This window comes from Clostridium sp. CTA-19, from assembly GCF_054767855.1.
Genome location: NZ_BAAABH010000020.1, coordinates 1 through 57,671 on the forward strand (window position 1 = coordinate 1; position 57,671 = coordinate 57,671).

Sequence of the window (57,671 nt, forward strand, 5' to 3'; positions counted from 1 at the left end):
AGGGTTCCAAGTTGACTTTTAAAATTATCCATTCCAAAACTTGGATACCCCAAATAGTGAGACATGCTCTGAATCGCTTAGAATTCAACACTACATTTTGTATGAAAATATTTTAAAGTTATTGAATAAATTTAAATTCGAGCTTGTTTTCCTATAGTTAACTTATAAAAGTAAATTAACTCCCAATATATTTTAAATCATGTACTATTGATTATATAAATTTTATAATATTTAAGTTGAAATGTCAGTTTAGAAGTCTTTTGCAAAAAAAAGATAAGTTTTTTTAGAGAATAAAATTATTTTAGCTATATTTTAATTTAATTAGTTGTAAATTTAATATTAAGTGTATAGTTAATGCATTTTAAAAATAATAATTAATATAGATATTATTGACAGAGTAATAAACTTAAACTCTAGTATATTAATAAATTTTTAATGAATAATTTTATTAATTAAATTTTTCAAAGGTATTTTAAAAGATGGTGTAGAATAAAAACTAAAAAATCTATTTTAAAATACAAATTGTGGTATAAAAATATGAGGTGTTATTATATGATTTTTTATAATAAGGCTTATAATTGTTACTTAAATAAGCAATACGATAATATAAAGAAAGATTATAAAGTGAAATCAGAAGAGTGTATACAAAGTTATGATGAGATTTTATGGGAATGGAATACAAACACTGAAGAATTCAATATAAACTTTATAGGGTATGATATTTTAGGAATTAAAAAATATTATAAAAAAAAGGATGATATTGAGTTTTGGAAACAATTTATACATCCTGATGATGTAGATTATTCTTTTGATAAAATTTTAAATGATATTGTTTCTGATGATAAACAGAAATTTTCTAATGAATATAGAATAATAAGAGCTGATGGAACAGTAGGGAAATTAATTACTAGTGGTATAAGTTATAGAAATATACATGATGAAAAGGTAATAGTAGAATATATAGATAAATTTAAACAGTATGAAAACCTATGGTTTGACAAAAGCAAAGCAAGTTCCTATCCATACATAGGTGGGGGAATTGATGGAGTAATAAATATAGACACTAAAAATAAAAAAATTAAAATGAGTCCATCAATTAATGCAGTATTAGATGAATTAAATTTGCACAAAAAAATAAATTCTTTGAATCAATGTGCTGAATATTTTACTAAAGATGATACGTTAAAATATATTAAATCTTTTGATGAGTTTTTAAAAAGTAGTGAGATATATTATTATAATCAGTTTAAGCTAATAAATAGAAATAATAATGAAAAATGGATAGAAATTAGAGGACAAGCTAACTTAGATAATTTAGGTAATAAAGATAAAGTTTATATTTCAGTAAAGGATATAACAAGAGAAAAGGAAGAAAAGAGAAAATATTCCCAAATAAGGTATATTGACGATATTACAGAACTTCCAAATAAATTTTTTTTAAGAGAAATTTTAATGAAAAAAGACATGGAAAACTCAACAAAAATAAAAGAAAAAATGACACTAATGCTTATAGATATTGATGATTTTAAGGAAATTAATGATAAGTTAGGATATGATTTCGGTAATAAATTATTAAAGGCTGTAGGAAAAAAGATTAAAAATGGAGTAAATAAAAAAGATACAGTATTTAGATACAACGCAGATGAATTTTTTATTTTATATGAAGATTTCACTGGGTATATGAGTGTGAAAGAAAATGCAGAAAAAGTAATTGAATTGTTTAAATACCCGTTAAAAATAGATGAAAAAGATTTTTTTGTCAGTGTAAATGTTGGCATAGCAATTTATCCAGATCATGGGGCAATAATCAGTGATTTAATTTATAAAGCAGATATTGCTATGTTTAAATCTAAAAGCATAGGGAAAAATACTTTTAGCATTTTTGAAGTAGATAAATGTGATGAAGTAAATAGAATTTTTAATATGGAACAAGACTTAGTAAAAGCTATAAATAAAAATGAGATGTATGTGGTTTTTCAACCTAAAATAAACATTGAAAATGAAAAAACTATAGGATTGGAAGCATTGTTAAGATGGAATCATGGAAAAAAAGGAGCTATACCACCTAGTAAATTTATACCAGTTGCTGAAAGTACTAAATTGATAATTCCCATTGGAAGATTTGTTTTTGAGGAAGCTTGTAAAAAGTGTAGAGAACTTCTTGAGAATGGATATGATAATTTTAAAATATCTGTGAATTTATCTAAAATACAGTTGGAAGATAAATTACTAACAGAATTTTTAAAAGACACATTAAAAAAATATGATTTAGCGCCTAAATATATAGAATTAGAAATAACAGAAAGTTTGATAATGAACGCATTAGAAAAAAATTTAGCGACGTTAGATAACATTCATGATTATGGAATAAGTATGTCACTAGATGATTTTGGAGTTGGTCTATCACCTATAAAATATTTGAAAATATTAAACTTAGATTGTTTAAAAATAGATAAAAGTTTTATTGATGACATAGGGGTAAATGAAAAAAGTGAAAGAATTATAGAAGGGTTAATAAAACTTGCACATAGTTTAAATCTTTTAGTTATTGCTGAGGGGGTAGAAAAAGAAGAACAAATAAATTATTTAAAAAAGCACTGCTGTGATATAGTTCAAGGATATTATTATGCAAAACCAATGAGTTTTGATGACACTATTACATTTTTGAGAAAAGAGAATATTTCTAAAAGATAATAGAGCTAATATTATTTTAGCTCTATTATTTTAGCTTGTTTCAATTAAAAATTTCCAATATCTTTTAGGCATTTGTCTATGTTGAAGGTTTGGATTTTTCCTGCTTTGTATAGAAGCAGAAGTATAGTAAATTTTCCATAAATTTTCGTAAAATTCATCGTTAATTTTAGTTGCTAATTGATAGTTTGCTTTACTAAAAAAATCTATAAAGTATTTTTCACCATTATATATGAGTGCTAATTCTCTTTTAACATCATGTATTATAAAACTTTGGTTTTTAAATCTATGAGTAAAATGTGATGCTATAAGAATTAAAATATTATTATCAGGTTCTATAGAAGCATAAAATTTATTATCACCTAAATCTTTAAAACGTACAAACCCAGTAAAACGATGGGCCTCTAATTTTACAGTTCTAGAAATCTTAGAAACTTTTAAGATAGTATCATTATTTAAATACATATCTACATCTTTTTTTAATTTAAAAGCTAATCTTATATAATTGTGAAGTATCCAATACTTCTCTTCATTGGCACTAAGAAATACATACATAATATTCTTTATTGTTTCATTAGTAAAGATATTTTCCATTGCAGTATAAACTTTTGAAGAGTTATCTAAGTCAGTAATTATATCTATAAAATTATCTATAAGATTTGGAATGCAATTTGTGGTTACTATGATGTTATTAGGTTTAATATCATTATAATAACTATGATAAATACAAGTTAAAAATCCTTCAAAAGATCCATCAAAAGTATAGATATTCATAAACATTTCACCTACCAATTCTTAATTATTTTAAATTTGACCAGTTATTATTTTAATTTTATCTTCAGAATTAGGTATACTAGGTAAATTTGAGAACAAAGAAAGTTGCTCATAATTATCATTTTTTATCATTTGCTTTTCTTTTAAAATTAATCTATCTTCAATTTTTTTTTTATCTATATCAACATCACCATAATATTTACCTTTACAAGTTATAAAATATTGAGCTCTTTTTAAAACAATTCCTAATTTTTTCAAGTCATAAAAATTTAGAAATCCAACTTTTCTTGTTAAAATTATTCGTTTAGCAGATTTTATACCTATACCGGGAACCCTTAAAAGTAATTCGTAAGGTGCAGTATTTATCTCTACAGGAAACAAATAAAGATTATTAAGTGCATAGAAAGTTTTTGGATCTAACTTATCATGAAAATTAGGATTATCTTTATTAAGAATTTCATCTGCTTTAAACCCATAAAAACGCAAAAGCCAGTCTGCTTGATAAAGCCTGTTTTCTCTTATAAGTGGTGGTTCTTTTATATCAGGAAGGTTTGGTGTTTGATTAACAGGCACATAGGCAGAATAGTAAACTCTTTTTAAATCATAGCCTTTATATAAATTTTCACAAAGTTTTAGAATATCATAATCATTATCATTTGTAGCACCAACAATAAGTTGTGTACTTTGCCCACCGGGAACGAATTTGGGAGCATTCTTAAACAATTTGCTATTCTCTTTTGAATGAATTATTTGTTTTTTTATAAGAGACATAGGTTTTAATATGCTATCTTTATTCTTTTGAGGTGCTAAAAGCTTTAGTCCTTGAGAAGATGGGAGCTCGATATTAACGCTCATTCTATCAGCATATAAACCTGTTTCTTCAATTAATTTTTCATCAGCACCAGGAATAGCTTTAACATGAATGTATCCATTAAATTTATGAGTAATTCGTAATGTTTTAGTGACCTTTAATAATAATTCCATAGTATAATTTACATTTTGGATAATAGCAGAGCTTAAAAACAAACCTTCTATATAATTTCTTTTATAAAAATTGATAGTTAAGTCAACTACTTCATCAGGGGTAAAAAAAGCTCTAGGAATGTCATTACTAATTCTATTTATACAATAAGCACAGTCATAAATACAATAATTAGTTAAAAGAATTTTTAAAAGTGAAACACATCTTCCGTCAGTAGTAAATGTATGACAGATTCCATTTGTATTGCAATTTCCAAGTCCGTTATTAATATTCTTTCTTTTACTCCCACTTGAAGAACAAGAAACATCATATTTAGCAGCATCACTAAGTATTTTTAATTTATCTAAAATTTCCAAGTAAAATCACCACCATATAAATACTATTAATTACAATTATAACTATATTATTAAATTCTGTGTTTTAAAATCAAATTATTATACCAATAACAAAAATAAATTTCAAATATTTTTAAAGTAAAATTAGGGTTATTTAGGAAAGGGATAAAAATACAAATATATTTTAGTCAAATCAGTATTAAAAATAAAACATTATGCAAACTAATTAGTAAAGATACAAAGAAAGGATGATTTTTATGGCAAATAATTTTTTAGAAGTTATTAAAAATAGGAAAAGTGTAAGAAGTTTTACTAGTGAATTGGTTTGTGATGAGAAAATAAAAGAAATTTTGGAATGTGGAATGGCAGCACCATCAGCAATGAATACTAATTGTGTAGAATTTATAGTAGTAAAAAATAAAGAAATAATGAATAAACTTCCACAAATGCTAGAAGACTGTGCAGTAGCAATTGTTGTTTGTGCAAATGTAGAAAAGCAAAAGAAGGAAGCATATTGGCTTCAAGATTGTGCAGCATCTATGGAAAACATGTTGTTAGCAGTTGAAGCTTTAGAACTAGGTGGAGTGTGGATAGCAATTTATCCAGAAGAAGAAAGAATGAAAACTGCTTGTGACTTATTAAATGTTCCTAATCACATAAAGCCAGTAGCTATAGTTGCTTTAGGCTATGAAAATGAAAAAGAAAATTTAAAATATAATTATGAAGAAAAGAAAATTCACTCAGAAAAATGGATTTAAATTTTTCACTATAAATTTAAATGACACATTTTCATTAATTTTGCTATAATTATTATATATTTATAGCAATTTTTATTAAGTAGAAAAGGAGAATAAATGAGAGTTGAATATATTTCATATATAGATAACCTTCCAGTAGATGTGTCTTTAGTTAATGTTGGAGAATACCCGATTCATTGGCATAAATCTTTAGAAATTTTATTTGTCTTAAAAGGAAAAATAAATGTAACTATTGAATCCGAAACATATGAAGTTGAAGAAAAAGAAATTGAAATAATAAATTCAGAAGAAGCACACATGATATTTAGCGAAGATGAGGACAATAAAGTTTTAATGTTTCACATTGATTTAAAATTCTTTGAAAAGTTTTATGATGATATGGAAAACATATTCTTTTATGTTAATTCATCAGATGAAGGAGTACAAAATGAAGAAAAGTACGATATAATTAGAAGATATTTGTCTATGGTACTTTGTGAATTAGTTCAAAGACAAGATGATTATGATGAGTTTATAGAAGAGAATTTAATAGAACTTATATATCATCTTATAAACAATTTTCATTATCTTATGTATGAAAAAGAAGAGATAAAGGATAATGACGAACAACTTCAAAGATATCATAGGATAGCAAAATATATATATAATAATTATAATAACAAGATAAGTCTTCAAGATATAGCTCAAAAGGAATTTTTAAGTACTCACTATCTTTCACATGAAATTAAAAATACTATGGGACTTAGCTTTAAAGATTTTGTGAATTTAGTTAGAGTTGAAGAATCTTTAAAATTGCTGTTAGATACAGATATGACTATTTCGGATATATCTGAAGAAGTAGGATTTTCACATAGTAGATATTATAATAAACATTTTAAAAAGCATTATAATTTAACACCAAAGCAGTATAGGAAAAAGTATAAAATTGATGAGAAAGACTTAGAAAAAATAAAAAAAATAGAATTTTTAGAGATAAACAATGAAACTTTAGAAAGTATATCAGATTACTTAGAGGATTATGAAAGATATAACTATGAAGAGAAAATTATAAGATTAAATATTGATATGTCACAAAATCAAGGAGATTTTGAACATTTTTATAAGGAAGTTATATATTTAGGTCATGGACATGATTTATTAAAAGAAAGCTTTAGAAAATATATAACGGATATACAAAAAAATATAACTTTTCAATATGGAAAACTTACGAAATTATTTTCTAAACATCTTGGAATATTTGAAAATAGTGAATTTATAAACTTTATGTATCTTAAACAAGTTATGGATTTTATATTAGATTTAGAATTAAGGCCATTTATAGTAATTGAAAAAGAAAATTTTGAAGATGAAAATTTGATTTATATGTTGAAAGCTTTTATAAAATTTTTTACAGAGGAGTATGGAAATTATGAATTTAAAAAATGGAGATTTCAAATTCATAACTCTATTGAAGAGAAGTTAAAAGAAGAAATAATAGATTTATTTACTAATCAATATAGTTTGCAATTAGAAGAAAATCTATATTTTGAAAATAAAAATATAAATCCAATATACGATACTTCTTATATGTTGCCTTATATAATAAATAAAATTGTAATGAAAAAAGAACCTGTTTTTATGAAAGTAGTTGATGTTATTCAAAAAGAAACTAGTTTTCATAGTCAATTATTTATGGGGGATAGAGGAATAATGAATGGTTTTGGTATAAAGAAACCATCATATTATGCATATTATTTACTAAGTCTATTAGGTGATACATTAATATGTTATGGAGAAGGCTATATAGTTACTTCTAGAGGTGATGAGTATCAAATATTACTATATACGTATAGTGAAGAATTAGAAAAATTAGCGGATATAAAGGAGTTCAATAAAAAAAGAGGTAGCAAAAATGTAAAAGAGAAAAAATTCTTTTTAAATATAACTAATTTATATTATGATTATAGAATGACTTTTTATGAAATCGGAGAAAAAAAGGGCTCTGCATTTAATTATTGGTTAAATTTAGGCAAACCTAATTTAATTGAAGAAGATGAAATAGAACTTTTAAGAAAATCAGCATTTCCTGAAATAAAATTTAATTATGCTAAGAAAACTAATGTATTTCATATAGCTCCTATGATAGATGGGTATGGATCAACATTAATTTTACTAAGAAAAGTACAAAAGCACCCTTTTTAATGTGCTTTTGTACTTTTTTGTTAAATAAAATTTAATCAAAAGTCCTTAAGAATGTACTTTTTATAGAGCATATCAATGAGTGCAGGTATTGTTTTGTACATATATAATAGTAATATAGGAAAAAATACTTATGATTTTTTATTAAAAAGTACAAAATGATGAATTTAAAATAGAGAATTATATAAAAAAATATGAGGTGGATAAAATGGGATTTGACAACAGGATGTTTGCTGAAGGAAAAGTTGGAAAAATACTTTTTAAGTTCGCAGTACCAGCAATTATATCTTTGTTTGTATCAGAGCTTTATAACATGGTTGATACGTTTTACGTAGGAAGGTATGTTGGTGCTAATGCAATAGGAGCCCTTACCATAGCATTCCCAGTTCAAAGGTTACTAATATCAATTGGACTTCTGATAGCTATAGGAGCATCTACAGCAGTAGCAAGGTCTTTGGGAGAAAACGATTATGATAAATTAAAACAAACTATAAATAATGCATTTATATTAACAATAATGTTACTTATTATTGTACCTATCGCGGTATTCATATTTAAAGAGCATATAATAACTAAATTAGGAGCCAGTGAGGCTATATATCCATATGCTGAAAGTTATATAAGTATTGTATTAATTGGTGGGTTATTCCAATCTTTAACGGTAGTGGCTTGTTACATTATGACAGCCCTAGGAAATACTAAAATAACGTTGGTTGCAACATCTATAGGGGCTATCTGTAATACAATAATAGACTATATATTTGTAGTCAGTTTATCGATGGGAGTTAAAGGTGCGGCAATTTCTACAGTTATATCACAAATAATAGCGTTTTTATTTATGGTATATAAATTTTCAAGAGTAAAGAAAGCATTAAATCTTAAATTAAAACTTGAATTTAATTTTAACATAACAAAAGCAATAGTTGCTATTGGATTTTCAACATTCATAGTAGAGATTTCAGATGCTGTAGTAGCTGTACTATTAAATAATTTAGTATCTGTATATGGTGGTGATTCTGCAATAATAATTGTTGGAGTTGTAAGTAGATTATCAATGTTCTTATTTATAACGGTTATAGGAATAAGTTCTGCGATGCAACCAATTGCAGCATATAATTATGGAGCTAAAAATTACAAAAGATTAAAAGAAATAGTTAAAAAGGCTATATATGCTGTTTCTGTTACATCAACTATATTGTGGGCGTTAATGATGATATTTACAAGACCTATAATAGGAAGTTTTCTTCAAGATCAAAGTTTATTAAATGAAGCAGTAAAAGCTTTTAGAATGTGTATAGCAGTTTTCCCAGTAGTAGGATTATATTATGTAGCTATATACTTCTATCAATCTATAGAAGAAGCAAGATCAAGTTTAATACTTTCTGTATATAGACAATTAATATTATTTATCCCAATAGTTATAGTATTAGTTAATTTAATTGGAGTAGGTGGTGCTTGGATAGCATTCCCTATAAGTGATTTGATTTCAGCAGTAACTGGTTTTTATTATATAAAGAAAGCTGGTATGCTTTTGGAATCAGAAAGAGAAGCTTATATAAGAGAAAAAGAAACTTTGAATTTTTCATAATTTAGCAATTAACATGTGCAACTTATATTCTTTGAATTTAACTTTTAAATTCTTCCTTTGCAAAATTTTAGTAGCTAGCACCTGCTAAATATAACTTAAAAGGAATATAAGTATGTACATTTAAAAAAATGAAAAATCTCTATAAACAATTTAAAAACTGTTTATAGAGATTTTTTAATTCTTAAATATTTGTATTATTAATTAAATTGTTTATAATTAATAATCCATTAGGATTACTTAGGTTTTCTTTAAAAATAGGCAAATTTAAAGGTGATATAGTGAATATAAAGAAAGATAGTATTATTATTAGGAGTAATATAATTCCTAAACCATTTATATTAGAATAAATTTCTTTGCTAGAAGTAATCTTATAATTAATTATTCCCCATAATACACAAGCTACTATATATATTAGAATATCTATAAAAAGAATAGATTTTCCCGTGAAGCTAGTGTATATATAAAATAAGAGTGGGATTACAATCATAGTTGAAAGTGAGGCTACTGCTTTAGCAAAAAAATAATTATTAGCATAATCTTTTACAAATTTATATTCAAAAATAATATAAAATATAGAGGCAAAGACTGCCATTTTTAGATGTTCCCAAACACTTTCATTTATAGGTGAAAAAAGGCCTACAATTGGGCTGTTGTTAGAAAACTTATAAGTAAAGTGAAGCAAAGAACCTACTATAATTATGAATATGACTCCTATAATAGTAGATTTTAAAATTTTATTATTTTTGTTTTTATAGAACATATTAAAATCTCCTTAAAAAATATTTTTAAATAATTAAATAGTTTTTTACATATTAAAGGTATGCATTATGCATGATTTTTATGATTTTAATTAAATTTTATATATGTTAAAATATATAATTAAAATACTGTTTATTCTGAAATTTGAGGTGGAAATAATGAATATTATTGTGGCTGTAGATGAAAATTATGGAATAGGATGTAAAGGAAATCTTCTCGTAAATATAAGAGAAGATTTAAAATTTTTTAAAGACACGACTATAGGGAAAGTTGTTGTTATGGGTAGAAAAACTAGAGAATCACTACCTAATATGGAACCATTAAAAGATAGGGTGAATATAGTGATTACAAAGCAAAAGGGCTATAAAGCAGATGGTTTTTTCATAGTAAATTCTTTAGAAGAATTATTTTTAACTTTAAAAAACTATAATAGTGATGACATATTTTGTATTGGTGGAGAAAGTATATATAGTTTATTAGCGCCATATTGTAATTATGCATATGTTACTAAAATACATGAAAAATATAATAGTGATAAGAATTTTTTTGATATAGATAATAATAAAAATTGGAAACTTATAAAAAAAGAAAAGGCGATGATGTCTAAAGAAAATAACATAAAATTTAATTTTAATATTTATGAAAATACAAAAATATAATAGTGGTTTTAATTTATATAAAAATAACATTTTAAATTTAGGAGGTGGCTCGAATTGGAAAATTGGGAGAAAAAAAGAGAATTTATAGAGGCAAATAATTTTGCTCAATGTGGTAAAGAAACAGACAGAAGAATAAGTGAAGAAAATCATAAAGGCAACTATTTTTCTTTAAGAGATGAATTTGCAAAGGATAGAGATAGAATAATATTTTCAAGAGCTTTTAGAAGACTTGAACATAAGGCACAAATATATAGTCATCAAAAGGGTGATCATTTTAGAACTAGATTGACTCATACTTTAGAAGTTGCTCAAATAGCAAGAAAAATAGCAAGAAATTTAAATCTCAATGAAGCATTGGCAGAAGCTATTGCACTTGGGCATGATATAGGACATACTCCTTTTGGACATCAAGGGGAGAGAACATTAGATGATTTAATGATTGGGAAGGATACTTTGTCAAATAGAATACATCCATCTATAAATTATGGTGGTTTTAAGCACAATTTTCATTCACTAAAAATATTGGATGAATTAGAAGTTAAATTTAAGGAAACCAGAGGTATGAATTTAACATGGCAAGTTATGGAAGGTATTTTGAAACATACGAAAACTAAAAGGGATGGAAATAATTGGCCTCTTAATAGATTTATTCAAGATGAGATGTTTTTAAAAGAATGTATGGAGCTTCCTTTTTCTTTTACTTTAGAGGGACAGATTGTAAATGTTAGTGATGAAATTGCACAAAGACAACATGATATAGATGATGGAGTAAAAGATAATGATTTAAATATAAGCTATGAATCTATTGCTATAAAAATATATAAGAAGGTAAATGAGATACTAGAACATTATGAAAAAAACAAGGCTTTCAACTATATATCTAATGATAGCATAGAAATCTTAATAACCTTAAAAAATAATATAAAAGAAAATTTAGCATTAGATAAAATTAATAAAAGTATTTTCAATGCCAAAGAAAGTAACAATATTGAAACTTCTATGACTATATTAGAAAATATATATAACAATGATTTTGATAAGAGTTTTGGTGAAAATGGAGATATAAAAGATTATAGTGAGAGCTTTAAAATTAATCAATTAACAAGAGATGTTATAGATTTTTTTATAACAGATGTAACAACAAATTCTATGAATAATATATTGAAAAAAGGATTTAATGTAAAAGTTGAAATCAATAATAGAATTTATTTTAAAGAAAAATTAGTTGATTTTTCTTATTATGGAAAACAGTTAGATGAAGCTATTGAAGAGTATATAAAAGCTAAAATTTTAAATTCTTATAATGTGAATAGATTTGATGGGAATTCTAGATATATAATTAAACAATTATTTAAAGCATACTATGCAAATCCAAGACAGATGCCCAAACACAATTTAGAAAGACTTCAAAGTAATGTGAAAAAAATATGCAGTGATATATACAACATTAAAATTTTATTTAATGGAAAGAAAATAGAAATAAAAGATATTAGTTTTAATAATGATAAAAAAGGTATAATAGAATCTTATACTAATCTTTTAAAATTTAAATTAGAGAAAATGGAGTTATTAGATTTTAATGATAATGTCATAGATGATAAGGAAAGTTTGCTAGAAGAAATTGCAGAATTTCAAATAGAAGAAACAAATTTAGAAAATTTTACTGAGAAGGAAAGATATATTTACACATTAAAGGAGCTTAGGTATTATTATCTATCAACTATATGTGATTATATAGCTGGAATGACAGATAATTATGCTATAGACGAATTTAAAAAATTATATAATGGGCTTAATATATAAGGCATCTTAAAAAAATAAAAACTTAGTTTAGGCTAAGTTTTTATTTTTAAAATTTAATAAAAAGTATTAAGTATAAAAGTTAAAAGTATAAAATTATATAAAAGGTCATACTTAGTAATTTCAAAGTTAAATTAAATGAATGTTAGCAAAAGAAATTTTGATTATAGCTTTTAATATAGGGATATTAAAAATAAAAACTATAAATTTGAATTTTTATAGTTAAGCTATAAAATTTTATAAAACCTTACAATAAGAATGGTGATTAATTATTAACTTTAAAATTGAAAAGTAATTAAGTATGACCATAAAGGGCAATTAAAATTAAATTTGGATTTTTGTATTTTGAATAAAACAAAAATAAGATAATTTAAAATTCAGAAAATTTAAATTTCAATTATTATTATATCAGTATATAAATTGAGAGTAAATATAGAAAATTTTAACATTATTAGTTAAAAGTTAATAAATTGTAAAGTATAAATAAAATTAATTAATATTGTTAAAAATTAGCAGTATTAATTAAGAAAATTATAAAATTTTAACAATATTAATGGAAAAAAATCATAAAAATATACCATGAATTACTAGTATAAAATAAAATTATGCTAAAACCTGAATAAAAAAATATATTTTATCCATAAAATAATATCAAATAATGCATATGAAAGAAAATAATAGCTCAAAATAGATACATAACTGATTTATTATTTAATTGAATATGCTAACTAAAAGGAGGAGTTAATAGTGAAAGACTTTATGAATGTAATCACTACAGTTGTTCATATCTTTATAGTTGGAACATTCGTCTCTGGAAAAGATTTAGCTCTTTCAATTGAAAAAGAAAACAATGTTTTAAAATAATAAAATATTTATTTAATAATGGAGTTGAAATAAAAAAATGTTTATATAAAAAATATATTTAAATTTATCTAAAATGTAATTTATAAAATAACATCAGAGGTTATTTTATATATAGTAATAATTATATTATTAAAAAAAATTATTAAATTATTACTATATAACAATACTATAAAGATATGGAAATGGTGATTTTAATTATTAAAATCACCATTTTTCACAATTGAAATTGTTTTTAGGACAGTTGAATATAATTAGTATTATTTATAATATATATTTATTGGATGATATAGGAAAACCAACTGCAATTTAATAGGGCTCAATAATTTAAAAATATTTTCATTCAAAATGTATATTATATAACTTAAATATAATTTTAAAATCCAATGCATTTATATTTAATTTATAAGATATTAAAAATTTGGGGGAATCAAATGAACAGATATTTAAGGCTAGAAATATCAACGGAAGATAAAATAGGAATAACTTTTAAAGTTTTAGAGAAAATATACTTAGCTAACATTAATTTAATATCTTTAGAAGTTTTTCCTAGAAAGTTATATTTGAAAATAGAAAAAATAGAATATAATGAAATTTTAAAGCTCATGGAAAATATAAAGATAATTGAAGAAGTATCAGAAATAAAAACTATAGAACTTTTAAACTATGAGCAAAATGAAAAAAGGTTAAGAGCAATAATAGATGCAGTAGATGATGGGATTTTAGTTATAGATAAAAATTATAATATAGAGTTATTTAATAGTTATTGTGAGAATATATTTAATTACAAAAAAGATGAGGTGATTGGAAAATCTTTTGAAAAAGTAATTAAAAATAATAAATCTATAATTAATTTAATAAAGCATGGAAATGAATATACAAATATAAATACAACTAGTGAAAATAATAGAGGAAAAGCTTGTTATATAACAACAGGTAGAGCTATTTGGGATGATGATGAAAAGGTAGTAGGTGCAGTTTGTTCTATAAAAGATATGAAAAAAGCCATAGAGATGGCAAAGGTTGTTTGTCATACTCGAGATGGAGCATTTAAAGACATAGTTGGAACAAGTAAAGTTATAGAACAAACTAAATCAGTAGTGGAACTTATTGCAAAAGGAAGTTCTACAGTACTTATAAGAGGTGAAAGTGGAACTGGAAAAGAATTATTTGCCAAAGCTATACATAACTTGAGTGGGAGAAAAGAAAATCCATTTGTAGTTATAAATTGTGCAGCATTACCTGACTCACTAATGGAAAGTGAACTTTTTGGATATGAAAAAGGAAGTTTTACAGGAGCATTAAATAATGGAAAAGATGGTTTGATAAAAAATGCAGATGATGGAACATTATTTTTAGATGAAGTAGGAGAACTATCTCCTGTTTTGCAAGCAAAGCTTCTTAGGGTTCTTCAAGATGGAAAAGTAAGAAAAATAGGTGGAACTAAAGAAGAAAAAGTAAATGTTAGAATAATATGTGCTACCAATAGAAATCTAGAGGCAATGATAAAGGAAAAAAAATTTAGAGAAGATTTATATTATAGATTAAATGTAATTCCATTAGTTATTCCACCGTTAAGAGAAAGAAAAGAAGATATACCTTATTTAACTAAATATTTTATTGAATTTTTAAATCATAGAATAAACAAAAATATTAAATCTGCAGATAATGAATTTATAAACGAGCTATTAAAGTATGATTGGCCAGGAAATATAAGAGAACTTAAAAATGTAATAGAGCGTGCTATAAATTTATGTTCTAATGATATTTTAACATCAGAATGTTTATTATTTGATAATAAAATATTCTTTCAAAAGATAAATACTACAGAAGTTGATAATGAAAAAACGCTTAGAGAAATGGTAGAAGAAGTAGAAGAATATACAATAGTAAACGCCTTGAAAAAAGAAAAATCTATAAGGGCAGCGGCAAGAAAACTAAATGTTACTCATGGAACAATTATAAATAAGATAAAAAAATATAATATAGAATGGTAAATTTATTAACCTGTGGTCATAAAAATAACCATATAATGGCTATTTTTATGACCAATAGATTTTTTGTTGTATTGCCAAGTTATCAAAATATTAATTTGACAAATTTATTGTGTAAAAATTAAGAGTGATAAATAGGCGGTTAAGGGGTAAGGTTAGCTAAAAAAATAATATGTGTATTTAAATATTTGGCATGAAATTTGCTCTAACTAATAATAAAGTAATAAAAATAAAATACATAAGAACCCAAGTATTTATATTTTTAAGTTTGTTAGGAGGGTAAATATGAGCAATGAAAATTTAAAAAGTATGGGATTTGCTACGAAGGCTATACATGGAGGGAATATGAAAAATGCCTTTGGCGCACTATCAACTCCAATATTTCAAACATCTACTTTTGTATTTGATGATGCAGAGCAAGGTGGAAGAAGATTTGCATTAGAAGAAGGTGGATATATATATAGTAGACTAGGAAATCCAACAAATACTGTATTAGAAGACAAATTGGCGTTATTAGAAGGTGGAGAAGCTGCAATGTCTATGAGCTCTGGTATAGGAGCTATAACTTCTGCTATTTGGTCAATTGTAGAAGCTGGCGATCATATAGTAGCGGCAAAAACTTTATATGGATGTACTTTTGCATTTTTAAATCATGGTATAACAAAATTTGGTGTTGAAGTTACTTTTGTAGATGCCACTAACCCTGAAAATATAAAAAATGCTATGAAAGATAATACAAAATTGGTTTATATAGAAACTCCAGCAAATCCAAATTTAGCTTTAGTAGATATAAAGGCAACAGCTGAGATAGCACATTCTAAAGAAAATTGTATGTTAATGGTAGATAATACATTCTGTACTCCTTATATACAAAGACCTTTAGAATTAGGCGCAGATGTGGTTATCCATTCAGGAACTAAATTCTTAAATGGACATGGAGATGTAGTTTGTGGTTTTGTAATAGGAAATGCAGAATTTATACAAAAAGTAAGATTGTTTGGAGTCAAAGATATGACAGGATCATCAATGAGTCCATTTGATGCTTATTTAGTGATAAGAGGAATGAAAACACTTCCAATAAGAATGGAAAAACACTGCTGTAATGCTATGAAAGTAGCAGAGTTTTTAGAAACACATAAAGCAGTAGAAAAGGTTTATTATCCAGGATTAAAATCATTTCCACAATATGAATTAGGAAAAGAGCAAATGTCATTATCAGGAGCTATAATAGCATTTGAAATTAAAGGTGATTTGGAAGATGGTAAAAAGGTTATAAATAACACTAAACTTTGTGCACTTGCAGTAAGTTTAGGAGATGCTGAGACACTAATACAACATCCAGCATCAATGACACATTCACCATATACTCCAGAAGAAAGAGAAGAAGCTGGAATAAAAGATAATTTAATAAGGCTTGCAGTAGGTCTTGAAAATGCGGAAGATATAATAAATGATTTAGATAAAGCTTTAAATAGTATATTATAGTAATTCAATATAAAAGGTTGTGCTAAATTTTAGCACAACCTTTTTAAATAAAAAATTTTATATAAATTCATGGTTAAACTTTTTATTTCTTAATATTAATATAGTGAATAGAGAAATTAATATTAATCCTTTTAATACACTCGTTATACTAATTGTCCACCAAACACCATTTAGTCCCCAAATTTTAGGGTTAGATAAGAAATATGCAAAAGGTACTCTTAAACCAGTTAAAATTATGCTAATTAATGATGGCAACAAGGTTTTACCAAGACCATTAAAAGCACCTGTAGTGGTTATTTCTATACACATAAATAATTGAGAAACTCCAAGTACTTGTAGATAAACAATACCCATAGACACAGCGTCAGGCTCATCTATAAAAAATTTAAATATAGGTTCTGCACCTAAAATAAGTAATGCTGTTGCAAAGATACCAATTATAGAAACTAATTTTATAGCAGCTTTATAGCCTTCAATAATACGGTTATAATGTTTTGCACCATAGTTTTGTCCTATAAATGCACTTATAGCTGTAGAGAAACCACCTGCTGTCATCCAAGAGATAGATTCAATTTGGGAACCAACTTTTTGTACTGCAATAGCAGTGTCACCATGAAAAGCTATTATTCTTCCAATCATCATTGAAAATGAGCAAAACAAGCCGTTTTGTAATGCTACAGGAAAGCTAAGTTTTATTATTTTATTACTATATGCTAAATCTAATTTAGAAATAATATTTACTTTAAATAGATAAGAATTTTGACGTTTTATATGAATTAAAAATAGTATAGTAACAGATAGCTGTGATAAAACTGTGGCAAGAGCAGCACCAAGTACACCAAGAGAAGGTATTGGACCTAATCCGAATATTAGTAAAGGATCTAAAACTATATTAAATATAAGACCTACAGTGTTGATTTTAAAAGGAATTTTACTATCACCACATCCATTAAAAATACCTGTTAAAACTGGGTTTATAAAATTGAAAATCATTCCAAGTGCAATGACAAACAAATAAGTTTCAGCCATATTTATTACATCGGGGCTATTCAATTTAAAAAATCCAATAAGTGAACTTTTAAATATAATTAGAAAAAACATATAGAATACTGCAAAGATTATAGTAAGTTGAATTGCACTTTTAGTATAGTTTTGAGCATCTTTTATGTTATCTTTACCATAAGATTGCGATATAGATATTTCAGCTCCACTTTTAGAAAGCATCATAAGTGATTGTCCAAGCCAATTAAAAAAGCCAGCAGTACCAACAGCTGCAACTGCCAGACTACCCATTCTACCTATCCAAATCATGTCTATCATATTATAAGCCATTTGAATAAAAGATGTACCCATAATTGGAATAGCAAGTGCAATTAAGGAATCTGTAATTTTACCATTAATTAAATCAATTTTTTTATTCAATAAAATCCCCCTTCTTTTCTCTAAAAAATTGTGAACAATTACCTAAATATATTAGTAAATATAAAAAGATACGATAATATATATAGGGTTCCAAGTTTTAAAATTATTCATTTCAAAACTTGGATACCCCAAATAGTGAGACATGCTCTGAATCACTTGCAACTCAACACTAAATTTTATATGAAAATATTTTAAAGTTGTTGAATAAATTTAAATTTGAGCTTGTTTCCCTATATTAATATAAAAATTTGTTTAATGTAAATTAGTAATATATTTTTTATAGTTATAATTTTATAACCTTAGAATAATATAGCATACTAATATTCTTGTTTCTATATTATTTTAAAATACTTTTTAATTTATATGGTTCCAAGTTGACTCTTAAAGCTATCCATTCCAAAACTTGGATACCTAAAATAGTGAGACATGCTCCAAATCACTTAGAATTCAACACTGCATCTTGTATAAAAATATTTTAAGGTTATTGAATAAATTTAAATTGGAGCTTGTTTCCCTATATCTATCAAAAAGTTTAGCATTTAAAATAAAGCATATAATTTTAAAATTATAATTTATATAGATTAAGTTTTTTACTTAAGATTTAATTGCGAAAGTCTATATAATAATTATTTAAATATAATATTATTAAATTAAGTGGTATTAGTTTTGGAGGGGATTAAATGCTAGGAAAAAGTAAAAAGTTATTACAACAGATAGAGGAAAATAACAAAAGAATAGAAAATCTTAAAAAAGAAAATAATATTTTAGAATCTTTATGTAAAGTTACATCAAATATGTTTTGGATAAAAGATTTAGATAATAATTTAATATACTGGACTAAAGGTATGGAAGAATTAACAGGTTTGGATAAGAACAGAGCTAAAGAAGATTTAAATGGAGTTTTAAAAGATAAAAATGGCGTTGATTTAAGTAATTTAATTAATACTTCCAATTTATATGATAGCAATGGTAATGAAGTAGGAATTTTAAACGAGATAAGAGAATCAATAAATTTAGATGGAATAATAGATATAATTGAAAGTAATTCTAGTAAAATAGATGGTTTTTCATCTCATATAGAGATGTCTATGAAAAATATATCAGAAGTTTCAAGTAAAATAAAAACTCAATCTAATGAAATACTAGAGGAATCTAAAAATGGGTTAAAAACAGCTCAAAAGGTATATGATCAAACAGAAACTTGCACAAAATTTGGGCATGAGGTTAAAGAAAATATTGAATCAATAAATATTTCTATGAAAAAATCCGTAGATAAAATTAATGATTTGAAAAGTAAATCAGAGCTTATAGTGGATATATTAACTACTATACAGGGAATAGCATCTCAAACAAATTTACTAGCACTAAACGCGTCAATAGAGGCAGCAAGAGCAGGTGAATCTGGTAGGGGGTTTGCTGTTGTTGCAGAAGAAATAAGAAAATTAGCAGAAGTATCACAGGAATCAACTAAGGAAATAAAGGAGACTATAGATGCAATAATAGATATTGTTCAAAGTACTGTAGGGTTTATAGAAAAAACAGATAAGGATCTTTTAGCTGGAGCAAATGGAGTGAGCAAACTTTTAGAACTAGTTAAGGGTATAGAAAATGCATCTGAGATTATGCTAAATTCTATGGAAAAAATAGAGAAAGTGTCAATAGAAAGTTCTAGAATAAATATTGATCAAAATAATTCATTGACAGAAATTGCAGCTGTAAGCGAAGAATTTAATAATATGTCTAGAGAAATAGGGGAAAATATAAAAAATGAAATGTTGAATATTTCTAAGTGAAAATTAGCAAAGATTTATTGAAAATATAATGTAAAATTTGCAAATTCATTTATAAAACATTAAAATTAAATAAGATTAAAATGTGAGGTGATATATGATGAAATATACTAAAAATTTAGAGTCAGCATTAGAAAACCTTCAAGCGAAGGGTGCTTTTTTAACAGTTAAAGATGGTGAAAATGTAAACACTATGACAATAGGTTGGGGACAAATGGGATACATGTGGAAAAAACCTGTATTTATGGTTATGGTGAGAAAAAGCAGATATACTTATAATTTAATAGAAAAGGCAACAGAATTTACTGTAAGCATTCCAGTAGATGATTCAATGAAAAATGAATTAATTTTATGCGGAACAAAATCAGGAAGAGATTTTGATAAAGTAAAAGAATGTGGTTTGAAATTAGAAAAAGGTAGAACTGTAGAGACTCCATTAATATCAGGATGTAAATTACAATATGAATGTAAAATCCTTTATAAACATGAAATGGATAAATCTTTCTTAGATAAAGAAATAGATGAAAAAGTTTATACTGATAATGATTATCATGTATTATATTATGGAGAAATAGTAGATTGTTATGAACTTTAATATAGGGTTTTAGAAAGTTTATAACTAAATATAAAGGAATTGGTTAGAGGAAATTTAGAACCAGTTCCTTTATATATTATCAATATTTACAAAGTACATTATTTATAATATAATAATTAAAGTTGTTAAATATTTTAAAATTTAAAGGTATTTATCATAAGGGAGTAGCTGACAACTTTGGTTGTGTCAAGGTCAACATACTGGTTTTTAACCTGGCTTTGGATTAAATAGTGAGACTTATGTATAATGCAAAATTTAATTTTGTATTATACATGGGTCTCTTTTTATTAATAAATTAAATAAATTTTTAGTTTAAAAAGAGTAGTAAATGCAAAAAGTAAAAATGAATTTAAAAGAAAATGTTAAATAAGAATAATTTGGTATTTAGTTATCAAAAATATTATATAAATAAAATATGGAGGATTTTTTATGAGTATTATATCTATTTTTTTAACAGCATTAGCTCTTGCAATGGACGCATTTGCTGTTTCTTTAAGTATTGGAATGAAATCTAAAAATGAAAGGATTAAAAATGGATTAAAGGCAGGATTATATTTTGGAATATTTCAAGGTGCTATGCCTCTTATAGGATGGTTGTTAGGAATTAAGTTTACTAATTATATAGTAAAATTTGATCATTGGATAGCATTCATTTTGCTAGCTATAATTGGTGGTAAGATGATTTATGAAGCTATAAAAGGAGAAGAAAGTGATATAACTAGTGATTTAAGTGTAAAAGTTATGACAATATTAGCAATAGCTACTAGCATAGATGCATTAGCAGTAGGTGTAAGTTTTGCATTTTTAAATGTTAGCATAGTGCTAGCTGCAAGTTCTATAGCTATAATTACATTTATAGCATGTTTTATAGGAGTTTTTATTGGACAAAAACTAGGGGATGTTTTAGGCGGGAAAGCTGAATTTCTAGGCGGAATTATATTAATTCTTATAGGTACTAAAATTCTTTTAGAGCATTTAGGGATATTATAAAAGATTTTAAAATAAATTTTAGCAAAGCTATGTGTTATTAAGTAACAAAATGAACTTATTTTGGATATATTAAAAGTGAATAGTAATTTAAATTAGGAGTAAATATGAGTTATACAACTAAAAGGCAACCACAGGGTAAAGCTAAATGTTATGAAAATATACTTAGAGAGGTATTGATAGCAGAGCTTGTAGCAATTGACGATTATACTAATACTCTTGCTTATAGTGACATAAAAGAACTTAATCATATTATTGAGCATATCTTAGAAGAAGAAAAAGAACATTATGGAATGATACTTTATCTGTTAAGAAAAGTTGATAGAGAAGAGTATGAAATGTATAAACTTGTATTAAAAAAAGATGAGTTTAATGAAAAACCTTTTAAAATTCAAAATGGTGATAACAAAAAAGATAAAAGAACAATACTTAATACCATAAGGGAAGATATCAAAGGAGAGTTTGAAGCGGTTGTATTGTATGAAGATTTACTTGATGAAATACCAGATAGAGAAGGGAAAAATATTTTGCATAAAATAATATTAGATGAAAAAGAGCATGCAGAAGAGCTTACTCAAGTATTGTTAAAGATTGATAAAGATAAATATGGACCAATAAGCGATTAATATCTATAAAAGGTGTATTAAGGTGATTAAATCATTTTAATACACCTTTTCTTCAAATTAACATGAAAGTTTTTATTTGAAATGAAAAATATTAAATATATAATAAATAATATAGGATTGTTTAATTGTTTATTATCCATCATCAATTTAAAATTAGTTTTAAACCGATATTGTAGATGGAAAAATGCTAAGAATTTCTCATTTGATAAAAGTATAGAGAAACAAGCTCCAATTTAAATTTATTCAATAGTTTTAAAATATTTTCATACAAAATGTAATGTTGAATTTGAATGATTCGGAGCATGTCTCACTAGTTTAGGCATCCAAGTTTTGAAATGAGTAAATTTAAAAGTAACTTGGAATCCTGTATAAGCTAAAATTAAAACTTTAAACTATATAGAAAGTAAAAGTTGGAAACTAAAGTAAGGAGTAAATATGAGTAATATATTTAAAAAAAGTTATAAAATAAAATTTTATGAGACAGATTTTACACAAAAGATAAAAACACATTCAATAATAAATTACATGCAAGAAACATCAAGTTTACATTCTGAAATTTTAGGAGATGGATACGAGGCTTTGGGAAAAAAAGGTATGTATTGGGTAGTATCTCGAATAAAATTAGATATGATAAAGTATCCTAAATGGAATGAAGAGATAACTATAGAAACTTGGCCTAGTGGATTAGATAGAATGTTTTTTTTAAGAGCTTTTAGGATTTATGGTGAAAACAATGAACATATGGGCGATATTGATGCAGCATATTTATTAATAGATAAAAAATCACCACTACCATATAAACCTAAAGAAGAAGATATTCCATATGAAGTTATAAAAGACAGATTTAAACAATACAAAAGAATAAACAAAATTAGATTTAATAAAGATGAAGGAGAACTTATTGGAAAAAGAAAAGTAAGATATAATGATATAGATTTAAATAAACATGTAAATAATGCAAAATATGTGGAGTGGGTAGAGGATTGTTTTAAAACTGAAGACTTTAAGGAAAAAAGAATAAGCAGTATTCAAGTGAATTTTATAAAAGAAGCTAAAGAAGGTCAGAAAATATTGTTTTATAAATATGATGTAAAAGAAGAAAAAAATAGTTATTATATACAAGGAAAAGATAAGGAAACAGATGTAGAATTATTCCAAGCAAAAATTAGTTTTAAAAATATGTAAAAACTATTGAATTTTTTGTTGGAACGTTGTATTCTTATTAAGGTCTTTTAAATAAAAGATATTTGAAATTAAAAATCATAGTCTGAAAATGGGAGGGAGTAGATTTGAAAGGTTTTACTAATGTTACTTTTTTTTATAATAACGTAAAATTTAGCGAGCCATATTTAGATAACACTTATAGAAAAAATTTGGAAAATGGCAAGTATGTAATGGAAAATAAATTGATAAGTTATCAGGAAACAGTAAAAACCCTGGCCACAACAGATAGTGATGAGGATTTAGTTGTATATAATTTTTCAAAGGATCATTTTGAAAACATTAAAGAAGCTAAAAAGCCATATAATTATTCGAAAAAAAAATTAAAAATAAATAAGAATATAGATAAAATAATAAGAAGTTTTTCTTGTATAAATGAAGAATATAATAATAATTTATATAAATTGTTATTATTAAGTGTTATATCTTTACTAAATTGTATAATCTCATCAAAAGAAAATACTGTTATTATGACCAATACATTAAATTTAGTTATAATTTGGATGAGTTTTATTATAATGGAGTGTTGGGGTAATAATAAAAGTGAAAAATCTATAAAAGATAATATTTAATAAAAGTGCCTTTTAAGATAATAAAATATTTTAAAAGGCATTTTATATTGAAAGGAAAGTTCAATATAAAAAATATAAATAGATTACAGTCTTTAATAGCAAAAAATAATAAATTATTGATAAAAATAGATTTTTTAGGTATATTCAAAGGTGATAATATAAAATATATGGAGGGATTACAATGAAATATACATATAAAACTAAAGGATGTTGTGCAACTCAAATAAATTTTGAAGTTGAAGAAAATATTATAAAAGAAGTTGAATTTATACAAGGTTGTCGTGGAAACACACAAGGTATAGCAAGATTATTAGTAGGTATGAACGTAGAAGAGGCGATAAAAAGGTTGAAGGGTATACCTTGCAGAGGAGAAACATCTTGTCCAGATCAACTGGCATTAGCATTAGAAAAATTAGTATTAAATAAATAAGAAAAGAGAATGTCTTAAAATAGTATTTAAGACATTCTCTTTTATCAATTTAATAAAACTTATACAGAAACATACTGCTATTAAAGTTTATAATCCATACATTCAATTTTAAAGAACGATTTAGGATATTTGCATAGTGGACATATTTCAGGAGCATTATTACCTTCATGAATGTATCCACAATTCATACATTGCCAATTTTGAACTTTATCAGGACTATTAAACATTGTTCCAGATACTATTCTGTCATATAAATCTTTGAATCGCTCTTGATGGAATTCTTCTACTTCTTGTAATTCTTTATAAAAGTTTGCTATTTCAATAAATCCTTCACGTCTAGCAGTTTCTTCAAACTCTTTATAAATGTAAGAAAATTCTTCAGTTTCGCCCTCTATTGCATCTTTTAAATTTTGAGCAGTATTTTTTATTTGTTTTAAAGCATTTTTATAAACAAATCTACTATGTGCTCTTTCATTTCCAGCAGTTTCTTCAAATACTTCTGCTACGTAATTATAACCTTCTTCTCTAGCTTTTTCTGCATAAAGCATATATTTATTACTAGCTCTAGATTCACCAGAAAAAGTTTTTAAAAGATTTTTTTCCGTTTCACTACCGGATAAGGAAGTCATTTCATTTTGTCTATATTTCATTTTAAATCCTCCTAATTATCTATCCAATAATAAAATATGCAATCATATGTAAAAATGATACATATATGTAAAAAGTATAGAGCAAAAATACTCTATACTTTAAAATATATATTAAAAGTTTTAGAGAAAGTATTATTCTTTATTCAGTAGTATCATAGTGCCATAATAATACCAAAGACAATTATCGCAATATGGCAAATCACTTTCAATGATAAATTGTCCATCTGCAGGAAGCTTATTATATAATCGTTTACTTCCATCTTTAAATCTACATTCTACAGTTCGTAATCTTTTAAATAATTCATTAGCATCATCATATGAAATAGGTTTTATAATTCTCCAAGTATCTTTTAAACTAATATTTTTTTGCTTGGATGATTTGATTTTTCCTTGAATAATAAATTTTTCATCACCTTTAAGTTCTAAGGTGTGACCGTATTCATTTATTGCAATATAGGTTGGATTGTGATACAAAGTTTTAAGTGCTTCCATTGTGTTTAAATTATTCTCCATTAAAACGCCCCCTTTTTTAACAAGAATATTTTTAAATTAGTAATATTATATTATGTAAAATAAAAAAGAGTGTTAATAAGTAGTAAAATAATGTTAAACAATGAAGAAATAAATATGAAAAATATGATTTAATTTAAAAAATATAAAAATAACCTTTAGAATTGAATTTTAAATTAAAATAAAACTTAAATAGTTAAAAATTTGTTGCAAACTAAAATATGTAATGGTTTAGATAAATGAATAAAAGCAGTTATAGATTAAGAATCTTTAAAATTTAAAAATTTAAAAGATTAAAAAAGTTTTATGTTAAAATTTGTAATACATTTTTATTTAATGTATAATATTGTAGTAAATAAGATTAGGGTTCGGAGGATTTATGAAGGGTAAATGTAGTGCAAAATACATACTAATGATAATATTAATATCATTATTTACTACAATTTCTTACAGTGTTTATGCAAATGTAAACAAAAATGTAGATAAAGATACTCAAAAAAAAATACTTATAATTAATTCATATCATTTTGATGAGACTTGGGAAGCACAAATTTTTTCGGGTATTAAAGAAGGTTTAAGTAAAGAGTTTAAAAATGTAGAATATAATTTTGAATATTTAGATAGTAAAAGGAGTACATTGGATTTAAATGAAATAAAGAAAAACTTCACTTCAAAATTTAAAAATCAAAATTATGATTTAATTGTAGTATGCAATGATGAAGCTCTTATGGTATTAAATCAAATTTATAATGACATCTTTTTAGATACACCTGTTGTCTACACTAGTATTAATAAACAAGACTTAAAATTAGGAGAAAATCTTGAAGAGCATTCAGTAGGAGTTCGTGAGCAGTTTTTAATATCAAATGCTATTTCTTTTGTGATTAAGACACATAATAATGTTAAGACAATGAATTTTATGTTAGATAATACAGTGAGTTCAAAAATATTTGCAGAAGAAATAAAAAAATTACAATCTAAATATGATAATTGTAAATTTAATATAATTCAATGTGATTACATTAATGAAGCATTGGAAAAAACTGAAGGAAATGAGAAAAATAGTGTAAATTTTATGTACGGCGTCTATAAGGATGAAAATGGACAAATAATTGATAGGGATACAATATCTACTATTGTTTATTATCATACTAAAAGAGAACTTTATACTTGGAGTGAGTCGTGGTTAAATTCAGTAGTTGTAGGTGGGCCTATAATTGAAGGAATTAAAATTGGCGAATTGACTGGAGATTTATGTTATAGAATACTTAATGGTGAAGATGTTAATACAATGTATGATATAAGTAATTCTAGTTTTAAATATGTATTTTATTATGAGGCTTTGAATAATTTTTCTATAAATATGAAGAATTTGCCAAGTAATTCTATAGTATTAAATCATCCATCGGTATTAAAAAAAATACCAATGGAGCTTAAGGCTACAATAATATTAATTATTGCTATCTTGACATTATTAATAATAATATTATTACTTAGAATTGAATATAAGAATAAATTATATAAGCAAGCATTGGAATACGAAAATTTACGGACTGAGTTTTTTGCAAATATTTCTCATGAATTAAGAACCCCATTAAATATAATATTAAGTACACTTCAATTAAATGATATGCATTTAAAAAATGGAGAGATAGTATACAAAAATGACGCTATTTATAAGAGGATGGATGCATTAAAACAAAATAGTAGAAGATTATTAAAACTTATAAATAACTTAATAGATATAACTAAGATAGATGCAGGGTATTTCGCTCTCCAATATGAAAATATTAACATAGTTGAAGTGGTTGAGGATATAACAATGTCAGCAGCTAATTATATTGAACGAAAAAATATAAATTTGATATTTGACACTGAGATAGAGGATAAGGTAGGTTGCTTTGATCAAGATAAGATAGAAAGAGTTATGTTAAATCTTTTATCAAATGCTATAAAATTTACTCCTCAAGGTGGAGATATTTTTGTAAACATATATGATGAGGATAAATGGATAAAAATAACGGTTAAAGATACGGGAATAGGAATACCAAAGGATAAACAGCAAATAATATTTGAAAGGTTTAGGCAAGTAGAGAATTTATTAACTAGGAATCAAGAAGGAAGTGGTATAGGACTTTCTTTAACAAAATCACTAATTGAAATGCATGGTGGAGAATTAGAAGTAAAAAGTGAAATTGGACAAGGTAGTGAATTTATAATAAGACTTCCTATCAAAGAATGTAATAGGAAATGTGTAGTTGATAAAAATACTATAAATAATCCACAAGAAAAAATAAACTTAGAATTTTCAGATATATATGATGATTAAAATATGTTTTGACAATAAAGTATATTAGGTATATAATCTTAAATATCTCATATATTCAACAAATCACTTATTAATAATTGGTTTGGAATTAAAACTCTTATAAACATTTTTGTTTATAAGAGTTTTAATTTTTATGATTAAAATTTTATAAAAATAAGTTAGTATTTTTTGAACTTTTTTATAGAATAATACGTAGTAATAGTAGATGAAAATATGAGGAGGAATATTAATATGAAAAAAATAATTACCTTTATGATAGCTGTTATAATGTGTTTATCATTAATTGGATGCAGTAAATCAAAAGAAGAAGTTAAAAATATACCAGTAGCTGATATAATGGCAGCTGTTGAAAAAGAAGTAGAGTTTAGACCTATGGAAAACTTTCAAAGTGGAGATATTTTAAATGCTCAATATTATATAAAAGATGAAGATGTGGAAGAATATATAATAAAAAAGGCAATGATGAATGTTTCAGCAGCAGAAATTACAATAATTAAAGCAAAAGATGAATCAAAGGTTGAAACTATAAAAAATGGTGTAAAAAAAAGACAAGAGGATTTAGATAAACAGTGGTCTCAATATCTACCAGATCAACATGAACTAGTAAAAAATGCAAAAATAAAGGTTGTAGGAAACTATGTCATTTTTATAGTAGATGAAGAAAGTGAAAAAATAGAAAAAATAATAGATTCACAATTAAAATAAAATTTGATGAAAAAAGAGGTTGTTAAAAAAGCAACCTCTTTTAAATTTTATATTTAATTAATAAGTTTTATTAATTAAAATTTTTATGTAATAATATATATGAATATAGCAATAAATATAAAAATGAAAAGAGGTTACAAACATGAAAGTTGTAAGCGCAGAACTAAAAGCAATAAGGTATAATGGGGTAGACGTAAAAGTTCACAATGGACTTATGGGTATATTAGTTTCAATGGATAAACAAAATATTACATTTGATGATTTAACTAATCATGATGTATATACTAAAGTTATATTACTTACAAGAAAATGTTGTTCTTGTTCTCCTACATTAATAATGGAAAGTGGAGTAAAGGAAGATGATGATAAAGAGATACTAGAATTGATAGATAGAATTTTAGAGCTTATAGGGGATGATATAAAAGAAGCCTTTGAAAAAGAAAAAAGATAGTAATATATAGTGAATGTCTTAAATTATGAAATTTAAGACATTCACTTTTTTATAAAGATTTTGCTGAAAATTACGAATAATAGATAGTAAGACTAGTTTATAGAAACGAGACATAGATTAAGATATAAGGATGAAAAGAATGAAAAAAGAAGAAATATACATTGTTGATTTTAAACTAGAGAATGAAGAGATCATAAAGCAATATTTTTACAAGTGGATAGAAAGTAGAAGGCACATCCCTAAAAATTTTACAAAAGAAATAAGATTGATGAGTGTAAGACCATACTATATGCCCTGTTATGTATGTGATTTAAAAATTGAATTAGATTACACTATAAGAGTACAAAAAAGATATAAAATTCGAAGGGGAATGAGCACTATAATTGATGATAATGAAATGTTTTATGTGAAAGATTATTCTCTTTTTGCATCTCAAGTAATACCTAGATATGATATGGATCAAATCTCACCCTATGATTTTTCTAAAATGTCTATAAGTGGGTATGAAACCAAACAAGTAGCAAAAGAAAAATTTATTCAAGTATATGATGACTGTATAAATCATTATAAAGGTGCAGTGATGAAAAAATTAGAAGATGTTATTAATAAAAAACTTTTGAAAGAGAATACAAAAGAAATGAAGAAAAAATTTTACAAAGTAAAATCACATGAAATAATTAATGAAGAATATTATAAAGTATTAGTACCAGTTTGGGTATGCAAGTATTCTTATAATATGACAACATACTATTGTATATTTAATGGTCAAAGTGGAAAAGAGTTTGGGCATACACCTTCTAGAAAAATAGATAAAATATTTATATCAGTAGTTATTTTTTTAATCATAATGATACTAGCAGTTTTTTTATTTATATATATAATTAAATAAATTATAATAGAGTTAAGGAAAATTATATTAAGGCATTTTTAAATAGTATAAAAATCTATTTAAAGATGTCTTTTTTATTTATAATTTATTTCTGAAAGTTTAGGTGTATGTTGAAAAATAATATCTTTACCTTCATATAAAAGTTTAACTCCATTTATCCACTCATTATCATAATCTGGTTGAAGTAGTGGGTCCTTCTAGTTATAGGATTTTAATCTGGAATTTGAACTTATCTTATTTTGGAACTTCATATTAAGTTTTATTTTAACCTGTTTAATTTTATAAATATATAATAAATATTTATAAAATTCAAACAAACGTACAATAAAAGGTTAAAATAAGAACAATATACGCATAATGTCGAACGAAAATGAAAATAATTCAAAAAAAGTACTTTAAAAAAATAAAAACTATGATATAATAACAATATCGAATGATTATTAAAAAAAATAAATATAATGTTCGTATAAAAGAATGGCTTAGGGGGAAAAGTTATGCAAAATCAAATTTTTACTATTTATGTTGAGAAAAAACCGAATTTTAATTTGGAATCACAGGGAATGTTAAGAGATTTTACTGTAAATCTTAAGCTGAATAATTTAAAAAATGTAAAAGTCATAAATAGATATGATATAAAGGGAATAAATAGTCACGAATGTGAATTAGTTAAAGACTTTATTTTAAGCGAAGTAAATGTAGACAATTTATATGAAAAAATTAATATAGAAAATAAAAATTCATTTAGGGTTGAATATCTTCCAGGCCAATATGATCAAAGGGCAGACTCAGCTATGCAGTGTATTCAGATATTAACTCAAAAAGAAGATTTAAAAGTTAAAACTAGTAAAATAATTATTTTAGAAGGGTTACTTAGTGAAAATGACGTAGAAAAAGTGAAAAAATACTACATAAATACTGTGGATTCTAGAGAAGTACCAGTAGATGAAATGGCGAAATTTAATGAAGAAAATCTTGAGATTAAACCAGTCGAAATTATAGAGGGATTTATAAATTTAGAAGAAGAGCAATTAGAAAGTTTTATAAAAGAAAAATCTTTAGCAATGACTTTACAGGATTTAAAGCTTGTTCAAAATTACTTTAAAAATGAAGAAAGAAGAAATCCTACTATAACGGAAATAAAAGTTATAGAAACTTATTGGTCAGATCACTGTAGACATACTACATTTCAAACAGTATTAACAGACATTGAAATCGAAAATGGTAAATTTTCAAAACCTATAAAAGAGGCTTTAGAAATATATAATAATTATAGAAATGAGTTATATAAAGACAAAGATAAAGCTGTTACACTTATGGACATAGCTGTGATTGGAATGAAAAAGTTAAAAGCTATAGGCAAATTAGATGATTTAGATGTTTCAGAAGAAATAAATGCTTGTAGCATAATTATAGATGCAGATATTGAAGGGAAAAATGAGAAATATTTAGTGATGTTTAAAAATGAAACACACAATCATCCAACAGAAATTGAACCTTTTGGAGGAGCATCTACTTGTCTAGGTGGAGCTATAAGAGACCCGCTTTCAGGAAGAAGTTATGTATATCAGGCTATGAGAATTACTGGATGTAAAAATCCTAAGGATGATTTAAAAAACACATTAAAAGGAAAATTACCACAAAGAAAAATTACAAAAGAAGCAGCGAAGGGATATAGCAGCTATGGAAATCAAATAGGGTTAGCAACAGGATATGTACAAGAATTATATCATGATGGTTATGAAGCTAAAAGGATGGAAGTTGGTGCAGTTATAGCAGCAGCACCATATGAGAATGTAATAAGAGCAAACCCACAGCCTACAGATAAAATCATTCTATTAGGTGGAAGAACAGGAAGAGATGGTGTTGGTGGTGCTGCAGGCTCATCTAAAGAACATAATGAAAAATCTCTTGAAAGTTGTAATGCTGAAGTTCAAAAGGGAAATGCTCCTACGGAGAGAAAAATTCAAAGATTATTTAGAAATAAAAAAGTTACAACAATGATTAAAAGATGTAATGATTTTGGAGCTGGAGGAGTTTCTGTTGCAATAGGTGAACTTGCTCCGGGATTAAAAATAAATTTAGATTTAGTTCCTAAAAAATATGAAGGATTAAATGGAACTGAAATTGCAATATCAGAATCACAAGAAAGAATGGCAGTAGTAGTTAGTGAAAAAGATATGAAAAAATTTATAAAATATGCAGAAAATGAGAATTTAGAAGCTGTAGCAGTTGCTGAGGTTACGGAAGAAAAACGTATAGTAATGAATTTTAATGGTCAAGAAATTTTAAATATTTCAAGAGATTTCTTAGATACTAACGGAGCAAAAAGTTTTAATAAAGTTAAAGCAATAGCACCAAAGGAATCGGAAAATTATTTTGAAAAAAATATTTTCACAAAAAATACTTTTGAAGAAACAATAAAAGGTTTGGTTGGAAATTTAAATATATGTTCACAAAAGGGGTTAATAGAAAATTTTGATTCCTCAATTGGAGGAAATACAGTGATTATGCCTTTCGGAGGCAAATATCAACAAACGCCAAATGAAGCGATGGTATGTAAAATTCCAATTTTAAATGGAGAAACTTCAACAGGTACAATAATGTCACATGGATTTAATCCATATATATCATCTTGGAGTCCATTCCATGGAGCGTTTTATGCAGTTATAGAAAGTTTAGCAAAAATTGTTGCTATAGGTGGAGATTATAAAAAAGTTAGATTATCACTTCAAGAATATTTTGAAAAGCTAGGATGTGATAAAGAAAAATGGGGTAAGCCATTTTCAGCATTATTAGGAGCATTATACGCACAGCATAGTTTTCAGATACCAGCTATAGGTGGAAAAGATAGTATGTCAGGAACTTTTAAAGATTTAAATGTGCCTCCAACATTAATATCTTTTGCAGTATCAACAGTGGATGTTAATAAAGTTGTAACTCAAGAATTTAAAAAGTTTAATAGCAAGGTAATTTCTATAAATGCTAAAAAAAATGAACAGGAAATTGTAGATACAGATAAATTAAAACTTAATTTTGAAAAAATACATTCACTTATAGACAAAGAACTGGTTTTAGCATCCTATACATCAAAGTTTGGGGGGATATTAGAGGCAGTAATTAAAATGGCTTTAGGAAATAAAATAGGATTTAAATTTAGTGAAGGACTAAATTTAAATGAAATTACTAAATTAAATTATGGAACTATTATATTAGAAATTAGTGATAATGTTAATTTGGAAAAGGAACTAGAAAATATTGATTATACTATTTTAGGGGAAACAACGAAGGAATATAACATACAGTGGAACAATGAAATAGTTAATTTAGATGAAATAGAAAGCATTTATAATATGCCATTAGAAGAAATCTTCCCAACTGATTATACAAATAAAAGTATATACAATAAAAAAATAGAAAATTATAAAGTTAAAAACAAGTTAGAAATTAAGTCACCTTTAATAAAGGTTGCAAAGCCAAAGGTTGTAATTCCTGTATTCCCAGGAACTAATTGTGAGTATGATTGTGAAAGAGCATTCATAAAAGCGGGAGCAGAAGTTGAACAGGTTGTATTTAAAAATCTAACTTCAAAAGATATAGAGGAATCTATAGAAATTTTAGCTAAAAAAATAAAAACATCACAAATAGTTATGTTACCAGGTGGATTTAGTGCAGGGGATGAGCCGGATGGTTCAGGTAAGTTTATAGCTACAGTATTTAGAAATAGCAAAATTAAAAATGAGGTCATGGAGTTATTGAAAAATCGTGATGGATTGATGTTAGGAATATGCAATGGATTTCAAGCACTTATTAAACTTGGTCTTGTAACTTATGGTGAAATAACAGATTTAAATGAAAACAGTGAAACACTAACTAATAATTCAATAGGAAGACATATATCTTGTATGGTAAATACTAAAATAGTTTCAAATTCTTCACCATGGCTTTGTAAAACCAAGGTAGGAGATGTTTATACAATTCCAGTATCACATGGTGAAGGAAGATTTTATGGTAGTGAGGAAGGTATAAAATCTTTATTTGAAAATGATCAAGTTGCTACACAATATGTTGATTTAAATGGAAATCCAACTTATGATATAAAATTCAATCCAAATGGTTCATTATATGCAATTGAAGGCATAACAAGTCCAGATGGAAGAGTATTTGGAAAAATGGGTCATAGTGAAAGAGTAGGAGCAAATGTTATAAAAAATGTTATAGGAAATCATGAACAGAAAATTTTTGAGAGTGGAGTTCACTATTTTAAATAATAGATTTTTAGGAGGGATATTTGTGAAAGTTGCAATTATATTTGGAAGTAAATCAGATACTGAAATTATGAGAAATGCTGCAAAATGTTTAAGAGAATTTGAAATCAATTTTGAGGCACATATTCTTTCTGCACATAGAGTGCCTGAAAAATTAGAAGAAGTTTTAAAACAGTTAGAAGAAGATGGTTGCGAATGCGTAATTGCAGGAGCTGGCCTTGCTGCACATTTACCAGGAGTTATAGCGTCTAAAACTGTTATTCCAGTTATAGGAGTTCCGATAAAAGCAGAACTAAATGGATTAGATGCACTATATTCTATAGTACAAATGCCAAAGGGAATTCCAGTAGCTACAGTTGGTATAAATAATAGCTATAATGCAGCTATGTTAGCAGTGCAAATAATATCTAACAAGTATCCTAAAGTTAAAGAGAAGTTAATTGATTATAGAAAAAATATGAAGAAAAACTTTATAAAAGAAAATGAGGGCGGGGTTGAATTATAATGGAAACTAAAAAATTAATGTATGAAGGAAAAGCAAAAAAAATATTTACATCAGGTAAAGAAGATGAAGTAATTGTGTATTACAAGGATGATGCTACTGCATTTAATGGTGAGAAAAAAGAAACTATTAATTCAAAGGGAATTTTAAATAATAGCATAACATCAAAGTTGTTTGAGATGTTAAATGATAGAGGAATAAATACTCATTTTATAAAAAAATTAAATGAAAGAGAACAGCTTTGTAAAAAAGTTGAAATAGTTCCAGTAGAAGTAATAGTAAGAAATGTTGCAGCTGGTAGTATGGCAAAAAGATATGGTTTAGAAGAAGGTAGTGAGTTAAAAACTACTGTTTTAGAAATAAGCTATAAAAATGATGATTTAGGCGATCCGCTTATGAATGATTATCATGCTGTAGCTATGGGTATTACAACTTTTGATGAATTAAATGAAATATATGACAATGCAAGAAAGATAAATGAAATTTTAAAAGAGTTTTATAAAAAACAAAATATAAAACTTGTAGATTTCAAATTAGAGTTTGGAAGATTTAATGGGGAAATTCTTTTAGCTGATGAAATATCCCCAGATACATGTAGACTTTGGGACATGACAACAGGTATGAAATTAGATAAAGATAGATTTAGAAGAGACCTTGGTGATTTAGTAGAGGGATATACAGAAGTATTAAATAGAATGTCACAGGTGGAAAAATAGTATATATTTTGGTAGCAGTGAAAGCATCTTTAATAAAAGGGCAAAGGGTGGTTAAACATGGAAGATTTAAAAAAAGGATATATTTATAATAATTTTTCTCCGGATAAATTTAAAGATGAATGTGGTGTATATGGAATTTTCAATACAGGAGAAGAAACATTAGAAGTAGGAAAAAGATCATATTATGGACTTTATGCACTCCAACATAGAGGTCAAGAAAGTGCAGGAATAGTAAGTTTTGATGGTGAAAAAATGCATTCTCATAAGGATATGGGATTAGTTTCAGAAGTATTTGATAAGGAGATTCTTTCAAAACTTACTGGTTATAGTGCAATAGGTCATGTAAGATATTCTACTGCAGGTGGAAGCTGTATTAAAAATGCACAACCAATACTTGGAGAGTTTAAATTAGGGAATATAGCTATTGCACATAATGGTAATCTAACTAATGCAGATATAATAAGAGAACTTTTAGAAGATTCAGGATGCATATTTCAAACTTTAATAGATTCAGAGGTTATATTATATCTTATAGCGAGAAGTGCAAAAAAAGGGATTTTAAATGCAGTTGTTGATACAATGCAAGCAATAAAAGGTTCATTTGCAATAACTATTCTTACAGAGAATGAACTTATAGGGGTTAGGGATCCTTATGGAATAAGGCCATTATGTATTGGGAAAATAAAAGATTCTTATGTTTTGGCGTCAGAGAGCTGTGCCTTAGATGCAACTGGCGCTGAGTTTATTAGAGATGTAGAAGCTGGAGAAATTGTAGTAATAAATAAAGAGGGGCTAAAAAGTATAAAATTTGGAGAAAAAAGCAAAAAAGCAGTGTGTTCATTTGAATATATATATTTTGCAAGACCAGATTCTAAAATAGATGGAATAAGTGTCCATAAATCAAGATTTAAAGCTGGTCAGGAATTATATAGGGAAAACCCAGTAGAAGCAGATATAGTTGTAGCTGTTCCAGATTCAGGAATATCTGCAGCTATGGGATATTCAGAGGCTTCAGGAATTCCTTATGAATTAGGACTTATAAAAAATAAATATGTAGGAAGAACATTCATATCCCCAACTCAAGAAGAAAGAGAAAATGCTGTAAATGTAAAACTTAATGTTTTAAAAGAAAATGTTAGTGGAAAAAGGGTTGTTTTAATAGATGACTCTATAGTAAGAGGAACTACAAGTAAAAGGTTAGTTGAACTTTTAAGAGAGGCAGGAGCTAAAGAGATACATTTTAGAGTTTCATCACCAGTAGTTAAATTTCCATGTTATTTAGGTATAGATACTCCGTATAGACGAGGTCTTATAGGTGCAAACATGGGGGTTGAGGAAATTTGTAATATAATAGGCGCAGATACTTTAGGATATTTATCAAAGGAAAAACTTTTAGAATGTCTAGATAAAAATATGGATTTTTGTATGGGATGTTTTCAAGGTGAATATCCAATATCAGCACCAATAAAATTTGAAGAATAAAATTTGAAATTCTATATAGTGGATAGTTGAATATGAAAGTAGAAATAACTATCCACTAAAAAATTACATATATTTGGTGAAAGAGAGGAATGGGGAGAATGATAACTTATAAAGATGCAGGGGTTAATATAGAAGAGGGTTACAAGGCTGTTCAACTTATGAAAGAGTATACTAAAAAAACTATGACAAGTGGAGTTTTAAATGGGTTAGGTAGTTTTGCTGGTATGTTTGAAATAGGATGTGGTTATGAAAATCCAGTATTAGTTTCAGGTACAGATGGAGTAGGAACTAAACTTGAAATTGCAATAAGTTTAAATAAGTTTGACACTATTGGAATAGACTGTGTGGCTATGTGTGTTAATGATATTTTATGTCATGGTGCAAAACCAATATTTTTCTTAGATTATATAGCTTGTGGAAAATTAAATTCTAATACTGCTGCTGATATAGTCAAGGGAGTTTCAAATGGTTGTATACAATCAAGTGCAGCACTTATAGGAGGAGAAACTGCTGAAATGCCAGGTATGTATAAAGATGGAGACTATGATTTAGCAGGATTTGCAGTTGGAATTGTAGATAAAAAAGATATTATAGATGGAAGTAAAATAAAAGATGGGGATGTACTAATAGGAATTGCATCTTCAGGAGTTCATAGTAATGGTTATTCTCTTGTAAGAAAGTTAGTAGAAAACTATGATGAAAAATTAGGTGATAAAACTTTAGGTGAAATTCTTTTAACTCCAACAAAGATATATGTAAAATCAATTATGGAGCTTATGAAGAAATTTGAAATACATGGAATGGCACATATAACTGGTGGTGGATTTTATGAAAATATTCCAAGGATGTTTAAAGGTGATTTAACTGCTGAAATAGAGAAGGATTCTTTTGAAATTCCAGAGATATTCAAATATTTAATGGAAAAAGGTGTAGATGAAAATCATATGTTTAACACATATAATATGGGAATAGGAATGGTATTAGCTGTAGATGATAATGATGCAACAAAAATCATAGAAACTTTAGAGAAGTTAGGGGAAAAAGCATATAAAATAGGAAAAGTTGTATCAGGAGGGGAAGGCATTTGTTTAAAATAGCAGTTTTAATATCTGGAAGTGGAACTAACCTACAAAGTATAATTAACAATATTAAAGATGGATACTTAAAGGACTGTACTATTGAATATGTAATTAGTGATAAAAAAGATGTATTTGGATTAAAACGAGCGGAAGAAAATAATATAAAGACTATGGTATTTGACAAGAATGAACTAAAAGAAGACTTAAGCTATAGTATATTAAAATATCTTAAAGGAAAAGTAGATTTAATAGTGCTAGCAGGTTTTACTTCTATATTGAAAGAAAATATAATAGATGAATTTAGAAATAGAATAATAAATGTACATCCATCATTAATACCAAGTTTTTGTGGAAAAGGTATGTATGGATTAAAAGTTCATGAAGCAGCAATTGAATATGGTGTAAAGGTAAGTGGCTGTACAGTTCATTTTGTAGATCATGGCACAGATACAGGAGCCATAATAATTCAAAAAGTAATTGATGTTAAAAACACGTACAGTGCAAAGGACTTACAACAAGAAGTTTTAAAAATTGAACATAAGGCTCTTCCAGAAGCTATAAAACTTATAAGTGAAGGAAGAATTAAAATAGATAAGCGAAAAGTTACAGTAAGCTAAAACTATAAAAATTAAAGGGTGATATTGATGATAAAAAGAGCATTAATAAGTGTATTTGATAAAACAAATATACTAGAGTTTGTAAAATTTCTTCAAAAAAATGATGTTGAAATAATATCAAGTGGTGGAACTTATAAATATTTAAAAGAAAATCATATAGATGTAAAAGAGGTCTGTGAAATAACAAAAGCTGATGAGATGTTAGATGGAAGAGTTAAAACCATTCATCCTAATATACATGGTGGTATACTGGCAATTAGAGATAATAAAAGTCATATGGACACATTAAAAGAAAGAAAAATAGAAGCTATAGATTTAGTTTGTGTAAACTTATATCCTTTCTTTGAAAAAGCTAAAGAAGATTTAGCTTTTGAAGAAAAAATAGAATTTATTGATATAGGTGGTCCAAGTATGCTAAGAAGTGCTGCAAAGAATTTTAAAGATGTTCTCGTTGTTAGTGATATTAAAGACTATGAAACTGTTATAAAACAAATTAGCGACAATGGTGATGTAGATTATAAAACAAGAAAAAACTTTGCAGCAAAAGTATTTAATTTAACTACTGCCTATGATGCAGCAATATGCAAATTTTTACTTGAAGAAGATGATGAAGAAAACTATTTTACTGCTTCATATATAAAAGAAAATAATTTAAGATATGGTGAGAATAGTCATCAAGGCGCAATGGTTTATAAAAATACTAATGGACTAGGAATGCTTAATAATATAGTTAAATTAAATGGAAAAGAACTATCTTACAATAATATAAAAGATATGGACATTGCATGGAAAGTTGTAAATGAGTTTGAAGAAATAGCTTGTTGTGGATTAAAACATAATACACCATGTGGAGTGGCTATTGGAAATACTGTAATAGATGCTTATAAAAAAGCACATAGTTGTGATCCAGTATCAATATTTGGAGGAATAGTAGCAATAAATAGGAGTATTGATAAAGAAACAGCAAAAGAAATGATAAAGACATTTTTAGAAATTGTAATAGCTCCGGATTTTACAGAAGAAGCTATCACAATCTTAAAAGAAAAGAAAAATTTAAGGGTTATACAATGTACATCAAAGCCAAATGATAAAAAAGAAATTATATCTATAGACGGTGGTTTATTGGTTCAAGAATTAGATAAGAGAATGTATGATGATTTAAAAGTAGTTACAAAGGAAAAACCAAGTAATGAAGAAATGGAAGAGTTAATGTTTGCAATGAAAGTTTGTAAATATGTAAAATCTAATGCCATAGTTGTATCTAAAGATAAAAAAGCTGTAGGTATAGCAGGTGGACAAGTTAATAGAATATGGGCAACAAAGCAAGCGCTTGAAAGAGGCGAAGGGGCTACAGTATTGGCTTCTGATGCATTCTTCCCATTTAGGGATTGTGTAGATGAAATAGCAAAATCAAATATAAAAACTATAATTCAACCTGGTGGGTCGTTAAGAGATCAAGAATCAATAGATGCCTGTAATGAGTATGGAATAAGTATGGTATTTAGTGGAATAAGACATTTTAAACATTAAAACTGAGAGTAGATTAAATAGTTACTAACTAAAGTTTAGGAGAGTGAACAATGAAGATATTGTTAGTAGGTAATGGTGGTAGAGAGCATGCATTAGCATATAAAATGGCACAAAATCCCATAGTTGAAAAAATATATTGTTCTAAAGGAAATGGTGGAACTTATTTTGAGAATAAATGCGAGAATATAGATATAGACAATATAGATGACTTAGTAAATTTTGCACAAACTAATGATATTGAACTAACGGTTGTAGGACCAGAAAAAAAGCTTTGTGAAGGAATCGTAGATAAATTTAAAGAAAAAGGACTTAGGATTTTTGGACCTAGTAAAGAAGCAGCACAATTAGAAGGTAGTAAAGCATTTTCAAAAGATTTCATGAAAAAATATGGCGTAAAAACTGCAGAGTATAGTAAGTTTTATAATTTAAAAGAAGCATTAAACTATGTTGAAAATTGTACTTTGCCAGTGGTTATAAAAGCAGATGGTCTAGCAGCAGGTAAAGGCGTTGTTATAGCAGAAAAAAGAGAAGAGGCAATAAAAGCAGTAAAAGATTTTATGGAAGATAAAATTTTAGGCAATGCTGGAGATGGTTTAGTTATAGAGGAATTTTTAGAAGGTGTTGAAGCATCTATACTTTCTATAACAGATGGTGAAGTGATAATACCATTTATATCTGCAAAAGATCATAAAGCCATAAATGATGGCAATAAAGGACCTAATACAGGGGGAATGGGCACAATTGCTCCAAATCCATATTGTAATGAGGAAGTTTTGAAAGATTTTACACAACATATAATGATACCAACATTAAACGGTATAAAAAAAGAAAAGTTAGATTATATTGGTATAATATTTTTCGGAATTATGATAACTAAAAAAGGTATATATTTACTTGAATATAATGTTAGAATGGGAGATCCTGAAACACAAGTAGTACTTCCTCTTATGGAAAGTGATTTAGTAGAATTAATAAATAGTGCCATAGATAAAAACTTAAAAAATACTAAAGTTTTATTTAAAAATCAGCATGCTTGTTGTGTTATAGCTTCATCAAAGGGATATCCAATAAAATATGAAAATGGTTTTGAGATAACGGGAGTAAACAAAGTTAAAGCTAAAACTTTTTTTGCAGGAGCAGAAGAAAAAAACGGAAAATTATTAACTAGTGGTGGAAGAGTACTAGGGGTAACCACAATAGGAAAAACATTAGAGGAAGCAAGAAATAAAGCTTATGATAGCATAAATAAAGTACATTTTGATGGAATATATTATAGAAAAGATATTGGAAAATAGTTTTAAAATAAAAACATTATGAGTTTCATAGTGTTTTTTATTTTAATATGAAAATTAATTAAATAAAAAAGAATTTGTTATTTCTTTATGATATAATTAAAAAGTGATTTTAAAAGTATATATACATATTATATAGATAGGAGTGAAATACTTGGAATTACTTGAAAAGTTTTTTAAAGAGTGGGGAATACCAATTTTATGTGCTGTTTTTTTAGCATTTTTGGTAAACAGATTTATATTCTTTAATGTTAATGTCCCAACAGAATCTATGTATCCAACTATAAAGCCTAGGGATAAGATATTTGTTACTAGAATTCATAGTCAAGAATCACTTCAAAGAGGAGATATTATAGTATTTAAATCAGAAGAATTGGAAGAAGATTTAATAAAAAGACTTATAGGTCTTCCAGGTGATCACATTGAAATAAAAGCTGATGGAACTATGTACATTAATGGCAAAATAGTTGAAGAGGATTATGTAGTATACAATAGTAATAAAGAAGCTATTTTTGATGTTCCAGAAGACTGCTATGTATTTTGTGGAGACAATAGAAATAATTCATTGGATGCAAGATATTGGGATAATCCGTATATAAATTATAAAGATATAAAAGGAAAAGCAAGGTTTGTAATAAGCCCATTTAGTAGATGGGGAAAATTGAATTAACATTGAAAGCTATATTAAAATTTTAGTATAGCTTTCTTATTATTTATTTTTATTATTTAATGATAAATTTTCTTAACAGATAACTTTAAATAATGTAAAATATACATATAAATGCAGGGGGAGGAGAAAAAATGAAGAAGTTTATAAAAGATTGGTTATGGATAATTATAGTAGCATTAATAATAGCAGGGGTAACTAATAAATTTATTTTTTTTAATATAAAAGTAACAACTGGATCAATGTTACCAACAATACAGTTAGATGATACCATATTTTGTACAAAAATTTATGGTGAAAAGTCTATTAAAAGAGGAGAAATAATAGTTTTTGAATCAAAAGAATTAGAAGATGACTTGGTTAAAAGAGTAATAGGACTTCCAAATGATCATGTTGAATTTAAAAATGATGGAACTGTTTATATAAACAATAAGAAGTTAGAAGAGCCTTATGTAGTTAATAATAGTGATAAGACTGGAATTTTTGATGTTCCTGAACATTGTTATCTTTTTGCAGGGGATAATAGGGCTACATCATTAGATGCAAGAAGTTGGGATAATCCTTACATAAATTATAAAGATATAAAAGGAAGAGCTAAATTTGTAATAATGCCTTTTAGTAGATGGGGAAAATTAGATAAATAATTAAAAGCTATATTAAAATTTAAGTTTTAATATAGCTTTTAATTATGGAGTTTCTTAACAGATAACTTTAAATAATGTAAAATAAAATTATTAAATATAGTTAGGGGAGAAAGTATGAAGAAGGTTATAAAAGAATGGCTGGGGATAATTTTAATAGCATTAATAATAGCAGAGGTAACTAACAAATTAATTTTTTTTAATATAAAAGTTCCTACAGGTTCAATGTTACCAACAATACAATTAGATGATGTTATATTTTGTACGAGAATTTATGGTGAGAAATCAATTGAAAGAGGAGAAATAATAGTTTTTAAATCAAAAGAACGAGATGAAGATTTAGTTAAAAGGGTAGTAGGGCTTCCAAATGATCATGTTGAATTTAAAAATGATGGAACTGTTTATATAAATAATAAGAAGTTAGAAGAGCCTTATGTGGTTAATAATAGTGATAAGACTGGAGTTTTTGATGTTCCTGAACATTGTTATCTTTTTGCGGGGGATAATAGGGCTACGTCATTAGATGCAAGAAGTTGGGATAATCCTTACATAAATTATAAATATATACAAGGAAAGGCAAGGTTTGTAATAAACCCTTTTAGTAGATGGGGAAAACTTAAATAATAAAATAATCCTTTAAAATACATATAAGTGTTTTAAAGGATTATTTATTTTAAATAAATATAAATTAAAAAAATAATAATTTTTCAATTAAATAAAAATATTTTTTATTTAATTATTGAGTTTGTTCATGAAAAGTGCAATAATTAAATTATAAGTTAACAAAATGTTAAAAATTATTTTCCAAGAAAGGAAGTTGTATATATGGATATTAATCAAAGAATTGACGCTATGCGTAATGAAATTATTGCCTCAACAGCAGAACTTGTTAAAATAAGAAGTTTGGAAGGTGAAGCTAAACCAGGCATGCCTTTTGGAGAAGATGTAGATAAGGCCTTACAATGTGCTTTAAAGATATCAGAAAAGTTAGGCTTTAAAACAGTTAATGTTGATGGATATGCAGGATATGCAGAAATCGGAGAAGGTGAAGAATACGTTGCATCCCTTGGACACTTAGACTTAGTTCCAGAAGGAGATGGATGGATGTATCCACCATATGCTGCTGAGATACATGACGGAAAAATGTATGGAAGAGGAACCTCTGATGATAAAGGACCGGTTGTTGCTTGTTTATATGCATTAAAAGCAATAAAAGATTCAAATCTTCCAATGTCAAAAAGAATAAGAGTTATATTTGGAACAAATGAGGAAACTGGCGGGGAAGACATTCCATATTACTTAAAAAAAGAAAAAGCACCAGTATTAGCATTTACACCAGATGCTGATTTCCCAATAATAAATGGGGAAAAGGGTATAACAATATTTGACTTAGTTAAAAATTTTGTACCATGTGATAAAGATGGTAAAGTTATAATTGAAAGCATAGTTGGTGGAAATGCTGCAAATATGGTTCCAGATTATTGCGAAGCAATTTTAACTTGTGCCAATGCTGAAGAAGTTAAAAATACAGTAGAAGAATTTGCAAAAGACAAAAAATATGAAATAACAGTTAACATAGAAGGTAATAAAGCAATTATTAAATCTATAGGAGTTTCTGGACACGGAAGTACACCAGAACAAGGAAAAAATGCTATAATGCAATTAATTACATGTTTAGCAACTTTAGATTTAAGAAATGATGAAGTATCTGATTATGTTAAATTCTTTGATGAAAAAGTTGGTATGGAAGTAGATGGAAAGAGCTTCGGAGTTTATCTTGAAGATGAGCCATCAGGAACATTATCATTTAATTTAGGAAAAATTAATTTAAATAGAAAAAGTGGATCAACTACATTAAACTTAAGATATCCAGTTACAAAAACTTTAGATGATATGATGACTCCATTATGTACAACTTTAGGAACTACAGGAATAATGATGGAAAACTTCTCACATCAAGAGCCATTATATTTCGAAACAGATCACCCATTAATTCAAAAGTTAGCAAAGGCTTATAGTGAACAAATGGATGAAGAAGCTAAATTTGTTTCAATAGGAGGAGGTACTTATGCTAAAGAAATGCCTAACACAGTAGCATTTGGACCAACATTTATAGGACAGCCAAGCACAGTTCATCAACCAAATGAATATATAGATATAGAAGAATTGATAAGAATTTCAAAAATATATGCATATGCATTATATGAATTAGCAAAATAATTAATAAAATAATAGAAACACCTAAGAATTTTTCTTAGGTGTTTATTTTTAATTTTTAAAATAAGTTAAAAATTTGGAAACAAATAAAATCTTTATAAAATTCAATATTTTTTAAAAATATTATAAAATATATGGATAAAATAGGAAGACGATGTTATAATATAAATATACTGTTAATAAGTTAAAAGAAATTTAATAATTATTTAGGAGTGTATTATGATTTTTTTATCGATGGTATCTTTAATTACGGCTATAATTTTATTAGTGTTTATAGAAAGTCCTTCAATAATATTAGCTTTTAGTCTTATATTTATAAGCTTTATAAGTTCTTTAAGTAGTCTAAAAAAGCTATCAAATAATGCTGAAGGTGCTTTGAAAAATAAAGAATTTAAAATAATAAGTAATAAATCAATTAGTATTTGTTCTGCAATCTTGATCATGAATGTATTTATTGTAAGTTCACTGATTCTAATTTTCTTTTTACAAAAGATAACCTAATACAGACTTTTAAGTCTGAAAATTTAAAATGTTAAATAAATATACTGATATACTTAATATGTATACTCAGTTATTTTTATTTAATTTTATTAAGTAAAAATAAATTTATAATGAGCATTTAATTGGAATAATATGCTTTTATTTTAAATAGTATTATAAAGTAAAAATTAAATTTCATTGTGAGGTTTTTATTATGAAAATAAAAGAAATAAAAATAGGTAAAATAGATATACCGTTAAAAAGAAAGTATAAGCTTCCAACAAGAGAAATAACAACTTCTGAAGAAGTTGTTATAAAAATTATAACTGATACCGGTGAAATTGGTTATGGTAGTGCAGCTCCAGCACCAATGGTTACTGGAGAGACAGAAAATTCTATAATTGGGGCTATAAGATATATAGAAGATTATATAAAGGGGATGGAAATTAGCTCGCTAGAGTCTATAATAGCCACTATGGAAAAAGTTATTAGAAGAAATCCAAGCGCCAAGGCTGCTATAGATATAGCACTTTATGATTTAGCAGGCAAGAAATATAATGAGCCTTTATATAAATTTTTAGGAGGAAATACAAACTTTACTATAACAGATACCACTATAATGAATGATTCTATTGAAAATATGGCTAAAAATTCATTAGAAGCTATGCTTAATGGCTATGCAGATTTGAAAATTAAGTTAGGTTATGGAAGTTTTGAAAAGGATATTGAAATTCTTCAGGCTATTAAAAAGTCCATAAGAAAATCTGCAAGAATAAGAATAGATGGTAGTGGGGCATGGAGTGCAAAAGAAGCAATAAAGATAATAAGAAAATGTGAAGAAATAGGACTTGATATAGATTTTGTAGAGCAACCAGTTAAGTATTGGGATATAGAAGGTTTAAAACAAGTTAAAGATAGTGTGGATACTATGATTTTAGCTGATGAATCTGTATTTGGATATTCTAGCGCAGAGGCTTTTAGAGTAATAAAAAATAGAACTTGCGATTATATAAATTTAAAACTTATGAAAAGTGGAGGAATCCATAATGCAATAAAAATATATAATATGGCAGAGACTATGGATATAAAATGTATGATGGGATGCATGATAGAAAGTAAAATAGGTATAACTGCTGCTGCTAGTATGGCAATGGCTAAAGACAATATGATAACCTCAGATTTAGACACTATGCTTATATTTGAAGAAGACCCTATAGTAGGTGGAGCGACTTTTGAAAAAAATAAAATAATATTAAATGATGAGCCAGGTCTTGGAATTAAAGAAATAAAAGGATGGAAAGAGATAAAATAAAGGACACCTAAGGTGTCCTTATTATTTTGTAGATATTATAGCTAATTTGTGAAGGGCTCTAGTGGCCATCACATATCTTAATTTTTTTATATTATCGTAGTAATTATTTTTATATTTATTACTTTCAATTATTACAACACCATCAAATTCTAATCCTTTTGCAAAATATGAAGGTATTATTGTAATTCCATGAGTGTATTTTATATAGTCCTTATTAATTAATTTAAAGTTCAATTTATTTTGCAACATAGAGCTTAACTCTAATGCTTCATTTTCATCATAGGTTACTATAGCTATATTTTCTAAATTTTCATCTCTCATTTTTTGAGCAATAGCTATTATTTGTGATTCTAATTCAGATTTGGAATTAGCAATAGTTTTTTCAACTTGTTCACCAGAACGAACTAATGGAACTATTTTATCTTCATTTAGAAAATTATTAGCATAGTCCATTATTTCTTTAGTGGAACGATAGCTTTTATCTAATTTATAATTAGAGACTTTTAGGTCATTTAAGTAGTTAGCTAAAGTTAACATAGCTGGTTCACCATTTAAAGGTAATAGACGTTGATTGCTATCACCAACAATTGTAAATGAATTGCACTTGGTAATTTCTCTTATCGTAGCAAATTGGACTGGAGAATAATCCTGTGCCTCATCTATTACAACGTGTTTTATGTCATCTTTTAACTTAAATCCTTCTAATTTAACTTTAAGATATAGAATTGCAGCTAAATCTAATTCTGTTAAATCTAAGCTGGTATTGAACTCAGTATAAAGATCAATAATATCTGGCGAATTTAAATAAGATAAAGATTTTTTTAGTTCTATTAAATCTTTTATAAGTTCTTGTATTGCAATTTTTCTTTTGAAATCTAAATCATTTATTTCTAAAATTAATTCATCTTTAGAGAGTTTTGATTTGATAGCCTTAAAATTATTTTCAATAGCTCTAAATTCTGTATCTCTAGCATCTTTAAGTTTAGAAAAAATTATTCTTTTAATTCTTTTGCTACGTTTGAATAAAGGCATATATTTAAAATCTTCTTCAAACATATTTTGAATATCTTCTTTACTTATAACTAAATTACCTCTAAGGGATATATCTTCATATTTAAATAAGTTAGCATTCAGAGACTCTATATATGTATCTAGTGAGTTTTTGAAATCTATGGAAGATTTATAAGCAATGTCTTCTATAAATGTTTTATCACCGTTAAATACTTTTTCCATAACGTCTTTTAATGAAAAAGCTTCTTCTAAATCTAAAACTTCAAGAGCAAAATCTATAAATGTAGATTGTTTTACTCCGCTTTCTCCAAGGCTAGGAAGTACATCAGATATATAATCCATAAATATGTGATTGGGACCAAGTATAAGAACTTTATTTTCTAAAGATTCTCTGTTGTTATATAAAAGGTATGCCACTCTATGAAGAGCAATAGTAGTTTTACCACTACCAGCAACACCATCAACAACAAGTGCTTTATATTTATCTTCTCTTATAATTTCATCTTGTTCACTTTGTATTGTCATTATAATATCTTTTAATTTTTGGGATGAATTCTTACTTAATACCATTTGAAGTATATCATCATTTACATTTACTGCAGAATCAAACATTCCTTCAAGAATGCCTTTTTTTATTATGAATTGACGTCTACCTAATATATTTACATCAACTTTTCCCATAGGAGCATTATACTGACTTTCTCCTAAAGAACCATGATAAAATAATGATGATACAGGGGCTCTCCAGTCAACGACAACCGGTTCAAAGGTATTATATGGAGTAACACCAAATCTACCTACATATATTTTATCTATTCCAAAATCCTCTTCTCTAAATTCAACATTTCCAAAGTAAGGAGAAGTTTTAAGTATATTAAGTTCCTTAAGTTTTGTATCAATAGATTTAAAGGCTTCTTCTTTTACATACCTTTCATGGTCAAAGTAATCAATTAATTTATCTTCGTCATCTTTATAGTCATCTAAGATGTTCTTTCTATACTCAACTATGTAGTCAACAATTTCTTTTCTTTTATCTAAGTATATCAATATTTCATTATTAATTAACTCAATTACCTCTGATAATTTTTCTTTTTCTATACCGAATTCTAGTTCTTTTTTTAATTCATCGTTCATAAAAAATCCTCCCTTCAAAGGCTGTAAAAACAAAATTTTTCTATGACACTATTTATAAGTTTAAACAAATTATGAAAAACTTATAACAATAGAGTACCTAATATTATAACCCTAGATTTATAATATTAAAAGATAAAGATAATAAATTTTAAATTTCAACTATACATTCTTAACTAAAGTAAGCTGTTAAGTAGTAGTAAAATATTAATCTTAGATTTTCTTATTTGATAAATGCATAAATTAAAAATTCATTTCAAAACTATATAGGGTTCCAAGTTGACTTTAAAAATTATCCATTCCAAAACTTGGATACCTAAAATAGTGAGACATGCTCTGAATCACTTGAAATTCAACACTATATTTTGTATAAAAATATTTTAAAGTTATTGAATAAATTTAAATTTGAGCTTGTTTCCCTATAATAGTAGAGAACTTAAAATTGAAATGAAAAAATATAATATAAATTCAATAATAATACAGTTAAAATTATAGTGTATAGTTATGCAACAGTATATTGAAAAACATAAATATAACATTAGAAGATTTAGAAAATCTATTTTTAGATAACCGCTAAGATTAAAGATTTATAAAACTAATAAGATGATATTAGTTTTATAAAATTTAAAATATTCTATAAATTTTATAGTTATTGTGGTATATTTATACTAAAAGAAAATAAAATCGCATAAATATTATTTTGAAAAATTTTTAAATAAAATTATAATCAATACAAATTCAAATATAATTTTAACTTATAAAAAGGGGGAGACTTTCATGGAAGGTGACAAAATGTGTAAAAAACCATCGCTTATGGTATCTTTAATACCATTTATTTCGTTAATAGTATTTATGTTATTAGGTGTAATTGTATTTGACTCTGCACCACAAATTCCTTTAATTATATGCTGTGTAATAACAGCTTTTATAGGTAAATTTTTAGGAATCAGTTGGGATGATATGGAGAAGGCCATGATAGAAACTAATTCTATGGCTATGCAAGCTAATTTTATCATTATGATAGTGGGGTGTTTGGTTGGAACTTGGATTGCAGGTGGAGTAGTTCCAGGTATGATATACTATGGGTTGAAAATGTTTACACCAACAATGTTTTTATTTTTACTACCAGTGATATGTGCCATAGTATCAGTGTCAACTGGTAGTGCATGGACTACAGCAGGAACTATGGGAACAGCAGCAATGGGAATTGGAGCTGGGCTTGGTATACCAGCACCTATAGTAGCAGGAGCAGTTGTAAGTGGAGCGTCCTTTGGAGATAAACTATCACCATTATCAGATAGTACAAATTTAGCTGCTGGAGTAGTTGGAACAAATGTTTTTGAACATATAAGGCATATGCTTTACACAACAATACCAAGTTTTACAATAGCAGTAAGTTTGTTTGGTCTTATTGGTCTTAAATATAAAGGTGCTGTTGTAGACACAACTCAAATTGATGCTATATCAAAGACTATATTGGCAACATTTCATATAAGTCCATTAATTTTTATTGCACCTTTATCAGTAATATTAATGATAATATTTAAAGTTCCTGCCATACCAGGAATGATAGGCGGTGCTACGATAGGAACAATATTTGCATTTTCACAAGGAAATAGTATATCAGAAGTTTTACATGCATTATTTTATGGAGTTCAACTAAGTACTGGAAATGCAATGGTAGATTCTCTTTTAAATAGAGGAGGATTACTTTCAATGATGGAAACAATTTCTCTTGTTATGTGTGCATTAGCTTTTGGCGGACTAGTTAAGAGAATAGGTTGTTTAGATACTATAATATCTGTAATACTTAAACACTGTCATAGCAGAGGAAGTATTATTTTATCCAATATAGTAAGTTGTATAGCTATGAATTTTATGGCAGCAGATCAATATATGTCAATAGTTATTCCGGGGCAAATGTACAAGCCTGTATATGAAAAATTAAACTTACATCCTACAAATTTATCGAGAGTTTTAGAAGATGCAGGAACTTTAACTTCTGGGTTAGTACCATGGTCAACCTGTGGTGCAATTTACTTTACAACCTTAGGGGTAAGTGCTTTTGCTTATGCACCATTTCACTTTTTAGGGTTTATTAATCCACTAGTTTCAGCATTTTATGGTTATACAGGTATAGCATTAAAACCATTAGATTCAAGCAAACCAATAGGAAATATATTAAGTGAAAATAATACTTTAGATAAAGATAATACCGTTAAAATATAAAAATAAAAGGTAGCTTACTAAGCTACCTTTTATTTTTATAAAAAGTATATTATTGACATTCTAATATTATACGACGTATAATATATATAAAGATATAATATTATAGGGTAAAATAATAAAGTTAAAGTAACTTATAGAATTTTATTATAAATAAAAAGATATTTTTAGTATTTAAAGTTATCCCTATATTAATAAAATAAGGAGGACAAAAAATGGCTTTTCAGTTAGGAGCTGCTTTATTAGATGCATGCGTATTAGCCATCCTAATGAAAGAAGATACGTATGGATATGTGCTAACTCAGCAAGTTAGAGAAATTATGAATATTTCTGAATCTACATTATATCCAGTGCTTAGGAGGTTACAAAAGGAAGGATGCTTAAAAACCTATGATCAACCTTTTCAAGGTAGAAATAGACGTTATTATAAAGTAACAGAAGAAGGCAAAATAAAATTTAAAGAGTATTTTAATGAGTGGAATGATTATAAAAGTAAAGTTGATAAAGTTTTAAAGGGAGGGATAATTGATGAATAGAGTAGAATTTATTAGTGAATTGAAGTCTAAACTAAAAAGATTACCTAAAGATGAAATTGAAGATGCTTTAAATTACTATAATGAATATTTTGATGAAGCTGGTATAGAGGATGAACAGGAAATTATAGAATCTTTAGGTTCTCCATGTGATATAGCATCACAAATATTAGCGGATTATTCACTTAAAGATATGTCTTTAAAGCCTAACTCTACTAAAAAAGGGATTTCAGCAGTTTGGTTTGCTATATTGGCAGTTTTTGCAGCACCAATAGCACTACCATTAACAATAGCAATCTTCTTAACTGTAGGAGCTATTGGAATTGCAATAATAGCTATTATTATTGCATTTTTATTAACTATGATAGCTATGGGCGGAGCCGGAATAGTTGCAGTTATTTCAGGAATTGTTGTGATTTTTAAAGATATACCAACAGCACTTATATTTATCGGTGGAGGAATTGTAGTAGTTGGAATTGATGCTTTAATTTTTCTACCTATAACATATTTAGCAAACAAAGGCTTCAGATTTATAGCTAATACAACAAATAAGATATTAAATAAGGCTAAAAAGAGAAGGGGGGTTAAAGGAAATTATGAATAAAAAAGTTAGAAAAAGAATAGCAATTATAGCTATTGGTATGATATGTGCAGGAAGCATAATGACTTATAGTGGATATTTATTAGGTGGTTCAAAAGATATAAGTTTAAATATAAAAGATGGTTTAGTCATAAATAATTCAAAGGAAAGATATAAAGAAACTATTTCGCTAGAGGAGTTTAATAGTATTGAAGTTGAATGTAACTCTAATATAGAATTTTTAAAGTCAGATAAATATGAATTAGAATTTGATGTTCCACAAAGTAGTGGAAAAATTTCTTATAGTGTAAAAGATAAAAAACTAATTATAAAACAAAGTGTGCAAAGCAAAAATAACTTTAATATAAATTTAGGGTTTGAAGAAAATAATCAAGATAAAAGTTACATTAAAATATATGCTCCAAAGGAAATGAAATCTAAAGAATTAAAAATAACATCTAGATTTGGAAATATAAATATTTGTCCAACTGAAAGTGATGTAGCAGATATAAACTCTTATTTTGGAAATATAACAGTAGATGGTTTAGAAGCCAGTAGTACTATTAATATGAACATGAATAATGGTAAGTTAAATGCCAGTAATATTAAAGCTCAAAATATTAATGTTTCTAATAAATACGGTGGAGTTAAACTTGAAAATGTTAATTGTAATGGGTTAGATGTAACTTTAAATAATGGTAAGTATATTGGAAATAATGTATCTACTAAGAATTATACTTTAAAAAATAGTTATGGTAACAATGACCTTTCTAATAATAAAAGTGAAGTGTTAAATATTGATATTAAAAATGGTGAACTAAAGATTGATAGCATGAATAGCGGAAATGCTAATATAGTTAATAATTATGGGAAAGTGTATGCAAATGCATTACAAACAAATGATTTAAAAATGAATTTAACTAATGGAAATGCAGAAATTAATGGTGAGTTTAAAGGTACATCAGAAATAAATTCAAAATATGGAAATGTGTTAATTAATACTTCTTTAAACAAAGAAGACTATGATTATGATATTAAAAGTGACTTTGGAAAAATTAAAATAAATGATAAACAATATGAAAAACAGGCCGAAAGAAATGAAGGCTCTAGTAATATTTTAAAGGTTAAGTTAAATAATGGAGATGTTAATTTAAGCTTTAAATAGTGTAATAAGCTCAGTAAAATACTGGGCTTATTTTCATGGAAAAATTAAAAACTTTATAAAACCTTTAAAAATTCCCTTTATAATTCTTATTGTTTACAAAAATAACAAAATTAGGGGGAGAGTTTATGTTAGAGAAAAAAATAGAAATAAAAGGTGTAAGTAAAAAAATAAAAAATAGAACTATATTAAGTGATATTTCCTTTGATATTTATAAAGGTGACATTTGTGGTTTTTTAGGGCCTAATGGTGCGGGAAAAACTACTTTAATTAGAATTATTACAAATTTAATTTCTCCAACAAAAGGGGAAGTAAAAATAAATGGCATAGATGTTGTTAAACAAAGAAAAAGTGCATTATTGAATCTTGGCGCAATAGTAGAAGAACCTGTATTTTTCCCATTTATGTCAGGAAGAAAAAATCTACAAAATTTAGCTATGCTGAACCCAGATATGTCAAAGGCTGAACAAAAAGAAAAAGTGGAAGAAGTTTTAAAAATAGTAGACCTTCAAAGTAGAGGTGATGATAAAGTTAAAACTTATTCTTTAGGAATGAAACAAAGGTTAGGAATTGCGCAAGCACTTTTAAATAATCCAGAAATAATTATTTTAGATGAACCGGCTAATGGATTAGATCCTATAGGTATGAGAGATTTAAGAAACCTTATATTTAAACTTCAAAGAGAAAAGAAAATAAGTTTTTTAATATCCAGTCATCTTTTAGACGAATTACAACAAGTTTGTAATAGATTTATTGTAATAAATGAAGGAAACCTTATATGGGAGGGTAGTAAAAAAGAACTAGAGAGTGTTAGTGATAATGGCAGATTAGAAGATGCATTTATAAAATTGGTAAGCAAATATTAGGTGGTGGATATAATTATGAAAAATTTATTTATTAGTGAATGGCAAAAGTTGTGGAGAAGAAAGGTTACATGGATTTTATTTATAACTACAGTATTAAATTTAATATATTTTATTAAATCTTCTATTAAAAATAATATTGGTATTAAACCAGACAATATTAAATATATTTCAGCATTAAACTTTCCAAGTAGCTTACTTAAAAATCAAATAGTAAGTATTTTTGATATTATGGTAATTATCTTTATTGTCATGGCTGTAACAAATGAATATAGAACTGGACAGTTAAGGATGGTAATGACAAGAAATATTTGTTTTGATGAAATTTTCAAAGCAAAATATCTAGTTATAGTAAGTACTATGTTTTTATTTTTAACTGTAAATTTTCTTTTAAGTACTTTTTTAGGATATTTAGCTTTGCCACATGAAAATGTTAAGTTTCCATATTGTTTAAGAACTTTTATGATAAGTGAAAGTATTTCTTACAATATTAAATATTATATTGTTACATGTATAGTTTTAGCTGCTTTTATATCAGTTATTATGTGTATATCAGTAATATCTAAAACTGCTATAGAAGCGGTAACATTGAGTTTGATATTCATGTTTATATCAGTGATGTTACCAGAGTTGTCTTTAATTTTTACAAGTAAAGGATCAAGTATATATGAAATTTTAAACTTTTCTTGTCTAACAAGAATTCAATATTTAGGTATAGATCATTTGCTTTCAAAATCTCAAAAAGGAATTGGAATCATGATAACTTCTATTGCTTTTCACGGAATAGTATTTTATTTAATTGGACTGAGTTCATTTAATGACAGAGATTATTATATTTAAGGAGAAATTAAAATGAATAGATTAATAGCTTCAGAATTTCAGAGAATATGGAAAAATAGGCAAACTATATTATTGCTTGTATTTTGCATAGTTATTACAATTGTATCTTGTATATGGAGATATGCATATCCAGCTGGTTCATATGATGCAGTAAATTATAATGTAGAATTAAACAGACTTAATTTTGCGCCATTTATATTTTATGGAGTAAGATTAGAATTAATGTATATAATATTGCCTATTATGTATATAAACTCAATTAGTCATGAAATATATATGGGAGCTTTTAGAATATATGCAACAAGACCATATAAAAAACATGAATTTATAATAAGTAAGATAATAGCATTAGCTTTAGTAACTTTTATATTTGTATTTATAGTGTTTGCAATAAGTACAATTTTTGGATATTTATTTATGCCTAAAGTATCAAAAGTTAAGTTTTATAATATTCAATATGAATTTTCAATGATGCAGGCTTTTTTATATACTATAAAATTTTATATTATACAATTTGTTATATGTTTATGTGTTTTAGGCTTATCAGTAGTTATTGGTACTATAATAAGCAATTTTGTAATTTCAATTTTCGCTATTATTGCTTCAATAATAGCATTAGGATTTCACACTAAACTTTTTGAATTTATTAATTACACAACAACATATGGTTTCTATGCTTTAGGGAATAATGCACCTATAAGTTTTTATATTAGCTTAGGAATGTTTTTAACTATAAGTTTAGTTATAAGTACATTTTTATGGAGAAGAAAAGATTATCTTTGTTAAAGGGGGATACATCATTGAAAAAAATTATAGGTATATTAATTTGTGCATTTATGATTACAACACTAGGAACGGTATTAAATATTAAGTATGAAAAATATAAAGAAAACAAAGCTATACAAGCCTTGAAAAGTAAGAAAATAGAATTAAAGACTGTAAAATATAATAATGGTTTTGAAGATTTAATGCCTTTAAAAAATATATTAAAAGATAAAAAAATTGTTGCTATGGGAGAAGCAACTCATGGGACAAAAGAATTTTTCCAAATGAAGCATAGAATGTTTCAGTTTCTCGTTGAAGAGATGGATTATAATATTTTTGGTATAGAAGCATCTATGCCTGATTGTGTAAAAATAAATGATTATATTTTGTATGAAAAGGGAGATGCAAAAGAAGCTGTAGCGGCAATGAATTTTTGGACATGGAACACTAAAGAAGTGTTAGAAATGGTAGAGTGGATGAGAGAATATAATAAAGCTCATGAAAATAAAATTAAATTTTATGGTTTCGATATGCAATCAAGTAGTTTGGCAGCTACAAATGTTATAGATTATTTAAAAAATGTAGATCCAGATTATGAAGTCAAATTTCACTCTAAACTTGAGGAATTTAATGATAAAAAACTAGATTATGTTGTAGAGAAAAAACTGCCTATTAATGATATCAAAGAAATAATAAATAATTGTGATAAAAAAAAGGATGAATATATTAAAAAATCTTCAAAAGAAAAATATGAAATAAACAATCAAAATTTGAAAATCATATGTGAGTTTTATGATATTTTTGGTGAAAAAAGTAGTGATTTTGAAAAAGAAAATAAAAGAGATAAATATATGGCAGAAAATATAAAATGGATTTTAAATCATGAAAAGGAAAATAGCAAAATTATGATATGGGCCCATAATACACATGTAGCAAAGCAAATAGATAATTTTAGTAATTTAGATAAAGAATATGAGACAGGAAATATAAAAAGAATGGGCTCTAATTTATATGACATGTATAAAGATAAAATATATATTATTGGATTTGAATTTAATAAAGGAGATTTTAATGCTGTAGTATGCAATAAGGAAACTGGAAACCGTACAGTTGAAAAATGTACACTTCCATCATCTGAGAAAGGTTCAGGAGCATATATTTTTTCAAAAATTTCACCTGTGTTCTTTATAGATTTTCAATCTTGTAGTAAAGATAAATATCTATTAGACATATTATTAGCATCACAAATGTATCATGATATTGGTGCAAACTTTGTAAATGAAAAGGCTAGCTTAAAATCGCAAGTTTTAAGTGAGAGGTATGATGGATTGATATTTATAGACACTACTAGTAATGCTGAACCTAACTAGTTCTTAATAATGAAAATAAAATAGGCTAGGTATATATTAGATAAGATAGAAGTGACCTAGTAAATTTATTAACAAAGGGACTGCTTAATACAAGTTGTTAGGGAAATGTTATTTTCTCTTACATTGGTTATAAGAGAAAATAAAAAAAGGAGAGAAAAATGAAAAAAATAAATTTTATTAACATACTAAACTATATAATGTTTATTATTTTAATTGTTTTATGGGGAAGTGTTTTTTTAGTTCATGGAATTGTAGGTGTTATAGCTTGGGCACTAGCTAAATTAGTTTTTGCACCTATTGGTATCATATTACTATTTTTAAATTTACTAATTTTTATTAAATGTTTAAT

At 26.2% G+C, this 57,671-nt stretch carries 49 protein-coding genes (1 of these 49 running past the window's edge); 42 read left to right on the forward strand and 7 right to left on the reverse strand.

The window, feature by feature from the left end:
• Positions 1-552: 552 nt before the first annotated feature.
• On the forward strand, positions 553-2,694 hold the full coding sequence (locus ACYUE0_RS11845) for a bifunctional diguanylate cyclase/phosphodiesterase (RefSeq protein ID WP_460270721.1): 2,142 nt from the start codon (positions 553-555) through the stop codon (positions 2,692-2,694).
• A 30-nt stretch (positions 2,695-2,724) separates the two neighbouring features.
• Here the strand turns inward: ACYUE0_RS11845 and ACYUE0_RS11850 are convergent, their stop codons facing one another.
• Together ACYUE0_RS11850 and ACYUE0_RS11855 are read right to left on the reverse strand one after the other, a co-directional pair.
• Complete coding sequence (locus ACYUE0_RS11850; protein WP_460270722.1) at positions 2,725-3,465, reverse strand: TIGR03915 family putative DNA repair protein; 741 nt, start codon at positions 3,463-3,465, stop codon at positions 2,725-2,727.
• 30 nt (positions 3,466-3,495) lie between these two features.
• A complete protein-coding gene (locus tag ACYUE0_RS11855; protein ID WP_460270723.1) occupies positions 3,496-4,803 on the reverse strand; it encodes a putative DNA modification/repair radical SAM protein in 1,308 nt (435 codons plus the stop codon).
• A gap of 236 nt (positions 4,804-5,039) precedes the next feature.
• On the opposite strand from ACYUE0_RS11855, the gene ACYUE0_RS11860 reads away from it, so the two are divergent.
• The 3 genes from ACYUE0_RS11860 (at position 5,040) to ACYUE0_RS11870 (ending at position 9,306) form a co-directional block, all read left to right on the forward strand.
• On the forward strand, positions 5,040-5,540 hold the full coding sequence (locus tag ACYUE0_RS11860; protein ID WP_061995427.1) for a nitroreductase family protein: 501 nt from the start codon (positions 5,040-5,042) through the stop codon (positions 5,538-5,540).
• Positions 5,541-5,636: 96 nt separating this feature from the next.
• Positions 5,637-7,721, forward strand: a complete 2,085-nt coding sequence (locus tag ACYUE0_RS11865; RefSeq protein WP_061995428.1) for a helix-turn-helix domain-containing protein — start codon at positions 5,637-5,639, stop codon at positions 7,719-7,721.
• Between the two features lie 205 nt (positions 7,722-7,926).
• Positions 7,927-9,306 (forward strand): MATE family efflux transporter, encoded by a 1,380-nt coding sequence (locus ACYUE0_RS11870; protein ID WP_460270724.1) that lies wholly within the window; start codon positions 7,927-7,929, stop codon positions 9,304-9,306.
• A 181-nt stretch (positions 9,307-9,487) separates the two neighbouring features.
• Here ACYUE0_RS11870 and ACYUE0_RS11875 read toward each other — a convergent pair whose 3' ends face one another.
• Positions 9,488-10,066, reverse strand: coding sequence for a DUF6512 family protein (locus tag ACYUE0_RS11875; protein WP_061995430.1), 579 nt, complete (start codon positions 10,064-10,066; stop codon positions 9,488-9,490).
• Between the two features lie 157 nt (positions 10,067-10,223).
• On the opposite strand from ACYUE0_RS11875, the gene ACYUE0_RS11880 reads away from it, so the two are divergent.
• From ACYUE0_RS11880 to megL, 4 genes are all read left to right on the forward strand, one after another.
• A complete protein-coding gene (locus ACYUE0_RS11880) occupies positions 10,224-10,724 on the forward strand; it encodes a dihydrofolate reductase (protein ID WP_061995431.1) in 501 nt (166 codons plus the stop codon).
• 54 nt (positions 10,725-10,778) lie between these two features.
• Positions 10,779-12,527 (forward strand): deoxyguanosinetriphosphate triphosphohydrolase family protein, encoded by a 1,749-nt coding sequence (locus ACYUE0_RS11885; protein WP_460270725.1) that lies wholly within the window; start codon positions 10,779-10,781, stop codon positions 12,525-12,527.
• A 1,292-nt stretch (positions 12,528-13,819) separates the two neighbouring features.
• Positions 13,820-15,382 carry a sigma 54-interacting transcriptional regulator gene (locus tag ACYUE0_RS11890; RefSeq protein WP_460270726.1) on the forward strand — a complete coding sequence of 521 codons (1,563 nt, stop codon included), beginning with the start codon at positions 13,820-13,822 and terminating at the stop codon, positions 15,380-15,382.
• A gap of 282 nt (positions 15,383-15,664) precedes the next feature.
• Positions 15,665-16,864, forward strand: coding sequence for a methionine gamma-lyase (gene megL, locus ACYUE0_RS11895; RefSeq protein WP_460270727.1), 1,200 nt, complete (start codon positions 15,665-15,667; stop codon positions 16,862-16,864).
• 57 nt (positions 16,865-16,921) lie between these two features.
• Here the strand turns inward: megL and ACYUE0_RS11900 are convergent, their stop codons facing one another.
• Positions 16,922-18,286 carry an MATE family efflux transporter gene (locus tag ACYUE0_RS11900; protein ID WP_460270728.1) on the reverse strand — a complete coding sequence of 455 codons (1,365 nt, stop codon included), beginning with the start codon at positions 18,284-18,286 and terminating at the stop codon, positions 16,922-16,924.
• A gap of 680 nt (positions 18,287-18,966) precedes the next feature.
• On the opposite strand from ACYUE0_RS11900, the gene ACYUE0_RS11905 reads away from it, so the two are divergent.
• From ACYUE0_RS11905 to ACYUE0_RS11935, 7 genes are all read left to right on the forward strand, one after another.
• Positions 18,967-20,079 (forward strand): methyl-accepting chemotaxis protein, encoded by a 1,113-nt coding sequence (locus tag ACYUE0_RS11905; RefSeq protein WP_460270729.1) that lies wholly within the window; start codon positions 18,967-18,969, stop codon positions 20,077-20,079.
• Positions 20,080-20,176: 97 nt separating this feature from the next.
• On the forward strand, positions 20,177-20,671 hold the full coding sequence (locus ACYUE0_RS11910; protein WP_460270752.1) for a flavin reductase family protein: 495 nt from the start codon (positions 20,177-20,179) through the stop codon (positions 20,669-20,671).
• A gap of 429 nt (positions 20,672-21,100) precedes the next feature.
• Positions 21,101-21,661 carry a manganese efflux pump MntP gene (locus ACYUE0_RS11915; protein WP_061994222.1) on the forward strand — a complete coding sequence of 187 codons (561 nt, stop codon included), beginning with the start codon at positions 21,101-21,103 and terminating at the stop codon, positions 21,659-21,661.
• A gap of 104 nt (positions 21,662-21,765) precedes the next feature.
• A complete protein-coding gene (locus ACYUE0_RS11920; protein WP_460270730.1) occupies positions 21,766-22,284 on the forward strand; it encodes a ferritin family protein in 519 nt (172 codons plus the stop codon).
• A gap of 435 nt (positions 22,285-22,719) precedes the next feature.
• Positions 22,720-23,469 (forward strand): acyl-[acyl-carrier-protein] thioesterase, encoded by a 750-nt coding sequence (locus ACYUE0_RS11925; RefSeq protein ID WP_460270731.1) that lies wholly within the window; start codon positions 22,720-22,722, stop codon positions 23,467-23,469.
• A gap of 104 nt (positions 23,470-23,573) precedes the next feature.
• Complete coding sequence (locus tag ACYUE0_RS11930) at positions 23,574-24,077, forward strand: hypothetical protein (protein WP_460270732.1); 504 nt, start codon at positions 23,574-23,576, stop codon at positions 24,075-24,077.
• A 181-nt stretch (positions 24,078-24,258) separates the two neighbouring features.
• Positions 24,259-24,507, forward strand: a complete 249-nt coding sequence (locus tag ACYUE0_RS11935; protein ID WP_061994218.1) for a TIGR03905 family TSCPD domain-containing protein — start codon at positions 24,259-24,261, stop codon at positions 24,505-24,507.
• Between the two features lie 80 nt (positions 24,508-24,587).
• On the opposite strand, the gene ACYUE0_RS11940 is transcribed toward ACYUE0_RS11935, so the two are convergent.
• Together ACYUE0_RS11940 and ACYUE0_RS11945 are read right to left on the reverse strand one after the other, a co-directional pair.
• Positions 24,588-25,136: a rubrerythrin family protein gene (locus tag ACYUE0_RS11940; RefSeq protein ID WP_061994228.1), complete on the reverse strand. Its 549-nt coding sequence runs from the start codon at positions 25,134-25,136 to the stop codon at positions 24,588-24,590.
• Between the two features lie 153 nt (positions 25,137-25,289).
• On the reverse strand, positions 25,290-25,670 hold the full coding sequence (locus ACYUE0_RS11945; protein WP_061994217.1) for a hypothetical protein: 381 nt from the start codon (positions 25,668-25,670) through the stop codon (positions 25,290-25,292).
• A 376-nt stretch (positions 25,671-26,046) separates the two neighbouring features.
• Between ACYUE0_RS11945 and ACYUE0_RS11950 the strand changes: the two genes are divergently transcribed.
• From ACYUE0_RS11950 to ACYUE0_RS12035, 18 genes are all read left to right on the forward strand, one after another.
• On the forward strand, positions 26,047-27,996 hold the full coding sequence (locus ACYUE0_RS11950; RefSeq protein WP_460270734.1) for a sensor histidine kinase: 1,950 nt from the start codon (positions 26,047-26,049) through the stop codon (positions 27,994-27,996).
• 231 nt (positions 27,997-28,227) lie between these two features.
• Positions 28,228-28,701 carry a DUF4358 domain-containing protein gene (locus tag ACYUE0_RS11955; protein WP_061994216.1) on the forward strand — a complete coding sequence of 158 codons (474 nt, stop codon included), beginning with the start codon at positions 28,228-28,230 and terminating at the stop codon, positions 28,699-28,701.
• Between the two features lie 142 nt (positions 28,702-28,843).
• Complete coding sequence (locus ACYUE0_RS11960; RefSeq protein WP_061994215.1) at positions 28,844-29,152, forward strand: hypothetical protein; 309 nt, start codon at positions 28,844-28,846, stop codon at positions 29,150-29,152.
• 139 nt (positions 29,153-29,291) lie between these two features.
• Entirely contained in the window at positions 29,292-30,041 is a 750-nt protein-coding gene (locus ACYUE0_RS11965; protein ID WP_199868968.1) for a hypothetical protein, read from the forward strand.
• A gap of 494 nt (positions 30,042-30,535) precedes the next feature.
• On the forward strand, positions 30,536-34,309 hold the full coding sequence (locus tag ACYUE0_RS11970; RefSeq protein ID WP_460270735.1) for a phosphoribosylformylglycinamidine synthase: 3,774 nt from the start codon (positions 30,536-30,538) through the stop codon (positions 34,307-34,309).
• 22 nt (positions 34,310-34,331) lie between these two features.
• Positions 34,332-34,811, forward strand: coding sequence for a 5-(carboxyamino)imidazole ribonucleotide mutase (gene purE / locus ACYUE0_RS11975; RefSeq protein ID WP_460270736.1), 480 nt, complete (start codon positions 34,332-34,334; stop codon positions 34,809-34,811).
• Entirely contained in the window at positions 34,811-35,524 is a 714-nt protein-coding gene (purC, locus tag ACYUE0_RS11980) for a phosphoribosylaminoimidazolesuccinocarboxamide synthase (RefSeq protein ID WP_460270737.1), read from the forward strand. Before purE ends, purC begins: the two co-directional genes overlap by 1 nt.
• Before the next feature lie 57 nt (positions 35,525-35,581).
• The gene (gene purF, locus ACYUE0_RS11985; RefSeq protein ID WP_460270738.1) at positions 35,582-37,006 is read left to right on the forward strand and encodes an amidophosphoribosyltransferase; all 1,425 of its coding nucleotides are present in this window, start codon (positions 35,582-35,584) and stop codon (positions 37,004-37,006) included.
• 98 nt (positions 37,007-37,104) lie between these two features.
• Complete coding sequence (gene purM / locus ACYUE0_RS11990) at positions 37,105-38,103, forward strand: phosphoribosylformylglycinamidine cyclo-ligase (RefSeq protein ID WP_460270753.1); 999 nt, start codon at positions 37,105-37,107, stop codon at positions 38,101-38,103.
• Positions 38,091-38,702, forward strand: coding sequence for a phosphoribosylglycinamide formyltransferase (gene purN / locus ACYUE0_RS11995; RefSeq protein WP_460270739.1), 612 nt, complete (start codon positions 38,091-38,093; stop codon positions 38,700-38,702). The genes purM and purN overlap by 13 nt, the downstream gene beginning before the upstream one ends.
• A 27-nt stretch (positions 38,703-38,729) precedes the next feature.
• A complete protein-coding gene (gene purH / locus ACYUE0_RS12000) occupies positions 38,730-40,232 on the forward strand; it encodes a bifunctional phosphoribosylaminoimidazolecarboxamide formyltransferase/IMP cyclohydrolase (protein ID WP_460270740.1) in 1,503 nt (500 codons plus the stop codon).
• Between the two features lie 50 nt (positions 40,233-40,282).
• Positions 40,283-41,527: a phosphoribosylamine--glycine ligase gene (gene purD / locus ACYUE0_RS12005; RefSeq protein WP_460270741.1), complete on the forward strand. Its 1,245-nt coding sequence runs from the start codon at positions 40,283-40,285 to the stop codon at positions 41,525-41,527.
• Positions 41,528-41,678: 151 nt separating this feature from the next.
• Positions 41,679-42,194 (forward strand): signal peptidase I, encoded by a 516-nt coding sequence (lepB, locus tag ACYUE0_RS12010; protein ID WP_460270742.1) that lies wholly within the window; start codon positions 41,679-41,681, stop codon positions 42,192-42,194.
• A gap of 131 nt (positions 42,195-42,325) precedes the next feature.
• A complete protein-coding gene (gene lepB, locus ACYUE0_RS12015) occupies positions 42,326-42,835 on the forward strand; it encodes a signal peptidase I (RefSeq protein ID WP_061994206.1) in 510 nt (169 codons plus the stop codon).
• Positions 42,836-42,949: 114 nt separating this feature from the next.
• On the forward strand, positions 42,950-43,456 hold the full coding sequence (gene lepB / locus ACYUE0_RS12020; RefSeq protein ID WP_061994205.1) for a signal peptidase I: 507 nt from the start codon (positions 42,950-42,952) through the stop codon (positions 43,454-43,456).
• A gap of 201 nt (positions 43,457-43,657) precedes the next feature.
• Entirely contained in the window at positions 43,658-45,052 is a 1,395-nt protein-coding gene (pepV, locus tag ACYUE0_RS12025) for a dipeptidase PepV (protein WP_460270743.1), read from the forward strand.
• Between the two features lie 216 nt (positions 45,053-45,268).
• A complete protein-coding gene (locus ACYUE0_RS12030) occupies positions 45,269-45,550 on the forward strand; it encodes a hypothetical protein (protein WP_460270744.1) in 282 nt (93 codons plus the stop codon).
• A gap of 193 nt (positions 45,551-45,743) precedes the next feature.
• A complete protein-coding gene (locus tag ACYUE0_RS12035; RefSeq protein ID WP_460270745.1) occupies positions 45,744-46,841 on the forward strand; it encodes a mandelate racemase/muconate lactonizing enzyme family protein in 1,098 nt (365 codons plus the stop codon).
• A 21-nt stretch (positions 46,842-46,862) separates the two neighbouring features.
• Here the strand turns inward: ACYUE0_RS12035 and ACYUE0_RS12040 are convergent, their stop codons facing one another.
• Complete coding sequence (locus tag ACYUE0_RS12040; RefSeq protein ID WP_199868989.1) at positions 46,863-48,986, reverse strand: HelD family protein; 2,124 nt, start codon at positions 48,984-48,986, stop codon at positions 46,863-46,865.
• Between the two features lie 774 nt (positions 48,987-49,760).
• Between ACYUE0_RS12040 and nhaC the strand changes: the two genes are divergently transcribed.
• The 9 genes from nhaC to ACYUE0_RS12085 all read left to right on the forward strand — a co-directional run.
• Positions 49,761-51,212 carry a Na+/H+ antiporter NhaC gene (gene nhaC / locus ACYUE0_RS12045; RefSeq protein WP_199868990.1) on the forward strand — a complete coding sequence of 484 codons (1,452 nt, stop codon included), beginning with the start codon at positions 49,761-49,763 and terminating at the stop codon, positions 51,210-51,212.
• Between the two features lie 212 nt (positions 51,213-51,424).
• Complete coding sequence (locus tag ACYUE0_RS12050; protein ID WP_010294439.1) at positions 51,425-51,745, forward strand: PadR family transcriptional regulator; 321 nt, start codon at positions 51,425-51,427, stop codon at positions 51,743-51,745.
• Positions 51,738-52,346: a DUF1700 domain-containing protein gene (locus ACYUE0_RS12055; protein ID WP_460270747.1), complete on the forward strand. Its 609-nt coding sequence runs from the start codon at positions 51,738-51,740 to the stop codon at positions 52,344-52,346. Before ACYUE0_RS12050 ends, ACYUE0_RS12055 begins: the two co-directional genes overlap by 8 nt.
• Entirely contained in the window at positions 52,339-53,487 is a 1,149-nt protein-coding gene (locus ACYUE0_RS12060) for a DUF4097 family beta strand repeat-containing protein (RefSeq protein ID WP_199868994.1), read from the forward strand. The genes ACYUE0_RS12055 and ACYUE0_RS12060 overlap by 8 nt, the downstream gene beginning before the upstream one ends.
• Positions 53,488-53,612: 125 nt before the next feature.
• Complete coding sequence (locus ACYUE0_RS12065; protein WP_061994197.1) at positions 53,613-54,350, forward strand: ABC transporter ATP-binding protein; 738 nt, start codon at positions 53,613-53,615, stop codon at positions 54,348-54,350.
• A gap of 15 nt (positions 54,351-54,365) precedes the next feature.
• Complete coding sequence (locus ACYUE0_RS12070) at positions 54,366-55,187, forward strand: ABC transporter permease (protein WP_460270748.1); 822 nt, start codon at positions 54,366-54,368, stop codon at positions 55,185-55,187.
• Positions 55,188-55,199: 12 nt separating this feature from the next.
• Positions 55,200-55,973, forward strand: coding sequence for an ABC transporter permease (locus ACYUE0_RS12075; RefSeq protein WP_460270750.1), 774 nt, complete (start codon positions 55,200-55,202; stop codon positions 55,971-55,973).
• 14 nt (positions 55,974-55,987) lie between these two features.
• Positions 55,988-57,322, forward strand: a complete 1,335-nt coding sequence (locus ACYUE0_RS12080; protein ID WP_460270751.1) for an erythromycin esterase family protein — start codon at positions 55,988-55,990, stop codon at positions 57,320-57,322.
• 158 nt (positions 57,323-57,480) lie between these two features.
• On the forward strand, positions 57,481-57,671 hold the 5' end (the start) of the coding sequence (locus tag ACYUE0_RS12085; protein WP_082761097.1) for a M23 family metallopeptidase. 691 nt of this gene lie beyond the right edge of the window; 191 of the gene's 882 nt are visible here — the first part of the coding sequence; the start codon lies at positions 57,481-57,483; the stop codon falls past the right edge of the window.

What these genes read in the sequence shown, in the direction of transcription:
- ACYUE0_RS11845 (WP_460270721.1), top strand. Translation starts at nt 553, where the DNA reads ATGATTTTTTATAATAAGGCTTATAATTGTTACTTAAATAAGCAATAC.
- ACYUE0_RS11850 (WP_460270722.1), bottom strand. Translation starts at nt 3,465, where the DNA reads ATGAATATCTATACTTTTGATGGATCTTTTGAAGGATTTTTAACTTGT.
- ACYUE0_RS11860 (WP_061995427.1), top strand. Translation starts at nt 5,040, where the DNA reads ATGGCAAATAATTTTTTAGAAGTTATTAAAAATAGGAAAAGTGTAAGA.
- ACYUE0_RS11865 (WP_061995428.1), top strand. Translation starts at nt 5,637, where the DNA reads ATGAGAGTTGAATATATTTCATATATAGATAACCTTCCAGTAGATGTG.
- ACYUE0_RS11870 (WP_460270724.1), top strand. Translation starts at nt 7,927, where the DNA reads ATGGGATTTGACAACAGGATGTTTGCTGAAGGAAAAGTTGGAAAAATA.
- ACYUE0_RS11875 (WP_061995430.1), bottom strand. Translation starts at nt 10,066, where the DNA reads ATGTTCTATAAAAACAAAAATAATAAAATTTTAAAATCTACTATTATA.
- ACYUE0_RS11880 (WP_061995431.1), top strand. Translation starts at nt 10,224, where the DNA reads ATGAATATTATTGTGGCTGTAGATGAAAATTATGGAATAGGATGTAAA.
- ACYUE0_RS11890 (WP_460270726.1), top strand. Translation starts at nt 13,820, where the DNA reads ATGAACAGATATTTAAGGCTAGAAATATCAACGGAAGATAAAATAGGA.
- megL (WP_460270727.1), top strand. Translation starts at nt 15,665, where the DNA reads ATGAGCAATGAAAATTTAAAAAGTATGGGATTTGCTACGAAGGCTATA.
- ACYUE0_RS11905 (WP_460270729.1), top strand. Translation starts at nt 18,967, where the DNA reads ATGCTAGGAAAAAGTAAAAAGTTATTACAACAGATAGAGGAAAATAAC.
- ACYUE0_RS11910 (WP_460270752.1), top strand. Translation starts at nt 20,177, where the DNA reads ATGAAATATACTAAAAATTTAGAGTCAGCATTAGAAAACCTTCAAGCG.
- ACYUE0_RS11915 (WP_061994222.1), top strand. Translation starts at nt 21,101, where the DNA reads ATGAGTATTATATCTATTTTTTTAACAGCATTAGCTCTTGCAATGGAC.
- ACYUE0_RS11920 (WP_460270730.1), top strand. Translation starts at nt 21,766, where the DNA reads ATGAGTTATACAACTAAAAGGCAACCACAGGGTAAAGCTAAATGTTAT.
- ACYUE0_RS11925 (WP_460270731.1), top strand. Translation starts at nt 22,720, where the DNA reads ATGAGTAATATATTTAAAAAAAGTTATAAAATAAAATTTTATGAGACA.
- ACYUE0_RS11935 (WP_061994218.1), top strand. Translation starts at nt 24,259, where the DNA reads ATGAAATATACATATAAAACTAAAGGATGTTGTGCAACTCAAATAAAT.
- ACYUE0_RS11940 (WP_061994228.1), bottom strand. Translation starts at nt 25,136, where the DNA reads ATGACTTCCTTATCCGGTAGTGAAACGGAAAAAAATCTTTTAAAAACT.
- ACYUE0_RS11945 (WP_061994217.1), bottom strand. Translation starts at nt 25,670, where the DNA reads ATGGAGAATAATTTAAACACAATGGAAGCACTTAAAACTTTGTATCAC.
- ACYUE0_RS11950 (WP_460270734.1), top strand. Translation starts at nt 26,047, where the DNA reads ATGAAGGGTAAATGTAGTGCAAAATACATACTAATGATAATATTAATA.
- ACYUE0_RS11955 (WP_061994216.1), top strand. Translation starts at nt 28,228, where the DNA reads ATGAAAAAAATAATTACCTTTATGATAGCTGTTATAATGTGTTTATCA.
- ACYUE0_RS11960 (WP_061994215.1), top strand. Translation starts at nt 28,844, where the DNA reads ATGAAAGTTGTAAGCGCAGAACTAAAAGCAATAAGGTATAATGGGGTA.
- ACYUE0_RS11965 (WP_199868968.1), top strand. Translation starts at nt 29,292, where the DNA reads ATGAAAAAAGAAGAAATATACATTGTTGATTTTAAACTAGAGAATGAA.
- ACYUE0_RS11970 (WP_460270735.1), top strand. Translation starts at nt 30,536, where the DNA reads ATGCAAAATCAAATTTTTACTATTTATGTTGAGAAAAAACCGAATTTT.
- purC (WP_460270737.1), top strand. Translation starts at nt 34,811, where the DNA reads ATGGAAACTAAAAAATTAATGTATGAAGGAAAAGCAAAAAAAATATTT.
- purF (WP_460270738.1), top strand. Translation starts at nt 35,582, where the DNA reads ATGGAAGATTTAAAAAAAGGATATATTTATAATAATTTTTCTCCGGAT.
- purM (WP_460270753.1), top strand. Translation starts at nt 37,105, where the DNA reads ATGATAACTTATAAAGATGCAGGGGTTAATATAGAAGAGGGTTACAAG.
- purH (WP_460270740.1), top strand. Translation starts at nt 38,730, where the DNA reads ATGATAAAAAGAGCATTAATAAGTGTATTTGATAAAACAAATATACTA.
- purD (WP_460270741.1), top strand. Translation starts at nt 40,283, where the DNA reads ATGAAGATATTGTTAGTAGGTAATGGTGGTAGAGAGCATGCATTAGCA.
- lepB (WP_061994206.1), top strand. Translation starts at nt 42,326, where the DNA reads ATGAAGAAGTTTATAAAAGATTGGTTATGGATAATTATAGTAGCATTA.
- lepB (WP_061994205.1), top strand. Translation starts at nt 42,950, where the DNA reads ATGAAGAAGGTTATAAAAGAATGGCTGGGGATAATTTTAATAGCATTA.
- pepV (WP_460270743.1), top strand. Translation starts at nt 43,658, where the DNA reads ATGGATATTAATCAAAGAATTGACGCTATGCGTAATGAAATTATTGCC.
- ACYUE0_RS12030 (WP_460270744.1), top strand. Translation starts at nt 45,269, where the DNA reads ATGATTTTTTTATCGATGGTATCTTTAATTACGGCTATAATTTTATTA.
- ACYUE0_RS12035 (WP_460270745.1), top strand. Translation starts at nt 45,744, where the DNA reads ATGAAAATAAAAGAAATAAAAATAGGTAAAATAGATATACCGTTAAAA.
- ACYUE0_RS12040 (WP_199868989.1), bottom strand. Translation starts at nt 48,986, where the DNA reads ATGAACGATGAATTAAAAAAAGAACTAGAATTCGGTATAGAAAAAGAA.
- nhaC (WP_199868990.1), top strand. Translation starts at nt 49,761, where the DNA reads ATGGAAGGTGACAAAATGTGTAAAAAACCATCGCTTATGGTATCTTTA.
- ACYUE0_RS12050 (WP_010294439.1), top strand. Translation starts at nt 51,425, where the DNA reads ATGGCTTTTCAGTTAGGAGCTGCTTTATTAGATGCATGCGTATTAGCC.
- ACYUE0_RS12055 (WP_460270747.1), top strand. Translation starts at nt 51,738, where the DNA reads ATGAATAGAGTAGAATTTATTAGTGAATTGAAGTCTAAACTAAAAAGA.
- ACYUE0_RS12060 (WP_199868994.1), top strand. Translation starts at nt 52,339, where the DNA reads ATGAATAAAAAAGTTAGAAAAAGAATAGCAATTATAGCTATTGGTATG.
- ACYUE0_RS12065 (WP_061994197.1), top strand. Translation starts at nt 53,613, where the DNA reads ATGTTAGAGAAAAAAATAGAAATAAAAGGTGTAAGTAAAAAAATAAAA.
- ACYUE0_RS12070 (WP_460270748.1), top strand. Translation starts at nt 54,366, where the DNA reads ATGAAAAATTTATTTATTAGTGAATGGCAAAAGTTGTGGAGAAGAAAG.
- ACYUE0_RS12075 (WP_460270750.1), top strand. Translation starts at nt 55,200, where the DNA reads ATGAATAGATTAATAGCTTCAGAATTTCAGAGAATATGGAAAAATAGG.